This window comes from Kitasatospora sp. NPDC058063, assembly GCF_042885395.1.
Taxonomy (GTDB): domain Bacteria; phylum Actinomycetota; class Actinomycetes; order Streptomycetales; family Streptomycetaceae; genus Kitasatospora; species Kitasatospora lactacystinica.
Genome location: NZ_JBHVSD010000016.1, coordinates 178,490 through 228,983, shown reverse-complemented (window position 1 = coordinate 228,983; position 50,494 = coordinate 178,490). Strand labels below are relative to the sequence as shown.

Genomic DNA, 50,494 nt, shown 5'->3' with positions numbered 1-50,494 from the left:
TGCGCCTGGCGGGCGACCTCGTCGATCTCGCCGGTGACGGTGGAGGCGATCGTGGTGGTGGTGCCGTGTTCCAGGTGGGTCCGGGCGGCCAGCAGCGCCTCCTCGGCGATGCCGGAGGCGTAGGAGGCGCCGCCGCCGCCGTGGACGTGCAGGTCGACGAAGCCGGGGACGACGGTGTACCCGGTCAGGTCGAGGTCGCCGGGCGCGGTGTCGCCGCCGAGGCCGGCGATGCGCTCGCCCTCGACGGCGAGGCGGTCGCCCTCGACGACGCCGCCGGGCAGGACCAGGCGGGCGCCGGCCAGGGTGATGCGGTTCGTGACGATCATGGGTGGGTCCTGGATGCCGTTCGCGGGGAGGGGCGGAGTCCCGTGCAGGGGAACAGGGGCGGAGTCTCGGGCGGGGGAACAGGGGCGGAGTCCCGGGCGGGGGAACGCCGACCGCTCGGCCCACCGGAGCCGGTCCGATGGGCCGGGCGGCGCGGATCACGGCTGGACGGCCAGCGCGAACACGTGGATCGCCGCGGCGCCGGGCAGCGTGACGGAGCGGATCGTCTTGCCGGGCGTCAACGGGACGGTGTTGGTGAAGACGCCGTAGCCGGTGCCGAAGTTGCCCGGGCCGGTGGGCGTGTTGCGGTGGTCCGTGGTGAACGCGGTCTTCGCGCCGTAGGCGTCGGTCGGGGTGCAGCACCAGTTGGGGAAGCCCAGCTGGCCGCTGCTGGTGGTGCCGTCGGTGTAGGCGACGGTGACCGTGCCGGAGGCGAAGCCCGCTTCGGCGCCGAGGAAGCCCAGCGCGCTGCCCCGGCCACTGAAGGTGATCTCCTGACCGGCGGCCGACACGTTGTCGTTGGTGCCGGCGGCTGCGGACGGCCAGGTGAAGCTGAGGCCGTTGGCGCTGATCGTGGCGCCCGCGGTGGCGCCGGCCAGGGCCAGGGCCTGCGCCGAGTAACTGTTCCCGGCACCGTCGAAGTTGCCGGGAGCGGTGTCGCTCTCGGAGGTGGCGCCGACGTTGTTGAACGCGGCCTCCAGCGACGGGTAGGGCACGGTCCGCACGATCGTCTGCTCACCGCTGACGGTGTCGACCCCGGCCGGCCGGGCCCGGTAGCTCGCGGTGGCGGTGATCGCCGTGACCGTGGTCCCGGGAGCGCCCTGGGGGCCGTGCACCGTCACCGTGGCCGACGCGGTCGCGCCCGGCGCGATGCGCGGGAGCGCGACGGTCGCCGGGGTGACGGTCCAGTCGGCGGGGGCGCTGATCCGCAGGTCGGTGTCGTTCAGCGCGACGGCGCCGTTGTCGGCCAGGGTGATCCGGTACGTCCCGGGCTCCTCGGCCGTGCTGACGTCCTGCCAGGTGACGGCGGTGGCGGGGGCCAGGCCGTGGGTCGCGCCGGGGTGAACCCGGTAGAGCACCGTGGCGTGCGGCGGCACGTTCGCGGAGATCACGCCGGTCGTCCCGACGGCCTGCTTGGTCACCAGGTCGTCGAGCCGGTAGCCGGCGGCGGCGGGCAGGCCGGCCCGGGCGGCGGTCGTGGTGATGGTCTGCGCGGTGTCGGAGGAGTTGAAGAGCGCGACCGCGCGGTCCCCGCCGGCCAGCGGCTTGCTCAGCACGTCGTAGCCGGTTCCGTGCTGGACGACGCGCCCCTGGACGCCCAGCCGGTCCTGGTCGACGGCGATGACGTCGCGGTTGCCGAGCACGTCCAGCGCGGCCGGGGAGAGACGGGTGAGGTCGGTGCTGGAGATCAGCGGCGCGGCCATCATGGCCCACAGCGAGATCTGGCTCTGCATCTCGTCCTGGCTGAGCCCGGAGTCGCCGGCGAGCAGGAAGTCGGGGTCGTTCCACCGGCCGGGGCGCTGCAGATCGGCCAGTCCGACGTTGTAGCCGTAGTTGTACGTGATCGACGCCCACTTCTCGGCGCCACTGGCCTGGCCGAGCGCGATGTCCGCGCCCTCCCGCCACAGGTTGCCGAGCGGCGCGGACCAGCGGATCACCGAGTCCCAGTTCGGCGTGCCCTGGAAGTAGGCGGGCGCGGAGATCGAGAAGACCATCCTGCGGTGGGTGTTGAGCAGCGCCCGGCTCATCGCGGTGTAGGTGTCGCGGTAGCTCTGCTCCTCGGTCTCGCCGGGCTTGACCGGGACGTTGCAGCCGTCGAGCTTGACGTAGTCGACGGCCCAGGACGCGAACAGGTCGGCGTCCTGCTGCCAGTGGTCGAGGGAGCCGGGGTAGCCGCCGCAGGTGGTGGTCCCGGCGTCCTCGTAGATGCCGAACTTCAGGCCGAGGTCGTGGACCTGGCGGCCGACGTAGGCCATGCCGTGCGGGAACAGCTTCGGGTCGGCGACCAGGTTGCCCTGGGCGTCGCGCTGCCCGGACATCCAGCAGTCGTCGATGGTGACGGTGTCGTACCCCTTCTTCGCCAGTCCGGTGGAGACGAGGGCCCGGGCGTTGTCGAGGATCGTCTTCTCGTCGATCCCGCACTGGTAGTACGACCAGTCGTTCCAGCCCATGGGCGGCGTGGGGGCGTAGTTCGGGTACTCGGCGACGGTGCCGGGCGGGGCGGGCTCCGCGGCGACCGCGGGCTGCGCCAGGAGCGTGGCGGTGGACACGGCGGCGAGCGCCGTACAGCAGGCGACGGTGGTACGGAGCCACCGGCGGAGGGCAGTTGACACGCTTCGACCTCACGGGATCTCGGGGGTCAGGGCATGGGTGGCTGCTGTGGTCCCAGCCGGATCATTTGTACGGGCCTCTGCTCGTTCTTGACAAGATGACGGTCAAAATAAGCAGCAACACGCACTCACTGTGCAAAGTCCGAGCACGAGTGCCCCTGCGGACCGGCCCGGCCGAGCAGCCGCCGGACGCAGGAGCGCGACCGGCCGGGCGCCCGCGATGTCACGGGCACCCGACCGGTCGCGTGCGGGATCTTCCGGATCCCCGCGGGTCGGTGGGCTACGGCAGGGTCCAGCGCTGGTTGGCGCCCCCGTTGCAGTCCCAGATCTCCAGCGGGGTGCCGTCGGTGGTCGCCGCGGCCGGGTCGTCCAGGCAGCGGCCGGACTGGGTGCTCTTCAGGGTGCCGTCCGGCTGGGGCGTCCACTGCTGGTTGGCGCCACCGGTGCAGTCCCACAGCTCGACCGGGGTGCCGTTGACGGTGCCGGCGCCGGTGACGTCCAGGCACTTGCCGTTGTGGGTGAGGGTGCCGTTGGAGCGGGTCCACACCTGCTGGGCGCTGCCGTCGCAGGCCCAGAGCTGCACGGCGGCGCCGCTGGTGCCGGCGGCGGGGCGGGCGCAGGTACCGGGCAGGGCGGAGGCGATCGGGCCGGTGTGGGTGGTGGGCGTGCCGGGGGTGAGGGCGAAGTTGTCGAACTGGTCGGTCTGGTAGCCGGTCACGCCGAGGCCGGCGCGGCCGTTGGTGAAGCTCGCGTCGGTGGCGCTGCCCACGGCGGTGCCGTCGATACTCGCCGTGAGGGTCTCGTTGTCGAGGGTGAGCGCGACGGTGTGCCAGCGGCCGGTGCCGAGGGCGGCGGCGGTGCCGCTGGCGAGGGTGGTGAAGTTCCACTTGGTGTCGCTCTTGTCGATCGACCAAGCGCCGGTGTCGCTCACCCGCAGGTGGTAGGCGTTCAGGCCGTTGTTGTTGCGGCCCTGCTGGTTGGCCCGGCCGAGGAGCTCGACGGTGCCGGACTGCTCGAACATGGTGTCGGCGGTGACGGTGTAGTTGGACCAGCTGCCGTCGCCCATCATCGTGTACGGGGCGTTGTAGGGCTCGTCGGTCCAGCGGATCGGCGAGGCCGGGGCCATCTGGCGCAGGCAGGTGCCGGTGCGGCCGCCGCCGCAGGCGACGGTCTGGAAGGCGCCGTTCATGTCCGTGAAGTACTTCGGCGAGGTGGTCGTCGCCGGGGTGTCGAAGCCGTCCGCGTAGGGCAGCTTCATCGGCGCGGCGGCCGGCGGGGTGGCGGTGCCCTTGCCCTGGCCGGTGGTGGTGGTCACGGTGTAGACCCGGCCGGGCTGGAGGGTGAGGGTGTAGCGGCCCCCGGACGGGGTGATGTCCTTCTGCTTGACGAACCACTGCGCCGGGTCGTTGGAGTTGAGGTCGGTGGACCAGACGTGGACCTTGCCGGTGGACAGGCCGCCGGAGACGGTGAAGTTCGCGGTCTGGGCCGCGGTGGCGTCCAGGGTCTCGATGACGGTGCTGTAGTCGCGCTTGTTCGTGCTCTTCAGCGTGACGTAGCTGCCGTTGGCGCGCGCGCCGCCGAGGTAGCCGCTCGCGGCGTCGATGTAGCTCCAGCCGGGCTGGGTGAACTGGGTGGTGTGCGCCGTGACCCAGGTCGTCTTTCCGATGCCGTAGTTGCCGGACCACGGCTGGTTGGCGATCGACATGCCGTCGGTGGAGAAGAAGAGGTCGGGGTAGAGCGCGGCGATGACCGGCCAGTTGATGAACGAGGTCATCTTCCCGTCGAGGTAGCCCCGGTTGATCCCGCGCGCCACCGCCGGGGCGCCGCTGTTGAGGTCCTGGGAGCCGTTCTCGCTCGCCCACAGCGGCTTGCCGAGCGCCTGGGCGGTCGGCGTGCTCGGGCACTCGGTGAAGGAACTCATGTACCCGCAGGGGTAGTGCACGCCGACGACGTCGACGGCGTTCTTGAACGCCGGGTCGGCGGCCATGGCGTCGGCCACCTCCCAGGTGTCGTCGGCGGCGACGACCTTGGTGGCGCCGTAACCGCGCGCGACGAGCGTGCTCTTGAGGTTCTCGTACCAGGCCTTGTCGAAGCCGCGCTCGTTCCAGCCGCCGAGGTAGGAGACGTTCAGGTGGTGCTGGGCGGCGCAGCCCATCCACGACATCACGTAGTCGATGGAGTCCTGGGACCAGAAGTTGCCGCCGCTGCCGGTGTTCCCGATCCAGCCGGGGGCGCCCCAGGACAGGCCGATGAACGTGATGTCGGGGTTGCGGGCCTTGGCCTGGTCGGCCAGCCACCACTCGTAGCCCTGGTTGCAGTCGATGGTGCCCCTGGTGTGCTCGATGCTCGGCTCGGCGCCGTCGGTGGAGTTGGTGTCGCCGCCGATCTCCAGCTTCAGCACCTGCAGCGAGGCGCCGTAGCCGGGCTTGAACAGGTAGTCCAGCAGCTGGCTGCGCTGGGGCTCCGGATAGTCCACCAGCAGGCGGGAGTTGCCGCCGCCGCCGGAGATCGCGCCGACGCCGTCGAAGGTCAGGCCCGGCTTGGTGCCGTCGACGGTGACGGCGGTGGAGGTGGCGGCGGTGGAGGTGGCGGCGCTCTCCGGCGCGGCCAGGGCGGCCGGCGGCGCGGCCAGGCCGCCGAGCGCGCCGGCGAGGACGAGCGCCGCGCTCAGCGCGGTGCGCCAGGTCGAGGAGGGATGTTGACGGCCCATGGGCGTCTCCGAGGTGGGGAGGGGTGGGGGCGGTGTTGCTCCGTGCCGGGCACCCGGTCGGGGCGCCCGGCACGACGTCGGGGCAGGGGGTTCTCCGGTCCCGTTACGAGACGGTCCACTCCTGGTTGGCCCTGCCGGCGGCGCAGGTCCACTGGACGACCTGGGCGCCGTCGGCCGTCGAAGCGCCCGTGACATCCAGGCACTTGCCGCTGTTCACCGAGACCAGCTGGACGCGGGCCCCGGTGTCCGGGACGAGGGTCCACTGCTGGTTGGCCTTGCCGGCGGCGCAGGTCCACTGGACGACCTGGGCGCCGTCGGCGCTCGAAGCGCCCGTGACGTCCAGGCACTTGCCGCTGTTGGCCGAGACCAGCTGGACGCTGCCGGTCCCGGCGACCGGGGCGAGGGTCCACTGCTGGTTGGCCTTGCCGGCGGCGCAGGTCCATTGCACGACCTGGGCGCCGTCCTCGCTCGAAGCGCCCGTGACGTCCAGGCACTTGCCGCTGTTGACGCTGGTCACGGTGTGGGTGGCCGGCGCGGCCAGCGGCGTGACGGTGGTGTTGGCGAAGTCGGCGTGCTGGAACCCGCCGACGCCCAGGCCGATCTGACCGATACCGTGCCCGGCGTCGGCGACGGAAGCGACCTGGGTGTGGTCGATCGACGCGGTGATGCTCTGGCCCTGGACGGCCAGTGCGAGGTTGTGCCAGGTTCCGGCCCCCGCGCCGGAGTAGCTGCCGCTCGCCAGCACGGTGTCGGCGCCGGAGCGGTTCTCGCTGAACAGGCTCCAGGCACCGGTGTCGTCGATCTTCAGGTGGTAGCCGGAGCGGTCGTGGTCGACATGGTCGATGCGGCCGAGCAGTTCGGCGGAGGTGCCGGCCTCTTCGAAGGTGACGTCGGTGCTCGCCTGGTAGTGGGCCCAGGACGGGTCGCCCAGGAGCGTCAGCGGGGTGTAGTTCATGTCGCCGTGCCACGGGATCGGCGCCCGGGTGATGACCTGGCGCAGGCACATCGGGGCGGTCGCCCCGGACGGGCAGGGCGCGGTCTCGAAGGCGCCCGCCCAGTCGTGGAAGTAGCGGGCGGTGGCCCCTTCGGAGTAGCCGCCGAGGTCGGCCTGGTACGGCAGCGGCATCGAGGTGGGTGCGGGCGGCGTGGCGGTGCCCTTGCCCTGGCCGGTGGTCGTGGTGACGGTGTAGACGTAGCCGGGTTGCACGGTGAGCGAGTACGAACCGCTCTTGGGCGTCAGGTCCTGGCTGTGGACGAACCACTTCGACTGGTCGGTGGAGTTCATGTCGGTGGCCCAGACGTGCACCTGGCCGGTGGACAGGCCCCCGGCGACCTTGAAGGTCACGGTCTGCGCGGCGGTGGCGTCGGTGGCCTCGATGACCGTGCTGTAGTCCTTGCCGGACTTGAGCGTGACGTAGCTGCCGCTGTGCGGGTCGCCGTTGGCGCCGGTCCCGTCCAGGTAGCCGCTGGACGTGTCCAGGTACTGCCAGCCCGGCTTGGCGAACTGGGTGGTGTGCCCCATCACCCAGATGTCGCGGCCGACCGCGTAGTTGCCGGACCACGGCTGGTCGGCGGCCATCAGCCCGGCGCCCGCGTACGGCAGGTTCGAGGGCCAGGAGCTGACCAGCGCCCACTTGATGTCGGCGGTGATCCGGGCGTCGAGGTACTCGCGGTTGACGTTGCGGGCCAGGGCGGCCGGGTCGGCGCCGTAGCTGTCGTTGTCGTCCTCGGAGGCCCAGAGCCGCTTGCCCAGCCCGGTCGCGGTGTCGCTGCCCGGGCAGGCGGTGTAGACCGGGGTCGAGTGCCAGCAGGTGCCGTGCAGGCCGATGACGCCGACGGCCTTGGCGAACGCGGGGTCCGCGGCCATGTCCGCGGCGATCGACCAGTGCTCGTCGTCGCTGTCGGACGCGACCAGGGTGGTGCCCTGGTGGCCGTGGGCGTCCAGGTCGGTGCGCAGCTTCTCGAACCAGGCCTTGTCGTAGCCGCGCTCGTTCCAGCCGCCGAGGTAGCCGACGTTCAGTCCGTGCTGCCGGGCGCAGCCGAGCCAGGACTCCAGGTACGTGATGTTGTCCTGGGACCAGACGCCGCCGTTCAGCCAGCCCGGCGCGGCCCATTCCAGGCCGTAGAAGGTGATCCCGGGGTTGCGGGCCTTGGCCTGCTCCATGAGCCACCACTCGTACCCGCGGTCGCAGTCGACCTCGGTGGGGGTGCGCATGTGGGACGGTTCGGGGCCGTCCGAGGAGTTGGCGTCCCCGCCGATCTCGACCTTCAGCATCTGCAGCGAGGCGCCGTAGCCGGGCTTGAACAGGTAGTCCAGCACCTGGCTGCGCTGGGGCTCGGGGTAGTCGACCAGCAGACGCGAGGTGGCGCCGCCGCCGCTGATCGCGCCGAGCCCGTCGTACGCGCGCCCCGGCGAGCGGCCGTCCAGGGTCACGGACTTCGTCGTGGGGGCCGGCGCGGCCACCGCGGGCGGCGCGGCCAGCGCGGCGGTGGTGAAGCCGAGTGCGAGCGCCGCCAGGGCCGTGACGCCCCGGCGGATCGGGTGGGGAGGTTTGCTCATCGACTACTCCTGTCCTCGGGCCGGGTCGGCCGGGTGGGGGCCCGCCAGGACCAGGTCGCCGGACGGGGCCGGGACGGGACTGGCGGGTGCATGCCGACATGCCGGGGAGGACAGTAGACCCAACATTCAACAGTAATCAACAACTTCGGATGAAATACAACGCGATCGGCCAGCGGCCGCCAGGAGGCAGCGGCCGAGTCGGCTTGCCACAGGGGCACAGCACCGCCCCGTAGACATGCCCCTGCCAGGCGCTATTGACGCCGCCCCGGCTTTGCCCGAAGCTGTCCACGACAACAACCTACCAATCAGTAAGTTCCGATGAACACGCCACCACCTGCTCCGATCCGAAAGATCGCGGCCCGATCCGCCGGCTCCGGCCCCCCATCCGCGGCGCGACGGGATAACGAGACGGTCTCGATGGCTCCGATCCGGAAAGATGAGCTTGACTCAGCTCAGGGCCAGGCGTTTTCTTTTGACCCACCACGTTTGATCGTGGTGTTTTCTGATTGGTTTTGTTGCTTCTCGCCGATCGGCCCCCACCCTCAGGAGCCCCCTCCATGCACCTCCCCCTCCGTGGCCGCCTGGCCGCGATCGCCGCGCTGAGCCTGATCACCTCCGTCGGCCTGACCGCCTGCTCCACCGGGCAGACCTCCTCGAACAGCGCGGACGCGCCCGTCGCCCCGGTGTCCGGCAAGGTGACGATCACCTACCTGCAGAAGCAGGGCGACCAGCAGTACTTCGTGGACGAGGCCGCGGGCGCCAAGGCCAAGGCCGCCGAGCTCGGCGCCGAGCTGAAGGTGGTGAACCTGGGCAACGACGCCAACAAGACGGTCGGCGAGGTGCAGGCCGCGATCGCTCAGAAGAGCAACGGCCTGATCATCGTGGTGCCCGACCCGGCGGTCGGCCCGCAGGTGGTCCAGACGGCCCGGGACGCGAAGGCCGCACTGCTGACCTCCGACGACCAGGTCTGCGCGAGCGGGCCGGCCCCGGCCCAGTGCGCGGCGACCGACCTGGTGCCCCGGATCGGCTTCTCCGGTGCCCAGATGGGCGGTGAGGTCGGCAAGCGGGCCGCCGAGGAGTTCAAGAAGGCCGGCTGGAACGCGGCCGACACCCGGATCATCTCCGCCTGGAAGCAGGACGTCACCGTCTGCGGCGACCGCGTGAAGGCCGCCAAGGACGCCTTCGACCAGGCCGTGCCGGGCGTGCAGCTGATCGACGTCGCGACCGACAACACCCCGACCGGCGCGCAGGACAAGGTCGCCGCCACCATCACCGCCAACCCCGGGGTCAAGCACTGGGTGACCTGGGGCTGCAACGACGAGAACGTCCAGGGCGCCGTCACCGCCCTGCAGAACGCCGGGATCAACCCCGACGACATCGACGGCGTCGGCCTGGGCGCCTACCTCGCGTGCAAGAACTGGGCCTCCGGCAAGCCCTCCGGCATGAAGGCCGCCCTGTTCATCAACGGCAAGGACGTCGGCGCCCTGTCCGTGCAGACCATGTACGACAAGCTCAAGAACGGCAAGGACTTCCCCAAGGAGGCCTTCGCCCCGACCACGATGGTCGACGCCGCCACCTGGCAGTCCGCGGGCGTGTCCTGCAGCTGACGCCTCGCCGAGCCGCCGGTGGGGCGGGCGGGCACCGGCCTGCCGAATCCGCCCGCCGCACCGGCGCGCTCCCGGAGACCGTACCGCGACCACCGGCACCGCCGACCGTGCGCACGGCTCCCCCAGACCGTACGCACCGCACTGCCAACGAGGCCCCGATGACCACACCCGCACCGTCACCCGTCCCGCCGGCGAGCGGCGCCCCCGGCCTGAGCGCCGAGGGCGTGTCCAAGCGCTTCGGCTCCGTCCGGGCCCTGGAGGACGTCACCCTCACCTTCCCGCCCGGCCGGGTCACCGCCCTGATGGGCGAGAACGGCGCCGGGAAGTCCACCCTGCTGCGCATCCTCACCGGCGACCACCGCCCCACCGAGGGGCGCGTGCTGCTGGACGGCGAGACCGTGGACCTGCAGTCCCCCCAGGACGCCCGCCGCGCCGGGATCCGGATCATCCCGCAGGAACCCGAGATCATCCCGCACGTCCCGGTCGCCGAGAACGTCTACGCCGGCTCGCTGCCCCGACGGGCCGGCCGCCGCCTGGACCGCACCGAGCTGCGCCGCCGCATCACCGCGGACCTGGCCCGCCTCGGCTTCGACAAGGTCCTCGACCCCGATCTGCTCGGCTCCGAACTCACCGCCGCACAGCGCCAGTTGGTCGAGATCATGCGGGCCCTGACCGGCGCCGTCCCGCCGCGGGCGATCGCCTTCGACGAGCCCACCTCCTCGCTCTCCGAGCACGAGGTCGAGGCCCTGTTCGCCCTGATCGGGCGGCTGCGCGACGAGGGCATCGCCGTCGTCTACGTCTCCCACCGGATGAAGGAGATCTTCCGGCTCGCCGACCGCATCGCCGTGCTGCGCGACGGCCGGGTCGCCGGGGTGGTCGAGGCCGCCGCCACCGACGAGAGCGAACTCGTCCGGCTCATGGTGGGCCGCGACCTGTCCTCGCTGTTCGTCCGCCAGCAGGTCGCCACCGACCGCGTCGTGCTGGACGTCCGCGACCTCACCACCGACGACGTGCACGGGGTCAGCCTGACCGTCCGGGCCGGCGAGGTCGTGGCGCTGGCCGGACTGATCGGCGCCGGACGCTCCGAACTCGCCCTCGCCCTGGCCGGCGACGCCCCGATCCACTCCGGCACGGTGGCACTCAACGGCGAGGTCCTGCGGCTGAAGGACCCGCGCGCCGCCATCGCCGCCGGCATCGGCCTGGCCCCCGAGGAGCGCAAGGCCCAGGCCCTGTTCCTGCAGCGCACGATCCGCGACAACACCTCGCTGGTCAGCCTGCGCCGGCTCAGCCGATGGCGCTTCGTCAAGCAGCGCCAGGAGAAGGCCCTCGCCCAGGAGTACGCCGACCGGCTGCGCGTGCGCGCCCCCTCCATCGAGGCCGAGGTCCGCACCCTGTCCGGCGGCAACCAGCAGAAGGTCGTCCTCGCCCGCTGGCTCGCCCGCAAGCCCGACCTGCTGATCCTCGACGAACCCACCCGGGGCGTCGACATCGGCGCCAAGGCCGAGATCTACCAGATCATCGCCGACCTCGCCCGCGAGGGCACCGCCGTCCTGGTCATCTCCTCCGAACTGCCCGAAGTCCTCGGCCTCGCCGACCGGGTCGTGGTGATGCAGAACGGCCGCACGACCGGCGAACTGACCCGTGACCGGGCGACGGAGGAGGCCGTCCTCGCCCTCGCCATGGCCGACGACCTCGCCACCACCACCACCCAGACCGGAGAGACCCAGTGAACGAGCGCAGCGAGCGAACCATCGAAAGGCGCGCGTGGGCAAGTGCCCCTGCCGAGCGCAGCGAGGTGGGCGCATGACCACCGCCACTCCCCCGACCGCCCCGGCGCCGGACGCCGGGGCCCTGCCCGTCCGGTCCGGCGGCCCGCGCAGCCTGCTCGCCGCGATCGGCGGCCAGAACCTCAGCCTGATCGGCGCCCTCGTCGCCGTCGTCGCCCTGTTCGGCTCGCTCAACCCCAACTTCGTCGGCTGGGACAACGTCCAGGTCATCGCCGAGGCCGCCACCATCTCCGGCCTGCTGGCCGTCGTCCAGACCGTCGTGATCATCTGCGGCGGCCTCGACATCTCGGTCGGCTCCCAGGCCGGCCTGGCCTCCGTCACCAGCGCCATGGTCTTCACCTCCACCGGCGCCGACCCGTACCTCGGCATCGGCGCCTCGCTCGCCATCGGCGCCGGCATCGGCCTGTTCAACGGCGTCGTGATCGTCTACGGCCGGGTCAACCCGACCATCGCCACCCTCGCCGGACTGGCCGCCTACAAGGGCGTCGCCCAGCTCGTCTCGGACGGCCGCGCCCAGGGCTACGTGCTCAACGACCCGGTCTTCGTCTTCCTCAGCCGCGGCCGGATCGCCGGCCTGCCCACCATGGTCTGGCTGCTGATCCTCACCGCCGTCGCCGTGCACGCCCTGCTCACCTACACCGACATCGGCCGCAACATCTACGCGATCGGCGGCAACGACACCGCCGCCCGCCTGGCCGGCATCAACCTCAACAAGTACCTGCTCGCCGCCTACGCCCTCTCCGGCACCGTCGCGGCCCTGGCCGGCGTGCTGCTCACCGCCCGCACCGGCAGCGGCCAGCCGGTCTCCGGCAGCGAGGGCCTGGAACTGCAGTCGATCACCGCGGCCGCCCTCGGCGGCTGTGCCCTCAAGGGCGGCAAGGGCAGCATCGGCGGCACCCTGCTCGCCGTCGCGCTGCTCGGCGCACTGCAGAACGGCCTCACCGTCCAGGGCATCAACGCCTTCTGGCAGAACGTCGCCCAGGGCTCCCTGCTGGTCGCCGCCGTCGTCATCCAGCAGCGCCGCAACCGCGAGCGGGCGGTCGGACTGCCCGCCTGAGCCCGGTCTCCCGTGCGCGGGGCGCCCCATCGCCCGGCGCACGGGAATCCGCCCCCGGAACCCGGACCGACGCGTGCGGCGCCGGGCCGGGCTCCCCCTTCGGGGTGCGCCCCGCGGGCTCCCGGACCGGGCGTCCCGGCGCCCACCCCACCCCCCATGACGTCCGCCCCGGCCGTCCCCTGACCGGACCCGCCGCACAGTGGCAGCGGGTCCGGACTCGGCCGGAGGCGGAACGAGCGGTCGGCCGCCGAGGGTCGGCCGGACCGCGACCGGAACCGCCGGTGCCGCCCCTGCAGGCGGCACCGGCGGTTGCGCGTCCTCCCGGGGCGGTGCGGCCGGGCCCCCGCCGTACCGGCCGACCGGTCGGGACGGGGCCCGCCGGGGTCCTGGAATACTGGATCATGTCGCGACCGACGGCTCCCCGGTCACCGACGCGAACGCTCCGGCGCCCCGCCCGGCCCTCGGCGGCGGCTCCGGTACGTCCGGACCGCGGCAGGGTCGGCCTGCCGGAGGAAGCGGGAGCGGCCAGGCACCCGTCCGATCGAAAGGGCCTTCGTGGCTGATCAGAGTTTGCTCGCCCCGCAGCGCCAGGCGCTGATCCTGGAGGCCATCCGCAAGGCCGGCGCGGTGCGCGTCGCCGAGCTGGTCGAGCAGTTCGGCGTGTCGGACATGACGATCCGCCGCGACCTGGACGCACTGGTACGCCAGGGAGACGTGCAGAAGGTCCACGGCGGGGCCATCGCGGTCGGGACCGCCAGCACGGACGAACCCGGCTTCGACGTGAAGTCCGGGCTGGAGGAGAGCACCAAGGCCGCGCTGGCCGACGCCGCCGCGCAGCGGGTGGAACCGGGCAGCGTGGTGGCGCTGTCCGCCGGCACCACCACCTACGCGGTCGCCTCCCGGCTGCTGGACGTCCCGGGGCTGACGGTCGTCACCAACTCCCTGCGGATCGCGGACCTGCTGTGGGCAGCGGAAAGCGACGGAGCGGAGACCGTTCCGTCGCTGCTGTTGACCGGTGGGGCGCCGACGCGCTCCGCGGCCCTGGTGGGCTCCCTCGCGGACCAGACGATCCGCACGCTCCACGTGGACCTGCTCATCCTCGGCGTGCACGGCGTCAGTGAGCAGGCCGGGCTCACCACCCCCAACCTCGCCGAGGCGCAGACCAATCGGGCCCTGATCGCCTCGGCCCGGCGCACCGTCGTGGTCGCCGACCACACCAAGTGGGGCGTCGTCGGCCTGAGCAGCTTCGCGACCCTGACGGAGGTCGACTGCTTCATCACCGACGACGCCCTCCCCGCGGCGGCCCGCAGCGCGCTCGCCGACGCGGTCGGCGAACTCGTCGTGGTACCGGCCGCCGGCTGACCGGGCTTCTCCGGGCCCCCCGCCCGGTCAGGCCAGCCGACGCGCCCCCGCCGAGGGGACGGCGGTGAAGGCGACGGGTGCGGCGAAGCCCGCGGAGCCGAAGGCCGACCGCACCGCGTCCGCGACCGCCGCCACGTCCGCCGCGGCCACCAGGGCGATGACGGAGCCGCCGAAGCCGCCGCCGGTCATCCGGGCGCCCAGCGCCCCGGCGGCCACGGCGGCCTCGACCGCGAGGTCCGTCTCGGGGCAGGAGACCCGGAAGTCGTCGCGCAGCGAGGCGTGTCCGGCCGTCAGGACCGGCCCCAACGCGGCGATCCGCCCGCCGTCCAGGTGCTCGATCGCCTCGGCCACCCGCCGGTTCTCGGTGACCACGTGCCGCACCAGCGGGGCGAGTTCCCCGGGGAGGCGCTCCAGGGCCGCGGTGAGGCCGGCGGCCGGCAGGTCGCGCAGCGCGGCCAGGCCGAGCAGGTCGGCGGCACGCTCGCAGCCGGCCCGCAGGGCGGCGTAGGCGCCGTCGCCGAGGTCGTGCTTGACCCGGGTGTCGATCACCAGCAGCCGGAAGCCGGCCGCCTCCAGGTCGAGCGGGACGTGGCGCCGCTCCAGCGTGCGGGTGTCGAGGAGCAGCGCGGCACCGTCGGTGCAGCAGGCGGAGGCCATCTGGTCCATCACCCCGCAGGGCACGCCGACGAAGGCGTTCTCGGCCCGCTGGGCGATCAGGGCGAGCTCCGGCGCGGACAGGCCGAGCCCGTACAGGTCGTTCAGGGCGGCGGCCGTGGCGCATTCCAAGGCGGCGGAGGAGGAGAGCCCGGCGCCGGCCGGCACGTCGCTGTCGAAGGACAGGTCGGCGCCGCCGATCGCGTGTCCGGCCTCGGCGAGGGCCCAGAACACGCCGGCCGGGTAGGCGGCCCAGCTGGTGACGACCCCGGGGGTCAGGCCGTCGAGCGCGAGGTCGGTGATGGTGCCGTCGCCCTGGGTGCTGTGGAGCCGCACCCGGCCGTCCGCGCGGCGGCGGGCGGTGACCCTGGTGGTGTGCGGGAGGGCGATGGGCAGGACGAAGCCGTCGTTGTAGTCGGTGTGCTCACCGATCAGGTTCACCCGGCCGGGCGCGGCCCACACGCCGCTCGGCCTGGCGCCGTGGACGGTCTCGAAGTCGGTGGCGGCCCGGTCGATCATCTGCTCGGCTCCCGTACGTCGTGCGCGTGCGTCGTGTCGGCTCCCGTCGGTGCCTCCATCGGCGGACGGGAGTTGATTTCGACATAATCAAACATCATCGGCCGCCACAGTCAACACCTGCGGATTTCTCATCGGGAAGCGAGCCGGAAGCGGCGCCTGATGACCTGCCAGCAGGTCTACACCTGTTGACAAACGATCGGATATGTTTGATTCTGTTTGAGATCGGCACAGGCTGGCCGAAACTTCCCCGCAGAAGGAGCACAGCGGTGCACAAGACCGCGACCAAGTTGGCCGACGGCCGCGAACTCGTCTACTACGACCAGGAGTTCGGCACAGTCCGGAACGCCGTGGACGAACGCCCGTTGGAACCCTCCGCGAGCCTCTCCGAGACCCGGCTCGACCCGGTGCTCGGCGAGTGGGTGACCGTCGCCGCCCACCGCCAGCAGCGGACCTACCACCCCCCGGCCGGCGAGTGCCCGCTCTGCCCCTCCCGGAACGGACAGCTGAGCGAGGTCCCCGCGGCCGACTACCAGGTCGTGGTCTTCGAGAACCGCTTCCCCTCGCTGGCCCTGGACTCCGCCGCCCATGTCACCGCCCACGAGGACGACCCCCTGCGCACCCTCCGGCCGGGCACCGGCCGCTGCGAGGTGGTCTGCTTCGCCCCCGACCACGACGCCTCCTTCGCCGACCTGGACGAGGCCAGGGCCCGCCTGGTGCTGGACGCCTGGACCGACCGCACGGCCGAACTGTCGGCCAAGCCCGAGGTCCGGCAGGTGTACTGCTTCGAGAACCGCGGCGAGGAGATCGGCGTCACCCTGGCCCACCCGCACGGGCAGATCTACGCCTTCCCCTTCGTCCCCTCCCGCACCGCCCGGATGATCGGCCGTGCCGAGGCGTACCGGGCGAGCACCGGGCGGAACCTCTTCGAGGACCTCGTCGCCGCCGAACGGGCCACCCCCGAGCGGCTGGTGCTCCGGGGCGAGCACTGGACGGCCTTCGTGCCCTTCGCCGCCCGCTGGCCGTACGAGGTCCACCTCTACCCCAACCGCCGGGTGCGCGACCTCACCGCGCTGAACGAGGCCGAGCGCGCCGAGTTCCCCGGCCTCTACCTCGACCTGCTGCGCCGCTTCGACCGGCTGTTCCCCGCTCCCGCCGGCGCCGCGCCGAACCGGACCCCGTACATCTCCGCCTGGCACCAGGCGCCGAAGGGCGGCGGCGACGAACTCGCCCTGCACCTGGAGCTGTTCACCGTCCGGCGCGCTCCCGGCAAGCTCAAGTACCTGGCGGGCGTGGAATCCGGACTCGACGCCTTCGTCACCGACGTGAGCCCGGAGGCCGCCGCCGAGCGGCTGCGCGAGGCCGCGGCCCACTGACCGGCCCATAGGAGGACCCCGGCACGGCCGTCGATCGAGCCGTACCGGGGTCGGGATCGGGGCATCGCACGGAAATGCCGGGCTCCCGGGGAAAGCCCCGGGAGCCCGGCATCAGGACCGCCCCCAGGGGACGGTCCTGCGGGCCTGGGTCAGGAGATCGACCACCGCTGCAGCGGCGATCCGGTGTCCGGCTCCTGCGTCACCGCGGCGCCATCGGCGCCGGAGGCAGTGGTGAGCAGCAGGCCGCTGCGGGCCGAGGTGACGGTGTACGAGCCGTCGGCCGTCGGCCGGACGTTCCAGTGCTGGTTGGCGCCGCCGCTGCACGGCCACTGGATCACCTGGGCGCCGGCGGCGGTGGAGCCGCCGCTGACGTCGGCGCACATCGACGAGAGGCCGTTGACCAGCTCGTACGAGCCGTCGGGCTGGGGGCGGAACTGCCAGACCTGGTTGCTCCCGCCGGAGGCGGTCCAGGTGATGAGCGGGTTGCCGGCGGCGGTGCTGTGGTCGGCGTCGTCGAGGGCCTTGCCGCCCGTGGTCAGGGTGTGGTTGCCGCCGAGGTCCGGCTCGACGGTCCAGGTGAAAACGGCCGATGCGCTCGCGGTGCCGGAGGAGGCGGTGACGGTGACCTTCGAGACTCCGGGCCCGGTCGGGGTGCCGGTGATCAGACCCGAGGGGCTGACGGAGAGCCCGGCGGGCAGCCCGGTCGCCGTGAAGGTGAGCGACTTGCCGGCGCTGTCCGTGGCGCCGAGCTGGAGGGAAGCGGCCTTGCCCACGGTGCCGGACTGGTCACCGGGGGCGGTGAGGACGACCGCCTCGGGGGCCGTGCCGGTCGGGGCGAGGGCGAGGGTCTGCTCGGCCGCCGTGCGGCCGCCGCCGACCGTGCCGCCGGTGGTGTCGCTCCAGGAGCGGGCGGGCACGGTCTCGGCGAGCCGGCCGGAGGTGCCGGACATGCCGATCACCAGGCCGCTGTAACGGTTCACCAGCTGGAACCGGCCCTTCCCGGCCTTGCTGGGGAGGATGAACCACTGCTGCCCGACGGTGGCGTTCCCGCCGACGGCGCCGGTGGCGGTCAGCGCGGCGCCCCAGGCCCGGCCCGCCGTCGAGGTGGCGTCGACGCCCAGCAGCTGACCGGTGGCAGCGTTGACGATCCGGTAGGAGCCGTCGCCCTCGGCCAGGAACCGCCAGGACTCGCCGGCGGAGCCGGCCACCTTGGCCGTGGAGGTGACGGCGGAGCCGCCGGCGGTCTGGGCGAGCACCCGGCCGTTGCCGCTCTGGATCCGGTAGGTCCTGGTCAGGTCGACCGGCGCGGCGGCCGGCGCGGAGGAGCCGACGGTCAGCTCGACGTACTGGCCCTCCGAGCCGGCGCAGCCGAAGGAGCAGTACTGCCGGAAGGTCTTCCCGACGATCGTGCTGCCGGTCAGGTTGGCGCTGTCCAGGAGCCAGCGGTACCAGGAGGCGGTGTGGTAACCGCCGGTGTCGCCGAGCAGGGTCCACTTCTGAGTGGCCAGGTCCTTGGTGGCGTAGATCTGCTGCGGGGCGTTGCCGCTCTGGTCGACCGCCTGCGGAGTGCCGATGTAGAGGCCCAGATAGGCGTCGTAGCTGATGTTCATGACGAACAGCGGCGTGCTCGGGGCGAGCGTGCCGGCCGCGACCTGCTGCTTGACGGTCCCGGGGTTGGCGGGGTTGTACTCCTTGGCCGGCGGCAGGTACCCGGTGGGGTTGGCGCCGTCGGCGGGCACCATGTCGCTCTCCAGGCCGCCGGCCCCGGCCTGCGACCACGCGCCGTCGTACCACTTCTGCCAGCTTCCCGGCGCCATCTTGGCGGACATCGGGGCCCGCGCGACGTGCTGCTGGAACGCGCCCCAGCTGCCGCCCTTGTCGACGATCCGGGAGCCGTAGAAGACGTAGAAGTATCCGGAGGCGGTGTCCGCGAACAGTCGCTGGTCGCCGTCGCCGTAGGCGAAGGTCTGCTGCGGGAAGGCCGCGGTGTCGCCTCGCGTGGTGCTGTAGGGCGAGGTGATCACGTGGTCCCTGATGGTCCAGGTCCGGCCCTGATCGGTGGAGACGGCGTAGTCGATCGCGTCGTAGTGCAGGCCGTCGCCGAAGGGCTGGGGGGTGAACTCGTTGTGCACCAGCCCGTACCAGTCCCCGCTGTCCGGGTCGACCCAGACCCCGGCCAGGTCGCAGTAGTTCCGCTGGGCGTAGTGCGAACCCTGCGGCGCGTAGCTGGACTGCCGTCCGGTGGGGCTGTTGTTGCAGCGTGCGGTGGTGTCGTCGTTGCGATCGGACGGGTCGGCGGGGTTGACGGCGTCGCTGATCGCGGCGGACCTGGTGGCGCTGTCGAAGTCCCGGCCGGTGAAGAAGCTCCACTGCCGGGAGTCGTTCGCGCCGTACAGCGAGTGCGACTGCTGGAAGTAGAAGGTGCCGTCCTTGTCGATGTAGGGACTGGCCTGGGTGTCGTCGGGGTAGGCGTACGAGCCGGTCCTGCCGACCGAGACCGTGTACGTGGCGGGGGCCGGCTTGCCGGCGGCCGGTGCGTCGGCGGGCGCCGGGGCGGCGGCCAGGGTGCCGGCGCCGAGCGCCGCCAGGGTGGCGGCGGTGAGGGCTCGGGCCCATCGGGTGGGTAGGGGTGACACTGGTACTCCTCTTCCGTGGCGGGGCGCAGCGTTGCGCCCCTGTGGTGGGGGGTGCGGAACGGGAGAGTGGTCTGGGGAGGCGGGCGGTCAGCCGTCCGCCATGCGGAAGTCGTACTGCGGGGGCACCGCTGTGCCGGGGTGGACGGCGAGCCAGAGGGTGTCCAGGGAGAGCTCGCCCTCGCGCATGGTGTCGACCTGGATGCCCTCGGCCAGCAGCCGCCGGACCCGGTCGTCGTCGCCGCGGGCGTGCGCCGCCTCCGCCTCGGCCAGCCGGATCCGCCCGTGCGCCCGGTCGGCCGGGGAGAGCGCCTCGATCAGCGCGAGCGCCTCGGCGGGGCGCTCGGCGCGCCGCAGCGACTCCAGCACCTCGATCGTCAACTCCCGCAGTTCCGGGCGGAGTCGGTGCGCCGAGAGCATGAGGTCGGCGGCTTCCCGCGCTTGTGCGGCGAGGAGGGCGAGCGCGCGCAGCGCCCAGGGCGAGGGCCGGACGGCGACGGAGCGTTCGAAGGCCTCGCGGGCGAACTCCCGCTCCCCGTCGGCCAGGCGCAGCAGACCGAGCTGGTACAGCGCGTGCCAGTCCGTGGCGTTCGCCTCCAACAGCAGCCGCCAGTGCGCCCCGGTGACCGGCTCGGCCGGCGGGTCGCAGACCGGGAGCGTGCCGGTCTTGAGGAGCTGCCGCCAGGGTTCCTGGGCGGCCGCCGGCTCGCCGAAGGGCAGGGCGGGCGAGGCGGGCAGGGCGCCGGCCTCGATCTCCAGCGCGGCCCAGCCGCCGCCCTCGGACAGCACCTCGCCGGGTGCGCCGAACTCCTCGGCCTGCGCGTCGGCCCGCTCCAGCTCCAGCGGCGGGAGCAGCCGGTCCAGCGCCTCGCCGGCGGCGGCCCGGGCGTCCTCCCAACTGCCGTGCACGGCCTCGGGATCGGCCTGCAGCAGCCCGTACGCCTCGGTCCAGGACCAGGTGGCGCCGACGGGCATCGGCAGGTGCTCCAGCTGGGTGCGGGCCAGGCCCGCCTGGATCTCCAGGTAGGCGGAGTCCGGGCCGGAGAGCCACTCCTGCCAGTGCCTGCCGCCGGTGCCGGTGCCCCAGCAGAACATCTTGCGGCCGCGCAGCCGGGCGGTGGAGGTCTGGACGAGCCCGGCGCCGGTGCCGTCCAGGGCGGCGATCCAGGGGCGTTCGCCGCCGGGGAGGTCGAGGAAGTAGTCGGCGGCGCGCGTCGCCCGACCGGGGTAGCTGCGGTCGGCGCCGTCGACCTCCGGGAAGGGCACCCGACGCAGGTCGCTGACGTAGTCGCAGTGGAAGGCGTGGTCGGCCGGGCCGAGGACGCGCACGTCCCGGTCCTCGGGCACGGCGATGTTGGACCACCAGTAGACCGGCGTCTCGGTCGGCGCGGGGTTGTGCACGGCGATGCGGACGTACAGCACCGGGGAGCCGGCGGGCAGCCAGGTGTCCATCCGCAGCACCAGGCGCCGCAGCCGTTCGAAGGCGTACATCCGGAGCACCGGGGTGCCGTCGGGCGCGCTCGTCCGGACGGCGTGCAGCGGCTCGCAGGTCAGCGGCCAGTGCCCGGTGGCCCCGAGGTTCCACTCCACCCCGCCGGCCAGCCAGGCGTCGCGCAGGGCGAGGTTGGCGGGCTGCAGGATCCGGTTGCGGTGCAGCAGCTCCCGCCCGGTGGGGCGGTGGACCAGGGACCACAGCCGCCCGCCGAGGGAGGGCAGGAAGGTCGCGGTGAGGGTCTCGTTCTCCAGGACCACGCACGGGAGTTCGCGCTCGGTACGGACGCGGTCGTACCCGCCCTGCCGGGTGTACGGCAGCAGGGTGTCGGGCACCCCGTAGGCCAGGTTGCGGCGCATCTCGTCGTCGACCCCGGCGCCGGCGCCGGTCTGCCGGGGCAGGCCGTGCAGGATCGGCAGGGTGCCGCCGACCGGATCGGGGGCCCCGTGGATGCGGAGCAGGTCGGTGTGCAGGGTCGAGGTCACTTGCCGATCCCAACTGTCATGCCCTGGATGATCCGCGAACCCATCCAGGAGAAGAGCGCGATCATCGGGGCGAGGATGATGCAGACTCCGGCGAACATCGTGCCGAAGTCCAGGCCGTTGAACTGCTGCGCCGCGACGAACGAGGAGAGCGCCACCGGGAGGGTGGTCGTCCCCTGGCTGTTCGTCAGGACGAGGGCGAACAGGGTCTCGTTCCAGGCGGTGATGAACTGCAGGAGGAAGGCGGTGACCAGCCCGCCCCGGGCGACCGGGAGCACCACCTGGAGGAAGGTGCGCAGCGGGCCGGCGCCGTCCAGGACGGCGGCCTCCTCCAGCACGCCGGGGATGCCGCGGAAGAAGCCGGTCAGCAGGAAGACGGTGAACGGCATCGCCAGGCCGACGTAGACCAGCCCGAGGCCGAGGTCGCTGTCGGTCAGGTCCACCCGGGACAGGCCGACGAACAGCGGCACCACCAGGACCTGGCCGGGCACGCCGAGGCCCATGGCGAAGCTCATCGTCAGCGCCGAGGAGGTCCGCGAGCGGCGCCGGGCGAGGGCGTAGGCGCAGGGAGCGGCGAGGGCGACGGCGACCACGGAGGAGAGGCCGGCGGTGAGCACGCTGTTGAGGGCCGCCCGCGCGAAGCCGCCCTCGTCGAGCGCGGTGGTGTAGTTGCCGGTGTCCGGGCTGGTCGGCAGGCCGAAGCCGTGCCGCAGGATGTCGGGACCGCTGCGCAGCGAGGTCAGCAGGATCCACAGGACCAGCAGCAGGTCGGCGGCGACGACGATCCAGACGGCGGTCGTGCCGATCCTGCTCGCGAGTCCGGTGGGTCGGTTACTGCGTCGCACGGGAGGGACCTTTCCGGTTGGGTGTGGGGGGCCGGGGACGCGACCGGGTCAGTACTCGATCGGCTCGCGGCGCAGCAGGCGGCGCAGCACGACGGTGATCAGGGTGACCATGACCAGGCTGACGATCGCGGCGGCGGTGGCCGTGCCCAGCCGGGGGACGGTGCCCTGGGGGAAGGCCTCGGCGTACACGTACACGGCGGTGTTCCAACTGCTCACCGGTGGATAGGCGTTGGTGCTGCCGCCGTAGAGCAGGATCAGCTCGAAGATCTTCACCGAGCTGACGGTCCACAGCACCGCGCAGACCGCGATGACGTCCCAGGCGCACGGCAGGGTGATGTGCCGGAAGCGCTGGAAGGGGCCGGCGCCGTCGAGTTCGGCCGCCTCGTAGAGGTAGTCGGGGATCTGGTCGACCGCCGCCATGATGATGGAGGTGTAGTAGCCGGTCGCCGTCCAGACCAGGGTGCCCAGGACCATCGGGAGCAGGTTGTCCGTCGACAGCCACTTGGGCGGTGTGGTCACCCCGAAGAGCTTCAGCGCCTGGTTGACCGGGCCGGTGGGCGAGAACAGGAAGCCGGCGGCGATGCCGAAGACCATGCCGTTGACCAGCGAGGGGAAGAACAGCACCGACCGGGCGAAGAGCCTGGCCCGCATCTCGCGCAGCACCAGGGTCAGCGCGAAGCTGAGCACGAAGGTGATCGTGCCTCCGACGACCATCAGTTCGAGGGTGTTGAACAGTGAGGTGCGGAACCGCGGGTCCTGGAACAGCAGGAGGTAGTTCTGCGAGCCTCGCCACTCCATCTCGCCCATGCCGTCCCACGTGTGCAGGCTGGTCCACAGGGCGTAGCCGACCGGGGCGACGAACAGCACCGCGTACACGATCAGCGCGGGCGCGGTGAAGGGCCAGAACACCCGGCGGCGCTGGCGCTCCAGCGGGCCGAGGCCGGGCCGGGCGGCGCGCTCGGACCGGCCCGGGGCGGCGTCCGTCCGGGGCGGGTTGTCGATCGTCGTCGCCACCGTCAGCCCTGGGTCTGCCAGTAGGTGACCTGGTCGGCCTTGCACTTGGCGACGAACCGGTCGGCCGTGATTTTGCCGTGCCAGAAGTCCAGGTAGTTCTCGTTCAGGACCTTGGGCAGCCAGCTGCCGGCCACCCCGTCGAAGCCGAGGCGCACGGTGGGGGCCTCCAGGGCCTTCTGGACGTCGGCCAGTTCGGCGGGGGCCGGGATGTCGCTGCGCGGGGTGAGGTTGAGCGCGGTGGTGGAGATCCCGGACAGGTGCTTCTTCTGCAGGAAGAAGGCGATGAACTTCTGTGCGGCGGCAGCGTTCTTGGCCCGCTTGGGGATCGCGAAGCCGAACAGGCTCGCGTCCGGGGTCTTCGCGGTGGGCGGCAGCATCGACGCCGTCCTCCAGCCGGCCGGGACCTGCTTGGCCACCTCGGCGGTGACGTAGTTGCCGTCCATGTAGAAGGCGGCCTTGCCGCCCGCCCAGTTGGTCTCCTGCGCGGGGTACTTGGTGGCGTCGTAGCCCTCGATCAGGTGGCCGCCCTTCACCAGCTGCTCCACCTGCTGCGCCGCGGCGAGGACCGCCGGATCGTCCCAGGTCGCGCCGGACTTGTCGGCGGCGAGCTGGGCGACGTTCACCCCCGCCCCGCTGAGCAGGTAGTCGAAGTACAGCGCGTTGCTCCAGGGGTCCTCGCCCTCGGAGGCGATGCACGCCTTCCCGGCCGCCTTCAGCGCGTCGCAGACCTTGAGCAGTCCGGCCCAGTCGGTGGGCGGACTCGGCATCGCGGCGGTGATCGCCGGGTCGGCCGCGTTGTAGAACATGGCGTTGGTGACGACCTCGTACGGGATCACGTAGTGGTTGGAGCCGGACGGGTCCTTCGGCAGCATGTCGAAGTACTTGGCCGGGATCACCTGGGAGACCGGGACGTTCTCCTCGGGCACCTGCAGCTGCAGCACCGGCGAGAGGTCCAGTGCCTGGCCGGCCGCGGCGGTGGTGCCGTAGACCTTGTCGTCGGACTCGTCCCACAGGTCCGGGGCCCGGTTGGCGGCGATCGCCGGGCCGATCTTCTTGGCGATGTCCCGGCCCGCCCAGGTGACGTCCACCTTGGCGCCGGTGGCGGCGGTGAAGTCGTCGATCGCGGCCTTCAGCACCTTGGCCTGCGGCTCGTCGGCACGCCACATCGACCAGTAGGTGAAGCTGCCGGCGGCCTTCGCGCCGCCCTCCGAGCCGCTGCCGCAGGCGCTCGCTCCGAGCGCGAGGGCGACGGCGGTGGCCGCCCCGATGATGCGGGCAGCGGGCATGGTCGTTCTCCCCATGGGTGGTTCCTCTCGGAGGCGCGAGATGCCGCGCAGACGTGTCGTCAGCCGGGGCCCGAAGACGGGGAGCGGCTGGATGGCTGGGACGATACGGTCGGGTTGACCGGTAAATCAAGAGTCCTTGCAAAAACCTGCTCCGGACCGCGGCGCTTCGACACCGATTCCGCATGAAACTCGCAAGTTACGAACCGGAGCTGGGGTTTGATCAACCTTGACGCCCCTTCACCGGTGCCCTACGTTTCACCGAAAGCAAGTTGACCGGTAAATTCGAAGGATCCAGTCATGGTGACGATGCAGGACGTGGCCGAGCGGGCCGGGGTCACGAAGCAGACCGTCTCCAACGTCATCCGGGGGCGAGGGGCCGTGAGCCCGGCGACGGCGGCCCGGGTGCGCGCCGCGATCGGGGAACTGGGGTACACCCCCAACCTGGTCGCGCGCTCCCTGGCCACCGGCGCCACCAGAACGGTGGGCCTGCTGGTCCCCACGGTGACGGGCTCCTTCTACTCCGACATCGTCGAGGAGGTCGAGGACGTCCTCGACGCCAACGGCTACCACCTGCTGCTCTGCACCACCCGGCTCGACGGCGAGCGCGCCAAGCGGCACCTGGCGAGCCTGACCAGCCGCTCGGTGGACGCGCTGCTGATCGCCGGCGACCGGGACCTGATCGACCACCTGCCGTTGCTGGCCGAGGCCTCCTTCCCGGTCGCCCTGTGCGCCTGGGAGACCGACGCCCCCGACCGCTTCCCGGTGGTCACCATCGACTACGAGCGGGCCGGCCACCTGGCCGGGCGCCACCTGCGCGAACTCGGGCACGAACGCGTCGCGGTGCTCGCCAGCCCCGACCACGCCCCGCGGGTCGCGGGCTTCCGGCGCGCCTTCGCCGCCGACGGCCTGACCGTCCCCGACGACGCCGTCCACACCGCGCCCGAACCCACCCCCGCGGGCGGCCTCGCCGCGGCGACGGCGGCGCTCACCGCCGACCCGACGATCACCGCGCTCTTCGCCACCCACGACGTCCTCGCCCTGGGGGCGCTGGAGGCCGCCCGGGAAGCGGGCCGCTCCGTGCCCCACGACCTGTCGATCGTCGGGCACGACGACAACCCGGAGGTCGGCGTGGCCCGACCGGCGCTCACCAGCGTGGCCATCCCCAAGCGGGAGATGGCCCGGGAGGCGGTCGAACTGCTGCTGCGCGCCCTCACCCGCTCCGGCAGCCCGGCCAACTCGATCCAGCTGCTGCGCCCCGAACTCGTCGTCCGGGACAGCACCGGCCCGGCCGGCGGCCGCTGAACCGGCCCGACCGGAACCACCACTCACGAACTGGGGCACCGACCTTGTCGCCCGAACCGACGTCCGGCCACGACCGCCTCTGGTACCGCCGACCCGCCGCCTCCTTCCTGGAGGCCCTGCCACTGGGCAACGGGCGGCTCGGCGCACTGTTCCTCGGCGGATCGGACCGGTCGGGTACGGGCGAGACCGTCCACCTCAACGCCGACACGCTGTGGTCCGGCGGACCCGGGCCGCACGACCGGGCCGACGCCGTCGAGCACCTCGCGGAGCTGCGCGCCGCCGTCCTGGCCGACCGCGACCATGCCCGTGCCGAGGCCGTCGCGACCCGGATGCAGGGCCCGTTCACCGAGGCCTACCAGCCGCTCGCCACGCTCCGGCTGGAACTCGGCGACGGACCGTCGGACGGCTACCTGCGCTCACTGGACCTGGACGAGGCCGTCCACCGGGTCTCCTACCGCAGCGGTGGCGCGCAGATCCTGCGCGAGTCCTGGGTCTCGGCCCCCGCCGACGTCCTGGTCACCAGGATCACCTCGTCCGTCCCCGGGCGGATCGACCTCGACGCCCGGTTCGACACCCCGCATCCGGACGCGCGCACCGGCGGCCCCGGCCCCGACCGCCTCGTCCTCTCCGGCCGGGCCCCCGCGCACGTGGCCTTCGGCGAGCCGGACCCGGTACGCCACCGCCCCGGCGAGGGCATGGGCTTCGCGGCCGGGCTCCGGGTCCTGGCCGACGGCGGCCGGGTCGAGCGAACACCGGGTGCGGTGACGGTGCGCGGCGCCGACGAGGTGCTCCTGCTGGTTGCCGCCGAGACCGGCTACCGCGGCTGGACCGAGGCCCCGGCCGGCCCCGACGACGGACCGGTCGAGCAGGTCGGACGGCGTCTGGACGCGGCCGCCGCCCGGCCGTACGGGCAGCTGCTCGCCGAGCACCTCGCCGACCACCGGCGGCTGTTCCGCGCCACGACGCTGCGCCTCGGCGACGACCGCGCCACCGACCGCGCCGACGGCGGCACCACCGACCGGCCCACCGACGAACGGCTCGCCGCCGTCCGGTCCGGCGGCGGGGACCCGGCCCTGACCGCCCTCCAATTCGCCTACGGTCGCTACCTGTTGATCGCCTCCTCGCGTCCGGGGGCCCAGCCGGCCACCCTCCAGGGGATCTGGAACACCGAGACCGCCCCGCCGTGGAACTCCAACTGGACCACCAACATCAACCTCCAGATGAACTACTGGCACGCCGAGACCACCGGCCTCGCGACCTGCCACGAACCGCTCTTCGACCTGGTCGCCGACCTGGCCCGGACCGGCGCCCGGACCGCGGCCGCCTACTACGGCACCCGCGGCTGGACCGTCCACCACAACGTGGACCTGTGGCGCTCCGCCTGCCCCGTCTCCGGCTCGCCCTCCTGGGCGAACTGGCCGATGGCCGGCGCCTGGCTCTGCGCGCACCTGTGGGAACACCACCTCTTCACCGGAGACCGCGGCTTCCTGGCCGAACGCGCCTACCCGCTGATGCGCGGCGCCGCCCGCTTCCTGCTGGACTTCCTCACCGAGGACCGCGACGGCCACCTGGTCACCTGCCCGTCCACCTCCCCCGAGCACCACTTCCGGCTGCCCGACGGCACCCTCGCCTCCGTCTCCGCCGCGGCCACCATGGACCACTGGCTGACCGCCGAACTGTTCGCCAACACCACCCGCGCCGCCCGGATCCTCGGCGTGGACGCCGACCTGGCCGAGGAGTTGGACGCGGCCCGAGGCCGGCTCCGGCCCCCGCGGACCGGAGCGGACGGCCGCCTGCTCGAATGGTGGGAGGACCTCCCCGAGGAGGACCCCGGCCACCGCCACCTGTCCCACCTCTACGGCCTCTACCCCGGCAGCGCCGTCGACCCGCTCACCGACCCGGAGGCCGCCGAGTCGGCGCGGCTCGCCCTGATCCGCCGCCTCGACCACGGTGGCGGATCGACCGGCTGGAGCCTGGCCTGGGTGGCCGCCCTCGCCGCCCGGCTCGGCGACGCCGACCTCGCCCACCGCAGCGTGGTCGGCCTGCTGACCGACCACTCCGCCCCCAACCTGTTCGGCCTGCACCCCCCGGACATCTTCCAGATCGACGGCAACTTCGGCGCCACCGCCGCCGTCGCCGAGATGCTGCTGCAGAGCCACAACGGCGTCCTCCGGCTGCTCCCCGCCCTGCCCGAGGCATGGCCCACCGGCCATGTCCGGGGGCTGCGCGCCCGCGGCGGTCTCACCGTCGACCTCCGATGGGACGCCGGCCGCCTCACCGAGGCGACCGTGCACGGCGACCGTCCGCAGACCCTCGACCTCCTGCTCCCGGTCGGCACGGCGGAGCCCGCCGTCACCGACCCGACCGGCCGGCGCTCCGCCGCGACGTTCGACCCCACCCCGGCCGGACCACGTCTGACCCTGCGGCTCGACCGGCAGGGGAGCCACCGGATCCACCCGCGCGACGGTGCGGGACCCGGCACACCCCAGGACGCCGCCCCGGCCATCGGCGGCGACCGCACCGCTCCCGTTGCCGAGCAGTTCCACGCAGTTCCGCGCAAAGATCTTCCCTCGCACGGACGGCACTAGACTTCCGCCATGCTCAAAGCCGACCGCACCTCCCGGATCCTCACGCACCTCACCGAGACGGGCAGCGCCGACGTGCACGAGCTGGCCGCGCTCCTGCGGGTGTCGGCGGCCACCGTCCGCCGGGACCTGCAGGAACTCCACGACCAGGGCCTGCTGCACCGCACCCGCGGCGGGGCGGTCACCGGCGCCGTCAACCTCGAACTGCCGCTGCGCCACAAGCACGGCACGCGGCAGGCGGAGAAGCGCCGGATCGCCCTGGCGGCCGACCGGTTGGTGCCCGACGGCGCGGTGGTCGGCCTGACCGGCGGCACCACGACCAGCGAGCTGGCCCGCGTCCTGGCCGAACGCGGCGGGATCACCATCGTGACCAACGCCGTCAACATCGCGGCCGACCTGATCGTCCGGCCGGACATCCGCCTGGTCGTGGTCGGCGGCATCGCCCGGACCACCAGCTACGAGCTGGTGGGGCCGGCCGCCGACCGGATGCTCGCCCAGTACCACCTCGACATCGCGTTCATCGGCGTGGACGGCCTGACCCCCCAGCAGGGCTGCACCACGCACGACGAGATGGAGGCCCAGACCGACCGCGCGTTCCTGCGCAGCAGCGCGCGATCGGTCGTGCTGGCCGACAGCAGCAAGATCGGCCGGGTCACCTTCGCCCGGATCTGCCCGCTCTCCGAGGTCCACGACCTGGTCACCGACGCCGAGGCCACGGCGGAGCAGGAAGAGGCGATCGCCGCCGACGGGGTACGGGTCCTGCGCGCCTGACGCCGGGCCGCCGGCCTCACGGGCCCTGGTCCCGCACCCACCCATGCAACGCCCGGCCGGATCTCCCGGCCGGGCGTTTCTGTCACCACAACGGTTGACATGAACGCAAGGACACAGGAAGCTCTTTCGCATCTGCGCAGAATCAGGGTCTATCAAGCATCTCCGATCATCCATCAAGCGCATACGAAGGCGGTACCTGCGGTGGAAAAACGAGTGCCGGCCATCCTCACGGTGTGCGCCCTCGGCGCCCTCGCCCTCACCTCCTGCGGCAGCGGCAGCGGCAGCGGCGGTGGTGGCGGCACCGACGCCGACGGCAAGGTGACGCTCAAACTGGTCGCCGCCGACTACGGCGACAAGGAGTCCAACAGCTCGAAGGCCTACTGGAACGGCGTCGCCTCCGCCTTCACCGCCGCCAACCCCGACATCAGGGTCGATGTCCAGGTGGTGAACTGGAACGACATCGACCAGCAGGTCAAGACGATGATCCAGAGCGGCAACGTACCGGACGTCCTGCAGACCGGCGGCTACGCCGACAAGGTCGCCGACGACCTCCTCTACAAGGCGCAGGACGTCCTGTCGCCCGCCACCCGGAGCAACCTGATCGACAGCTTCGCCAAGGCCGGCGAGGTCAAGGGCGTGCAGTACGGCATACCGTTCGTCTCCTCCACCCGGCTCCTGTTCTACAACAAGGCGATCCTCCAGCAGGCCGGCATCACCCAACCCCCCACCACCTGGGAGGAGTTGCGCAAGGACGCCGAGCAGATCAAGGCCGCGGCGCCCGGCGTCACCCCGTACGCACTGCCGCTCGGCCCGGAGGAGGCCCAGGGCGAGAGCATGCTCTGGGAACTCGGCAACGGCGGCGGCCCCACCGACAAGGACGGCAGGTACACCCTCGACAGCCAGGCCGACATCGACACCTTCTCCTGGCTCAGGTCCAACCTCGTGGGCCCCGGCCTCACCTACCCCAACCCGGCCACCACCGACCGCAAGACCGCCTTCGCCGACTTCGCCGCGGGCAAGGCCGCCATGCTCAACGGCCACCCGTCACTGATCCGGATGGCCCAGGCGGGCAAGGTCGACTACGGCGTGGCCCCCGTCCCCGGCAAGGCGGGCCCGCTCACCACCACCCTCGGCGTCGCGGACTGGATGATGGCCTTCAAGAAGAACGGCCACCGCGAGCAGATCAGGAAGTTCCTCGACTTCGCGTACGCCGCGGACAACATGCTCCGGTTCGACGAGACCTACAACCTGATGCCGGTCACCCAGGACACGCTGCGCGCGATGACCACCGGCGGCAAGCACCCGGACCTCGAACCGTTCTTCGCCCCGCTGCCGCACGCCGCCTTCTACCCGCTGGGCGACACCAGTTGGGACATCGTCTCGGCCGAGCTCAAGAAGAGCGTCGGCAGCGCCGTCTCCGGCGACCCGGCCAAGGTGCTCGGCGACCTGCAGAAGAAGGCCCAGGACGCCGTCGCCGACAAGTGACCCCGCGGAAGGCACCCCAGTGACCTCCAGTTCCCCCACCGCCGGGTCCCCCACGCCCCCCGGCTCCCCCACCACCGGCTCCCCCAGCGGCCCCGGCGCCGCCGCCGGCGCCCCCGCACCGTCCGCGAGGCCGCCGTCCGCGGGCCCACCGCGCCGCCCCGCGCCGTCGGCCTCCCGCCCGGGCCGGCTCGGGCCACTGCCCTGGATCGCCCCGGCCGTCCTGCTGATCCTCGCCGTCGTCCTGTGGCCCGTCTACGAGATGGTCCGCACCTCCTTCCTGCGCATCAGCACCAGCGGCTTCGTCCGGGGCCCGGCCGGCCTGGACAAGTACCGCAAGCTCTTCGGCGAGGCCGACCTCGGCCACGTGCTGCTCGCCACCGTGGTCTGGACGGTCGTCGTGGTCGGCCTGACGATGCTGCTCTCGCTCGGCCTGGCCCAGCTCTTCAACCAGCGCTTCCCCGGCCGCCGGTACGCCCGCTGGGCCCTGATCGTCCCCTGGGCCGCGTCGGTGCTGATGACCGCCATCGGCTTCCGGTGGATGCTCGACCGCACCGCCGGCGTGCTCAACACCGCCATGACCGACCTCGGCCTGATCGACGGCCCCCGGGACTGGCTCGGCACCCCCGCGACGGCCTGGCCCTGGATGGTGTTCGTCGCGGTCTTCGTCTCGCTGCCGTTCACCACCTACACCCTGCTCGCCGGCCTGCAGACCGTCCCCGCCGACGTGTACGAGGCGGCCCGGACGGACGGCGCCTCGCCCTGGCAGACGTACCGGCGGATCACCCTGCCGCTGCTGCGCCCGGCCTTCCTGGTCGGCGTCGTCATCAACCTGATCAACGTCTTCAACTCCTTCCCCGTCATCTGGGCCATGACCCGGGGCGGCCCGAGCAGCAACACGGCCACCACCACGGTGTTCATGTACCAGGTGAAGAGCACCGACATCGGCGAGTCCGCGGCCGTCTCGGTGGTCAACTTCGCGCTGGTGGTGCTGATGGTCCTGGCCTTCCTCAAGGTCAGCCGCTGGAACGGGGAGGAGAGTTGAGGGCCCGGCGGGGCCGCCGCCCGATCCGGCCGCGCACCGTGGTGCTCGCCGGCGTCGCCTGGCTGCTGGCGGCGGTCTTCCTGCTCCCGTACCTGGAGATGGTCGTCACCGCGCTGCGCCCGGCCGACGAGCTGCGCGACGCGGGCTACCTGCCGCACCACTTCGCCTGGTCCAACTTCGTCGGCGTCTGGCGCGACTCCACCCTCGGCGGCAACCTGAGGGTCACCCTGCTGGTCGCCGGCGGGTCCACCGTGCTGGCGCTGCTGGTCGCCCTGCCCGCCGCGTACTGCACCGCCCGGGTCCGGTACCGGGGCCGTCGGCTCTTCCTGCTGCTCGTCCTGGTCACCCAGATGTTCCAGCCGACCTCGCTGCTGGTGGGCCTCTACCGCGAGTTCTACCGGCTCGGCATGCTCAACTCCGTCTGGACGCTGATCCTCTGCAACGCCGCCTTCAACCTGGCCTTCGCGATCTGGATCCTCACCGCCTACATCTCGGCCATCCCGGTGGAACTGGAGGAGGCCGCGCTGCTCGACGGCCTCGGCCGGCTCGGTGCCCTGCGCCGGGTGGTCCTGCCGCTGGCCATGCCGGGCGTGGTCACCGCGGTGATCTTCACCTTCATCTCGGCCTGGAACGAGTTCGTGATGGGCCTGACCCTGTCCACCGAGCCGGGGAGCCAGCCGCTCACCGTCGGGATCAACAGCTTCATCGGCAACTACACCGTCGAGTGGAACTACCTGTTCGCCGGGTCGGTCGTCGCGATCGTGCCGGTCGTGGTGCTGTTCGCCCTGATCGAGCGGCACGTGGTCTCGGGACTGACCGCCGGATCGGTCAAGTAGCCGACCGCACCAACGGGTTGAACCTCCGCCGCCTCTTCGAAGGAGCCCGCCGCATGGCCCCCGCCACGCCCGACCCCGTCGGTACCCCCGCCTCCGGCGGCACCGCCGGCACGCCCTCCCGCACCGCCGCCGAGATCGCCTCGCAGCCCGACTGCTGGCGCCGCGCCGCCGACTCCCTGCCGCGGCACTCCCCCGCCCTGCCCCGCCGCGGCGAGCGGATCGCCGTCGTCGGCTGCGGCACCTCCTGGTTCATGGCCCAGGCCTACGCGGCCCTGCGCGAGGGCGGCGGCCACGGCGCCACGGACGCCTTCGCCGCCTCGGAGTTCCCGCCCGGGCGCGACTACGACCGGATCCTGGCCATCTGCCGCTCCGGCACCACCACCGAGGTGCTCGACCTGCTCGGCCGGGCCCGTACGGCCGGGGTGCCCACCAGCACCGTCACCGCCGATCCCGCCACCCCGGTCGCGGCGCTCGCCGACGCCGTCGCCGTCCTGGACTTCGCCGACGAGCGCTCCGTGGTGCAGACCCGCTTCGCCACCAGCGTGCTCGCCCTGCTGCGCGCCCACCTGGAAGCCGAGGGCGCGCTTCCGGCGGGAGTCCACCCGCTGTCCCGCGCGGTCCGGGACGCCGAACGGGCCGTCGCGGTGCCGCTGCCCGCCGAACTGCGCGAGGCCGGGCAGTTCACCTTCCTCGGGCGCGGCTGGACGTACGGGCTGGCACTGGAGGCCGGGCTGAAACTGCGCGAGGCGGCGGGCGCCTGGACCGAGGCGTACCCGGCGATGGAGTACCGGCACGGGCCGATCAGCATCGCCGAACCGGGCCGGGTGGCCTGGGTGTTCGGCGCGCCGCCCGCCGGGCTCGCCGAGGACATCAGCCGGGCCGGTGCCCTCCTGGTCGCCGGATCCGGTGGCACGGACGGCGACCTGGACCCGCTGGCCGACCTCGTCCGGGCCCAGCGGCTGGCCGTCGCCGTGGCCGAGTCGCGGGGCTGCGACCCGGACCGGCCGCGCCACCTCACCCGCTCCGTCGTCCTCGGGGACCAGCACCGTCCCTGACCGGCACCGCGTCCGACCGGCGCCGTGCCCCGTCACCACCGCACCCGATCGCCCGCCCGGGCGCGCCCGGAAGGTCCCGACCGCCCACCTCTCCAACATCGAACGGAGACACCACCGTGCGCCTACTCCGGCCCCACCTCCGCCGGGCCGCCCTCACCGCGGCCCTGGCCGTCCTCCCCGCCCTGGCCGGGCCCGTCCTCCCCGCCCGGGCCGCGACCCCCGGCTCCGCCGTCCTCGACCAGGGCCACCAGAGCGTCACCTGGCAGAGCCCGCAGTACGCCAAGGGCACCCTCGGCGACCCCGGCAGCTGCCCCCCGGCCGCGCAGGACCCGGGCGGCACGGTCTGCGACCACTTCGACCTCACCGTGAACGTGCCGGCCGGCTACTGGGACGACAATCCGGAGGGCGGCGTCCCGGTGTCCGTCCGCTGGCAGAACCCCGCCGACGACTTCGACCTCTACATCTACGACGCCACCGGCAAGCAGGTGGCCAGCAGCGCGGGCACCGCCGACCCGGAGGCCACGGTGATCCCGAAGGCCTCGGGCACCTACCGCGTCCTGGTGGTCCCCTACGACGTCCACGGCGGCTCCTACACCGGCACCGCCTACCTGCCGCAGACCGCCGACGCCGGCGACCTGACCGCCTTCGGCGGCTCCCAGGGCAGCTACGACATCTCCGCGGGCACCCTGAAGGCCCGGGTCGACTTCCTCGCCGACGACCAGCTGCGCCTGCGCGCCGCCCCGGACGGCGTCCTCACCGATCCGGCGGGCAGCACGATCGTCCGCACGCAGCCCGAGCCGCAGCGCGACACCAGCACCTTCGACGCCGGCGCGTACTACGGCATCCGCTCCAAGGGCCTGGTCCTGCGGGTCTACAAGCACCCGCTGCGGTTCGGCCTGTACAAGGCGGACGACCGCACCGCCCTCTGGCAGGAGAGCGCCCCGCTGCGCTGGAGCACCGGCGGACTGCGGCAGAGCCTGGTGCGCGGCGCGGACGAGCAGTTCTTCGGCGGCGGCGAGCAGAACGGCTCCTTCTCGCACCGCGACCGGACCGTCCACGTCGCCAACAGCACCGACTGGAACGAGGGCGGCTGGAACAACTCCCAGCCGTTCTACGTCTCCTCCGCCGGCTACGGCGTCTTCCGCAACACCTTCACGCCCGGGATCTACGACTTCGGCTCGCCCGTCCGCACCGGGCAGCAGGAGCGCCGCCTGGACGCCTACTACTTCACCGGTGACGTCAAGGCGGTGATCGGCCGGTACACCGACCTGGTCGGCAAGCCCTTCATGCCGCCCGTCTACGGGCTGGAGCCCGGCGACTCCGACTGCTACCTGCACAACGCCAACCGCGGCGAGCGCCACACCCTGGACGCGCTGAAGGTCGCCGACGGCTACGTGGACAACCAGATGCCGCTGGGCTGGATGCTGGTCAACGACGGCTACGGCTGCGGCTACGAGAACCTGCCGCAGACCGGCACGGGCCTGCGCAAGGACCACGCCCAGCTCGGCCTGTGGACCCAGAACGGCCTGCCCAACCAGGCCGAGGAGGTCAAGGCCGGCGTGCGGGTGCGCAAGCTCGACGTGGCCTGGGTCGGCAACGGCTACGACTTCGCGCTGAACGCCTGCGACCAGGCCAAGGCCGGCATCGAGGACAACAGCGACGCCCGCGGCTTCGTCTGGCTGCCGGTCTCCTGGGCCGGAGCGCAGCGCTGCGGCGTGCTGTGGAGCGGTGACCAGAGCCTGTCCTGGGACTACATCCGCTGGCAGATCCCGACCTATGCCGGCGCCACCATGTCAGGCATCGCCTACAACACCGGCGACGTCGGCTCGATCTACCGCCGGGACCCCAAGATGTACGCCCGCGACCTGCAGTGGAAGGCCTTCCTCCCGACGATCATGACCATGGACGGCTGGGCCCGGGACATGACGGGCAAGCAGCAGCGGGACCAGCAGCCCTGGCTGGACGGCGAGCCGTACACCTCGATCAACCGCAAGTACCTGCAGCTCAAGGAACGGCTGCTGCCGTACATGTACACCCTCTCCGCGGAGGCCACCCGCACCGGCGTCGGCGCGGTCCGCCCGCTGGCCCTGGAGTACCCGCACGACCCGAACGCCCTCGGCCCGAACGCGAAGTACGAGTTCCTGGCCGGGCCCGACTTCCTGGTCGCTCCGGTCTACTCGGACACCACCGTGCGCGACGGCATCTACCTGCCCGAGGGCACCTGGACCGACTACTGGACCGGTCGCACCTACCAGGGCCCGACCACGATCAACGGCTACTCCGCCCCGCTCGACACCCTGCCGCTGTTCGTCCGCGGCGGCGCGATCGTCCCGATGTGGCCCAAGGGCACGCTCTCCTGGGAGAACCGGGACCGCTCCGAGCTCGACTACGACCTCTACCCGCAGGCCACGGGCGACTCCTCCTACACCCTGTACGAGGACGACGGCGTCACCCGGCAGTTCAATGCCGGCTCCTCGGCCACCCAGCGGGTGGACGTGCACACCAACCGCGCCGTGACCAACGTCCGCATCGGCGCCAGCGAGGGCGACTACGCCGGCAAGCCGGCCCAGCGGTCGTACCGCCTCACCGTGCACGGCCGCCCCGCCCCGCGCCTGGTGGCCACCGACGCGGGCCTGCTCCCCCGGCTGGACTCGTCGGCCGCGCTCGACGCGGCCGGCTCGGGCTGGTACTACGACGCCGCGACCGGGGTGACGACGGTCCGGACGCCGTCCCTCCCCACCGGCAACGGCTTCTCGCTCAACCTGGTCCACGGCGGCAACTGACCGCCCGGCGGCGAGGGGCTTCCACCCCGGTACGGCAAGGGGCCCGCACCGTGCGTGACGCACGGTACGGGCCCCTTTTCCTGCCGGGCGAAAGCCAGGGCAGAGGACTACAGCGGGCGAATGTTCTCGGCCTGCGGGCCCTTCTGGCCCTGCGTGACGTCGAACTCGACCTTCTGGCCCTCAACGAGCTCGCGGAAGCCCTGGGCAACGATGTTCGAGTAGTGGGCGAACACGTCCGCGCCGCCACCCTCCTGCGCGATGAAGCCGAAGCCCTTTTCCGCGTTGAACCACTTCACGGTGCCAGTAGCCATGAGAAATCTCCTTCGAGAGACTGTCCGAAGCCTGCACCATGCAGACTTTCGAGTCGCCGCGATGAGAACCCTCCGGGAAAGAGCCGGAAAACAAAAAATGCGCCTGCGAAGAGCAGGCGCACACAAAGTTCATGGGAACCACAACTGCAACTAAAACAACCGTAGCAGACATCGGGCCGCGACGGCGGATAACCACGCGAATATTTTCGCCTCACCCTCCCGGGCGCAACCCGTCACCCCCAGGGGGACGGCAACAACCGGCTGCCGCGGGGAGATTGAGGGCGCCATGCCCCGCCCCGGCCCGGTCGCGACTTTCGCCACGCCCGGGGCGCGGGCCGCCCCGAGGATGACCGGCAACGGATTCACCCCCGCCGGGACGGCCCGTTCCCTCGATTTTCGGAGCATACTGACCAGGATGACGAAATCACCGGCAGTCCGACGCCCTCTGCCCACCAGTCCCTTCAAGCCCCGGCCCGAAGCACCGCCCAAACACTTCGCGGTCGGCGACCGCATCAGCCACGACAAGTACGGTCTCGGCCGCGTCATCGCGGTGGAGGACGGGGCCTACCCCGCGGTCCTCGTCGACTTCGGCACCCGACAGGAGCGGATCACCCCGCCGTACGCCGCCATGTACACCCTCTGACCGACACACCGGTGGCGCTGCCGTCACCGCCCCGGGGTGCGGTCCGGACCCCGACGGCGCAGCCGACGGTGCCCGGTCTCCGGGCCGCCACTGTGCACACCGCAGGGGCCGATCCGCCGTGGCCGTGCCGGGACTCCGGCACGGCCCCGTACGCGCGCGCCCGCCGGCCCGCCCCCGCATCACCGTCGTCACCGACCGAATGCCGGTGACGACGGCCACCGGGTCGCCCCGGGCCGGACCCTCCTCCCTCCGCCGCGCCGGCACCGCTCCCGTTTTCACGCGCCCGGCGCGACACACTCGTCATCCCCCTGCGGCCCCCGGTCGGCCTCGCCCCTCCTGCCGGCCGCTCGCCCATCCCGCACCGCCGCCCCCGGGCCTGCGGGCCCGGGAGCGGCGACGGGCGTGCCATCGGTCGCCGACCCGCTCGCGACAGCCGGGGCTCGGTCCGGCACCGGGCCGGCCGCCGCCGCTCGGGGCCGGTCAGCGGGCGAGTACCTGGCCGTCCTGGGGACGGTGATCCCGGGAGCGGCGCAGGTCGACGGCGACGTAGGTGCGTTGCAGCCAGCGGTCCGCCCCGTCGTAGCGGGGCCGGAAGGCGGTCCGGCCGTGGACGGTGACGCGGTTGTCGACGACGACCAGGTCACCGGGGGCCAGGCGCAGGGTGCGGGCGGTCTCCTCGCAGGCCCGGCCGAACTCGGCCAGCGCGGCGGCGGCCCGAGGGGTGAGCGGGGTGGTGACGAGCTGGGCCATGCGGATGTCGGGGTCCTCCGATGCGCCGAACAGCACCGGTCGGGGTTCGGCTCCGGCTCCGCTCGCGGCGTCCGGGCCGAAGGAGGGCGGTGGTGTGGTGATGAACTCCGGTGCGAACAGGGCCTCCCGGTCGGCCCGGGTGAGCAGCGGCAGCGCCTGGCGGATGCCGGCGACGCGCATCCCGGCGATCCGGTCGTGGTCGGCGCGCAGGCACAGGAAGACCACGTAGTCCGGCGGGTGGGGGTGGAAGCCGTTCTCGGTGTGGAAGGACAGCGGCACCGATCCGGCGTTGCCGTGGAAGGCCTCCTGCCCGGGCACGGGCACCACGTCCTGCACGAGAGCGCCGGACTTCTCGGCCAGGTAGGCGAGCGGCTCGCCGAGCCCGCAGGCCACCATGGTGAGCAGCGCGGCGGGGACGGTGGCCCGGCGCTGGACCGAGCCGGGCACGGCCGGCGTCGGGGGCAGGGCCGCCTCGTCGACGGGCAGGCCGCCGATCACCAGGGTGCCGTGCGGGCCGGAGCTCCTGCGGAACCGGCGCACCGCACGGCGCAGCGGCAGCGGGAGCTCGTCCCAGGCGTCCCGGGCCCGGGACACCCACTCGGGGCTGTCGACCCGGTCCTGTCCGCCGGCGGACAGGGAGCGGGCCAGGCGCCGGCACGCGCCGGCATCGGCCGGATCCAGGTTCCAGTCCGCGGCGAGGGCGGTGTGGTGCGGGGTGCCGGGCATCGGGTCTCCTGCCGGGAGTGCGGACGGTGGACGGCCGGGCTCACGAGTGGCGCAGGCCGGCCACGGCGTCCGCGATGTAGTGGTCCCCGAAGCGGATCAGGGGGGCGTACTGGGCCGCGCGGCGGTGGCGCATGAGCCGTAGTTCGGCGACGGCGTTGTCGGGGCCCTCGGGCCGCTGGGCGATGGAACGGCGCAGGTGCACCAGCGAGTACGCGAGGGTGACGTGCCGTTCGGCGTCCACGAGGTCGGCTTCCAGGAGCGCGCCCCGCGCCTCGGCCAACTCCGGGGCTCGGGCCGCCAGTTGATCGTAGGAGTCGGGGAGCGCCGACAACAGGTCCTTCATCGCCGTCCGGAACAGCCTGTACCCGCGGTGCTGGCGCCCGCTGAGCGGGATGTCCGTCGACGGCGGCTCCATGGTCCGGCGGATCGCCGCCATGTAGTAGTCGGCCGGGATCGTGCCGGCGTGGTTCATGGCCGCGGGGAAGCCGCGCACGTACTCCGTCGCGTCCGCCATCCGCCCCAGGGCGGCATCGCCGTCACCGTGCCGCAGGTGGCGGGTGGCGTCGGCCACGGCGACCGCGGCGCAGACGTTGAACAGGACATGGACCTGGTGCCCGACGAGCCACCGCGCGCTCCACGCGCTCTCCGGCGACGGCCGCGCACCGGGCTCGGGAACGACCACCGGCGGGACGGGCTCATGGTCGGCGCCGGGCGCCACGCCGGTGAGGTCGAGCACCGACCGCCGCATCCCGGCCACCTCCAGCGCCAGGTCGGCACCCGACAGCGGAGCCTCGCAGAGGTCCTCCAGCCCGCGGTGGACGACCAGCAGCCCGTGCAGGGCGGCCTGCTGGTCCGACAGCTCCACCTCACGGACCCGGAAGTACGACTGACTGGTCGACTCCGCCGGCACGTCCTCACCCGCCACGGCCGGAGCCAGAGCCGCCAGCGCGGCCACCGACTCGCCGGCTGCCGCGGCGGCCTGCCGCAGCGTGGCGGTCCGTTCGACGGGCCCGGCATGGGTCGCCACCCCGGCCAGCACCCGCGCGGCCCGCCGCGCCCCGGCGGCGACCCGCGCACCCAGCGCCGGGACGGGCCGCCCGCCTCGGGGCTCACGGAAGACAGCGACAGGAGGATGACCGGCGACCGGCGATAAGCCCATGGTGGAAATATTTCGCCAGGAACACGCCATACGAAACCCTGGTCGGCGACCCGGTTCCGGCCCCGGGGCGGCCGCAACCTGGTGGCGGCGTACCGCGCCAACACGCCCCTGATCGTCACATCCGGCCAGCAGCACCGGGAGCGATCCGGGGCAGCGCCCCGTCCCTGGCCGCATGGAGGCCCACCGCGACCGGCGGGACCGGCAGCCGCGAGTACGCCGGGGCGCTCGTGGGCCGGGAGGGCGGGCCGGCCGGCCGTGCGCCGGGAGGCAACCATGGATGCGCGCACAGTCCACCACCCCACCCCGATCCGGACTAGTTTCGGCCTCCCGCGCAGGCCGGGCGACCCCACGCGATCGTCGCGGGGCATCGAACTCCGGCCGCGACCCCAACCAGACGAGGGCCGGCACAGCGATGACCGATCTCCGCGACGGGCGACCGCACAGCACCCCGGACGACTTGTGGTGCCCCTTCCCCTCCCTGACGAACCCCCACGCCGAACAGGCCGACCGGCAGAGCCTGGCCTGGCTGGCGCGCCACCGGCTGCTGGACGGGCGCCTGCGGCAGTCCGACCGGATCGGGCGCCAGCGCAGCGGTCACCTGGCCGCACGGACCAACCCCGAGGTCTCCGCCGCGATGCTGCGTCTGCTGTCCGACTGGTACGTCTGGCTCTTCGCCTTCGACGACGGGTACTGCGAGGACCGCGAACACGGCCACCGCCCCGGGCCGTTGGCCCGCACGACCGCTCTCCTCGCCCGGGTGGTCGACCCCGAGCCGCCCGGCGAGGAGGTCTTCGGCGGCCGGCTGTCCGGACCGGCCGGCGCCTACGCGACGGCCCTGCGGGAGATCCGGGACCGGGTCGCCGCACAGGCCTCACCGTCACAGCTGTTCCGGTGGGAGTGCACGGTCCGCGAGTACCTCTCCGCGCAGGTGTGGGAGGCCGCCAACCGCGAGGCGGGCACGGTGCCGGGCCTGTCCGAGTACGTGGCCATGCGCAGGCACGCCGGAGCCACGTACACCTGCCTCGCCCTGGTCGACGTCGCGGCCGGCCTCGAAGTCCCGGCCGAGGAGGCGGACGGCCCTTCGCTGCGCAGGCTCAGGGACCTCACGGCGAACCTGGTGAGCTGGGACAACGACCTGTACTCCCACGCCAAGGAGACCGCGGGCGGCCAGGGCCGCCACAACCTGGTCGAGGTCCTGGCCCGCCACCACCGCTGTTCTCCGGCCGAGGCCCGACGGTCGGCCGTCGCCATGCGTGACGCCGAGATGCGCGCGTTCATCGGGCTGAGCCGAACCGTCCACGCGAACGGCGGCGACGCGGCCTCCGCGTACGCCCGGAGCCTGGGGCTGTGGCTGCGCGGACACATCGACTGGTCCCGCGGCAGCTCCCGGTTCGATGTGCCCGCCCCCACGGCGAGGCCCTGATGCGCGAGGACGACGCCCCGCCCGGCGCGGTGCCGTGCGCGCCGGGCCGCCTGCCCCTGCTCGGACACCTGCTCCCACTGCTGACCGACCCCCTGCCCTTCCTCCAGTCGCTGGCCGACCACGGCCCGGTGGTGCGGATCCACCTGTGGCGCAGGCCGGTTCACGTCCTCACCGAACCGGAGCTGGTGCACCGGCTGCTCGTCGAGGACGCCGCGAGGACCGAGAAGGGCTTCGTCTTCGACAAGGCCCGCGGCGTGCTGGGCAACGGTTTGTTCATCTCCGAGGGCGCGTTCCACCTCCGCCAGCGGCGCCTGGTCCAGCCCGCCTTCCACCGCGACGGCATCCGCCGGTACGCCACCCTGACCGCGCGACAGGCCGCGGCCGCGGTGTCCCGCTGGGAGCCCGGGCGGGCGGCGCCGATCGAGCACCGGATGCACGAACTCGCCCGGGACATCGTGGTCGAGGCGCTGTTCGCCGCCCGCCTGAGCGACGCCCAGAAGGCCCGGATCGACCGGGCCGTGCCCGTGGTCCTCACCGGATTCGTCCAGCGGGCGCTCTACCCGTCGCCGCTGCTGGAGAAGCTGCCCGTACCGGCCAACCGGCGCTTCGACACCGCGGTCCGGGACCTGCGCACCGTCGTGGACGAGATCGTCGCCCGGGCCGCCCTCCGGCATCAGGGCCGGGACGACACGCTGCTGTCGCTGCTGCTGACCACCCGCGACGAGGAGACCGGACTCGCCATGGCACCGGTCCAGGTCCGGGACGAGGCGGTCTCGCTGCTCCTGGCCGGCACCGAGACGACCGCCACCACGCTCGCCTGGCTCTTCCACGAACTCGCCCGGCGCCAGGACCTGCAGGACGAGCTCAGCGAGGAGGTGCGCGCCGTCGCCGGGGACGGCGCCGTATCCCTGGAGGACCTGCCGCGCCTGGAACGCACCGGGCACGCGATCAGCGAGACCCTCCGGCTCCACACCCCCAACTGGATCCTGATGCGCCGGGCGGCGGCGCCGCTCCACTGCGGCGGCGCCCTCCTGGCCCCGGGGGCAGAGATCCTCTTCAGCCCGGCCGCACTGCACCGCTCCCCGCAACTCCACCCCGACCCGTTGCGATTCGATCCCGAGCGCTGGCGCCGCCCCGCGAACCGTGCCCGCCCCGAGCTGTTCATCCCCTTCGGCGCCGGCCGCCACAAGTGCGTCGGCGAGTCCTTCGCCCGGGCCGAGATGCTCGTCATCGCCGCTACCGTCCTCGCCCGCCTGCGGCTCCGGCCGGCGACGGCCGGCTCCCTCCGGGAGAGCGCCACGGCCGCGACCGTCCGCCCGCGCGGCCCGTTGCTCGTCGCCGAACCGCGGTGAGCGGCCGGGCGCGGCGAAGTCGTCACCCCGCCGCGTGTCGACCGCGACACATGTTTATTGTTCAACTATAGTCAGGGATGCCGACCCGGCAATCCGACCGCACGAGGAGGAACCATGGAGCAGTCCGTCACCGACAACACCGAGAAGTCCCGGTTCGAGATCCAGGACGACGGCGAACTTGCCGGCTTCGCCGAGTACCACCGCTCCGGCAACGAGATCGCCTTCATCCACACCGAGATCGACCCCCGCCTCGAAGGCCGCGGCCTCGGCAGCCGGCTGGCCCGCGCCGCCCTGGACGCCGCACGCGACCAGCAGCTCGCCGTCCTGCCCTACTGCCCCTTCATCCGCGGCTGGATCACCAAGCACCCCGAGTACGCCGACCTCGTCCCCACCACCCACCGCGCCCGCTTCGGCCTCTGACCCCCGAAGGCGCAGGCGCCGGGCGGTCGGCGGAGCGGCGCCACCGCCCGCCCGGGGCAACGGCCCGTCCCCGGCGGACAGTCCGCCGCCCGGGCCGCCCCCGGGCCGGGCGGTCGGATCCGTCGCGCGCCACCGCCCGGGAGCGGGGAACCCCGGGCCGCCGCGGCGCCGCGCCGAACCGCCCCGCCGCCCGGCTGCGGACCTATGCTGATCCGGTGTCCTCGTCCGCGCGGGATCCCGCCCCCACGACGTACTCCCACGCGACTCTGCCCGGGGCACTGCCGGTGCTCGGGCACCTGCCCGCGCTGGTGCGGGATCCGACGGGGTTCCTGGGGCGGCTGTCCCGGTACGGCGACCTGGTGGAGGTCCGGCTGGGACCGAACCGGATGGTGGTGCCCTGCCACCCGGAACTGCTGCGGCAGGTCTACGCGGACGACCGGACCTTCGACAAGGACGGAGCGATCCACCGGCGCTTCCGCCGGGTCCTCGGCAACGGGCTGGCCACCTGTGCGCACGCCGACCACCGACGCCAACGGCGGCTGCTGCAACCGGAGTTCCGGCCCGAGCGGCTGGCCGGGTACGCCGCCGTGATGACCCGCGAGGCCGCGCAGCTGGCCGCCTCCTGGCGGGACGGCGAGGTGGTCGAGGTCTTCCCGGCGTGCTACCGGTTCACCCTGCGGGTGGTGGCGCGCAGCCTGTTGGGCACCGAGGCGCCGGACGCGCTGGCCGATCGTCTGCAGCACGCCTTCGAGACCGCGTTGGCCGGCGCGTTGCGGCGGGTGCTGATGCTGCCCGCGGGCCCCGGCTACCACGCGGCGGTGCGCACCCTGCGGCGGACGGTCGCCGAGCTCGTACGCGACCGCCGGGCCGACGGTCGCGGGCACACCGATCTGCTGGCCGGCCTGCTGGCGGCCCGGGACGAGGACGGCTCCACGCTCTCCGACGCCGAGCTGCACGACCAGGTGGTCACGCTGCTCCTGGCCGGATCGGAGACCACCGCCTCCCAACTCTCTTGGACGCTACGGCTGCTGACGATGCATCCGCAGGTGCTGTCCGCCCTGCAGGCGGAACTCGACGCGGTGCTGCCGGGCGGCCGCCCGGCCGAGTGGGCCGACCTGCCGTTCCTGCCCCGTACGGCCCGGGTGTTGACCGAGGCGCTGCGTCTCCATCCCCCCGGCTGGGTGCTGTTGCGCACCTGCACCCGCGAGACCGATCTGGGAGGGCGCATCCTGCCGCGCGGCAGCCAGGTGCTGCTCAGCTCCTACGTGGCCCACCACAACCCGTCGATCTTCGCGGAACCCGCCCGTTTCGATCCGGACCGCTGGCTGCCCGAGCGGGCCGCCGCCCTGCCGCGCTGGGGCTTCGCCGGTTTCGCCAACGGGCCGCGACAGTGCGTCGGCGCCGACTACGCACGCGCCGAGGCGGCGATCGCGCTGGCCACCGTGCTGGGCCGCTGGCAGCCGGTCGTGGCGCCCGGGCCGGCCGACGCCCGCCCCGTGCGGCTGGCCACGGTGCTGCGGCCGCACCGGCTGCGGCTGCGCATGCTCAGCCGATAGTCGGTAGCCAGTAGCCGGTAGCGGGCAGCCGGTAGCGGGCAGCCGACGGCGGCAGTCAGGGGCGGACCTTCTCCCTCGGCAGCGTTCCGTACGGGTTCTCGACCCGTGAACAGCGGGCCGTCAACCCGCGCCCACCGCCCACTCGATCAGGTTGCGTTCACCGGCGGCGCGGGACAGCGGCCGGTGGAGTACGGAAGTCTCAGGGCTCCCCTGCCCGGGGCACGCCGCGCGGCGACGGCCGGCCGTGGCGGCCCGAGACCGGATTGGTGGCATGACCGTTCAGGACACTCCGAGTACCGGGACCGCCCGGCGCGGCGAATTCGCCGAGCTGTACCGGCGCGTGGCCGAGGCCGGTCTGCTGCGTCGGCGCCCGCTCTACTACGCGTGCCGGAGCGCGGGGCTGTTCGCCGCGCTGGCGGGGCTGCTCGCCTGGTTCGTCGCGCTCGGCGCGAGCTGGTGGCAGCTCGGCCTCGCACCGCTGTTCGCCCTCGTGCTGGGCCAGTTGGCGCTGCTCGGCCATGACGTCGCGCACCGCGCGGTGTTCGCCGACCGCCGGACGACCGACCTGGTGGGCATCGTGCTGGGGAACCTGGTGGTCGGCATGAGCTACGGCTGGTGGGTCGACGACCACAACCGGCACCACGCCCACCCGAACCACGAGGGCCGCGACCCGGCCGCCGACGCCATCCTCTTCGCCAGAACCGCCGAACAGGCCGACCGGGCAAGGGGGTTGCGACGCCTGATGGCCCGGTACCAGGCGGAGCTGTTCTTCCCGCTGCTCTCCCTCCAGGCGCTCGGCCTGCTCGTCGCCACCGGCCTGACCCTCACCCGCGGCACCGTCCGACACCCCGTCCTGGAACGCACCCTCGCCGCACTGCACTACGTCCTCGCGGCGGCCCTGACCGTCCTCGTGCTCACTCCGCTCCAGGCGCTCACCTTCACCGCGCTGTTCGGGGCACTGCTCGGCGTCTACCTGGGCTGCATCTTCGCCCCCAACCACAAGGGCATGCCGTTGACCGGCCCCGGCGCGCAGCGCACCGACTTCCTCCGGCGGCAGGTGCTGCCCTCCCGCAACCTGCGGGCCGGCCGGTTCGTCCACTTCCTCTTCGGCGGCCTCGGCCACCAGATCGAGCACCACCTCTTCCCGGCCATGCCGGTGCCCGCGCTGCTCCCGGCCTCGCACATCGTGCGCGCGTACTGCGCGGAGATCGGCGTGCCGTACGCCGAGGCGGGCCTGACCGCCTGCTTCCGGGAGATCCTGCGGGACCTGCGCGCGGTCGGCCGGTCCGTCCCGGCCCGCCCCGAGGCCGCACCGGCGACGGAGGCCGCCCGGTGAGCGGGGTCCTGCCCGGGCGGGCGGCGCCCGCCACGGACGGCCCGGCCCCCGACGACGGGCCGCTGCGGGTGGTGATCGTCGCCGAGTCCTTCGCCCCGCAGCTCAACGGCGTGGCCCACAGCGTGCTCCGCACCGCCGAGCACCTCCTCGCCCGGGGGCACGTCCCGCTGGTGGTGGCACCGGCGGCGCAGCGGCGCGAGCACGAGGACCGCGGGGCGACGTACGGCTACCGGGTGGTCCGCGTCCCGTCGGTCCCGCTGCCCGGCTACCCCGAGGTGCGGATCGCCCTCCCCGGGCGCCGGGTGGCCGACGCCGTCGAACGGCACCGCCCGCACGTGGTCCACCTGGCGAGCCCGTTCGCGCTCGGGGCCGCCGGCGCGGCGGCGGCCGGGCGCACGGGTGTCCCCGCCGTCGCCGTCTACCAGACCGACCTCGCCGCCTACGCCCGGACCTACCTGCCCTTCGCGGGCGCGGCCGGAGCCCGGCTGGCCTGGCGCCGGCTGCGGCACATCCACACGGCGGCCGCGCGGACCCTGGCGCCGTCCCGGGCCTCGTTCGACCTCCTGGCGGCCCACGGGATCCCCCGGGTCCACCTGTGGCCGCGCGGCGTCGACTGCGTGCGCTTCCACCCCGGGCACCGGGACGAGGCCCTGCGCCGCCACCTCGGCCGGCCCGGTGAGGTGCTGGTCGGCTACGTCGGGCGGCTGGCACCGGAGAAGCAGGTCGAGCGGCTGGCCGAGGCGTCCCGGCTCCCGGGCGTACGGCTGGTGGTGGTCGGGGACGGCCCGTGCCGCGCCCGGCTGGGCGCGGCACTGCCCGACGCGCTCTTCCTGGGCCGCCGCACCGGGCACGAACTCGCCCGGCTCTACGCCTCGTTCGACGTGTTCGCCCACCCCGGGCCGTTCGAGACCTTCGGCCAGACCCTCCAGGAGGCGATGGCCAGCGGTCTGCCCATCGTCGCCCCGGCGGCCGGCGGACCGCTCGACATCGTCCTCCCCGGACGCACCGGCTTCCTCGTGCCGCCCGGCGCGGGCGGGGGCTTCCGGGAGGCGGTGGAGCGGCTCGCCCGCGACGCGGAACTGCGCCGAACGCTCGGCCGGGCCGGCCGGGCCTCGGTGGCGGAACGCAGCTGGGAGGCGGTCGGCGACCGGCTCCTCGACCACTACCGGCTCGCGGTGGCGGAGTCCTCCGCGGCACGGCGCGCGTGAGAACGGGGGAACGAACCGTCATGAGCCGACCGCTCGCCGCCGAGTACGTACCCGGCGCCCGCCCGGACGCCGGGACCGCCGTGTTTCTGCACGGGCTGGGCGGCTGGACCCACAACTGGGCCGCCCTGATCGAGCACCTCCGGCCGTCGGTGCACTGCCTGGCCCTCGACCTCCCGGGCTTCGGCCGCTCCGCTCCCCCACCCGACGGCCTCGTCACCGTCCGGCGCCAGGCCGCGGCCGTCGCCCGCCACCTCGACCGCACCGGGCACCGCCGTGTCCATCTGGTCGGCAACTCCCTCGGCGGCCTGACCGCCCTCCACCTCGCCGCCCACCGCCCGGAGCTGGTCTCCACCCTGACCCTGGTCTCGCCGGTCCTGCCCGCCCTCCCGCCGCCCCAGGCCCTGCGGATCTCCCTGCTGGGCCTGCCGGGCGCTCACCGCCTGTACTCCCGGCTGCTGGCGGCCCGGAGCCCCGACCGGCAGCTCGACGACCTCTACGGCCTGATCTACGCCGACCCGTCCCGCGTCGACGCCGAACAGCGGGCGACGGAGGCGCGCGAACGCCTGCGCCGCGCCGAACTCCCCTACGCCCAGCAGATGTTGGCTCAGGGCGTGCGCGCCGTCGTCCGATCCCACCTGCGCCCCGCCGGCGAGGCCTCGGCCTGGCACCAGGCCCACCGGGTCACCGCCCCCACCCTTCTCGTCTACGGCCGCGAGGACCGCCTCGTCCCCTTCCGGTCGGCGGCCCGGGCCTACGCCGCCTTCCGCGACGCCCGACTCCTCACCCTGCCCGGCGTCGGCCACGTCGCCATGCAGGAACACCCCGGCGCGGTGGCCACGGCCTTCCGCGCCCTGCTCGCGGAGTCCCGTCGCACGCCCGGCGGGTGAACCGCGCGCCGCCCGGCGGCGGCCGCCCTCGGCCCCGAAGCCGTTACCGCACCCGTCACCGTGGCCGTCACCGCCCGTCCCGGTCCCGGAGCCTGAAGCCGCACCCCGTACGGGTACGTCCCGTAGCCTTTGCCTTCCACTGCGGGGACCCGCGGTGTCCGAAGCGGAGGGTCACATGAACTCGCTTTTGTCGAAGGCCCGTTGGTTAGGCTTCCTGGCGGCGGGCGCGGCACTGCTGCTCGCCGGGTCCGGCTCCGCCGGCGCCGTCACCGGCACGTCCGGCGGGCCGGTCCCGGGTGTCCCGCGGACCGTCGAGCTGGACTCGTCACCCGCCTCGGTGGCGGTCGGCCCGGACGGGCGCAAGGCGTACGTCGCGGTGAAGGACAGCATCAACGGCGCCAAGGTGAAGGTGGTCGACACCCAGAGCGGGGCGATCACCGCGGTGGTCACGCTGTCCACCGGGCTCGGGGCCGGTCCGGGACCGCTGGCCGTCAGCCCCGACGGCTCGCGCGTCTACGTGCTGTTCTCGACCGCCCGCAAGGCACCGCTGTCCAGCCTGGCCTCCATCGACACGGCCACCGACACGGTCGTCTCCAGCACGGAGGCACCGGACCAGCCGCGGCCCGACGGGACCCTCCCCGGGGCGCTCACCTCGCTGGCGGTCAGCGCGGACGGCGCCAGGGTCTACGTCGGCCAGGACGGACCGGCCCGCTACCACCGCCCGGCCGAGCCGAGCGCCCGGGTCCTGTCCTTCTTCCCGCAGCAGCAGGGATTCACCGCCGCCGTGCCGGTCCCCGGCCGCTACCTGGGCTCGATCGTCACGCCTCCGGCCGGTGACGCGGTGTACGCCGCCACCGACGAGAACCTGATCCGCCTGGACACCGGCACCGGGACCCCGACCGTCGCCGGCGCCATCGCCGCCCCGATCGGCTCCGTCCCCAGCCTGGCCCTCTCCCCGGACGGCACCCGGCTCTACGGTGTGGGGAACAGCGGCACCGGCTACGCCGTCGACCTCGCCACGGACGCCCTGTCCACCCTGGACATCGCCCCGGGCCAGTGGCTGCAGAACCCGTCGGTGGGCGCGGACGGCACCCGGCTGTACCTGATCCAGCAGGACCTCACCAGCAGCGACGGCAAGGCCTCGGTCCTCGTCCTGGACACCGCGACCAACACCCTCGTCCCGGCCGAGGGCATCACCGGCCTCAACTGGGTGACCGGCCTGGCCCTCGGGCCCGACGCCCACACCTTCTACCTCACCGTCAACTCCAGTCTGCAGATCGTCGGTTACTGACCGAACCCGCCCACCGCGCCCAGCACCACCCCGCAGCGACGGCGGGGCGGAGGTCCGGATACCCGGCCCCGCCCCGCCGTCGCCTTTGCGCGGAGCGGTCCGAGGGCGACATGAGCCGCCGGGCATCACTCGGCGCCTCCGGCCGCCGGCATCCCGCGCTCAACATATGACGCAACACATGTGTCGTGTAACATGTTTTCCATGAACACTGCAGCGAAGAATCCGACCCTCGTCTTCATCCCCTGCTTCTCCGGCGCCCCGTGGAGTGCCGAACAGCTCGCCCCCTACGGCGAGACCCCCAAGCGCACGCTGCGCCTGCCCGAAGGCGTCGACAGCATCGAGCGCTACGCCGACCACGTCGAGAACGCGATCGCCGACCTCGACAACTACGTGCTGGTCGGCGACTCGTTCGGCGCGAACATCGCGCTCGCCCTCGCCACCCGCCGCCCGCGGGGCCTGCGGGCCCTGGTCGTGTCCGGCGGATTCGCGGCCAACCCGATCGACTCGAAGCCCATGAAGGCACTGGGCCAGGTGATGGGCAAGGCTCCCGGCCCGTTCTACCGGCAGCTGACGCTGCGGTTCCACGCCCACCGCCTCGCCTCCCCGTTCGACGGCGAGGGCCAGGTGCCCTGGAGCGAGGCGCGCAGCCGCGAACTGTTCCTCGCCAACACCCCGGCCGCTTCCTTCGGTGCGCGCGTGTCGGCGGTCTTCACGGCCGACTACGTCGACGTGCTCGACCGGGTCCAGGTCCCGACCCTGATCCTGACCCCCTCGCACGACGTGCTGATCGGCGAGAACGCCTCGAAGGTCATGCTCGCGGGCATCCCCGACGCCCGGGAGGTCGTGCTGCCGCGCACCGGCCACATGTTCCGCTTCTCGCACCCGGTAACCTACGCCGCCGCGGTCGAGAACTTCCTCGCCGCCCCGTAGACCACCCGGAAGGACATCGATGCGCAAGGCCGAGCACCTGCGGTTCGCGATCCTGGCAGCCCAGCGCGAAGGCAACCGGCTGCTGATCCAGGCCCTCAAACCCCACGGCATCACCCCCTCGCAGGCCGAGGTGCTGCGCCTGCTCCAGCAGCACGGCACCCTGAGCCTCAACGGGCTCGGACAGCTCCTGGTCTGCGAGAGCGGCACCAACCCCAGCCGGCTGGTCGAACGCGTCGTCGCGGCCGGACTGGTCGAGCGCCGCACCGACGCCGAGGACCGCCGCTACCTCCAGCTCAGCCTCACCCCCGAGGGCGAGCGCCTGGCCACCGCGGTCGCCGGGATCGAGGAGTTCCTCTACGCCTCGATGGACGCCGCCTGCGAGGGCCTGGACACCGACGCGATGCTCGCCTTCCTGCACAACTTCATCGACCCCCTCCCCTCGGGCGAGGCCCTCAACAAACGCCTCGGCCTCGACCCGGGAGCACGGGGAACCGTGGGCGACAGGCCCTCCGGGTGAGGCCCTGCCGCCGGCGACGGCCAGCGACGGCCCGGGACGCCGCCGGATCGGGTACGGGGCCGCCGCCCCACCAATGAATCGACGCCGACCC

General features: G+C 73.1%; 37 protein-coding genes. 24 read left to right on the top strand and 13 right to left on the bottom strand.

The features are described 5' to 3' along the window. From ACFVUY_RS26890 to ACFVUY_RS26875, 4 genes are all read right to left on the bottom strand, one after another. The coding region (locus tag ACFVUY_RS26890; protein WP_387734022.1) for an amidohydrolase family protein at positions 1–326 on the bottom strand (326 nt) is incomplete at its 3' end. Between the two features lie 156 nt (positions 327–482). After that, entirely contained in the window at positions 483–2,657 is a 2,175-nt protein-coding gene (locus tag ACFVUY_RS26885) for an NEW3 domain-containing protein (RefSeq protein ID WP_387734019.1), read from the bottom strand. A gap of 277 nt (positions 2,658–2,934) precedes the next feature. Continuing rightward, positions 2,935–5,364, bottom strand: a complete 2,430-nt coding sequence (locus ACFVUY_RS26880; protein ID WP_387734017.1) for a ricin-type beta-trefoil lectin domain protein — start codon at positions 5,362–5,364, stop codon at positions 2,935–2,937. 103 nt (positions 5,365–5,467) lie between these two features. After that, a complete protein-coding gene (locus ACFVUY_RS26875) occupies positions 5,468–7,924 on the bottom strand; it encodes an RICIN domain-containing protein (RefSeq protein ID WP_387734014.1) in 2,457 nt (818 codons plus the stop codon). A gap of 557 nt (positions 7,925–8,481) precedes the next feature. Here ACFVUY_RS26875 and ACFVUY_RS26870 point away from each other — a divergent pair. The 4 genes from ACFVUY_RS26870 (at position 8,482) to ACFVUY_RS26855 (ending at position 13,737) form a co-directional block, all read left to right on the top strand. Then, positions 8,482–9,531 carry a substrate-binding domain-containing protein gene (locus ACFVUY_RS26870; RefSeq protein ID WP_387734011.1) on the top strand — a complete coding sequence of 350 codons (1,050 nt, stop codon included), beginning with the start codon at positions 8,482–8,484 and terminating at the stop codon, positions 9,529–9,531. Positions 9,532–9,689: 158 nt separating this feature from the next. Next, positions 9,690–11,261, top strand: a complete 1,572-nt coding sequence (locus ACFVUY_RS26865) for a sugar ABC transporter ATP-binding protein (protein ID WP_387694599.1) — start codon at positions 9,690–9,692, stop codon at positions 11,259–11,261. Between the two features lie 73 nt (positions 11,262–11,334). Next, complete coding sequence (locus ACFVUY_RS26860) at positions 11,335–12,375, top strand: ABC transporter permease (RefSeq protein WP_387734008.1); 1,041 nt, start codon at positions 11,335–11,337, stop codon at positions 12,373–12,375. A 555-nt stretch (positions 12,376–12,930) separates the two neighbouring features. Next, a complete protein-coding gene (locus ACFVUY_RS26855; RefSeq protein WP_387734006.1) occupies positions 12,931–13,737 on the top strand; it encodes a DeoR/GlpR family DNA-binding transcription regulator in 807 nt (268 codons plus the stop codon). Positions 13,738–13,764: 27 nt separating this feature from the next. Here ACFVUY_RS26855 and galK read toward each other — a convergent pair whose 3' ends face one another. Then, a complete protein-coding gene (gene galK, locus ACFVUY_RS26850; RefSeq protein WP_387734004.1) occupies positions 13,765–14,910 on the bottom strand; it encodes a galactokinase in 1,146 nt (381 codons plus the stop codon). 266 nt (positions 14,911–15,176) lie between these two features. On the opposite strand from galK, the gene galT reads away from it, so the two are divergent. Beyond that, a complete protein-coding gene (gene galT, locus ACFVUY_RS26845; RefSeq protein ID WP_387734001.1) occupies positions 15,177–16,283 on the top strand; it encodes a galactose-1-phosphate uridylyltransferase in 1,107 nt (368 codons plus the stop codon). 149 nt (positions 16,284–16,432) lie between these two features. On the opposite strand, the gene ACFVUY_RS26840 is transcribed toward galT, so the two are convergent. The 5 genes from ACFVUY_RS26840 to ACFVUY_RS26820 all read right to left on the bottom strand — a co-directional run bounded on the left by ACFVUY_RS26840 (position 16,433) and on the right by ACFVUY_RS26820 (position 24,035). Next, a complete protein-coding gene (locus ACFVUY_RS26840; protein WP_387733998.1) occupies positions 16,433–18,919 on the bottom strand; it encodes an RICIN domain-containing protein in 2,487 nt (828 codons plus the stop codon). Positions 18,920–19,006: 87 nt separating this feature from the next. Further along, a complete protein-coding gene (locus tag ACFVUY_RS26835) occupies positions 19,007–20,893 on the bottom strand; it encodes a DUF5107 domain-containing protein (RefSeq protein WP_387733995.1) in 1,887 nt (628 codons plus the stop codon). Further along, positions 20,890–21,735, bottom strand: coding sequence for a carbohydrate ABC transporter permease (locus tag ACFVUY_RS26830; protein WP_387694606.1), 846 nt, complete (start codon positions 21,733–21,735; stop codon positions 20,890–20,892). Before ACFVUY_RS26830 ends, ACFVUY_RS26835 begins: the two co-directional genes overlap by 4 nt. A 48-nt stretch (positions 21,736–21,783) precedes the next feature. Beyond that, on the bottom strand, positions 21,784–22,749 hold the full coding sequence (locus tag ACFVUY_RS26825; RefSeq protein WP_387733993.1) for a carbohydrate ABC transporter permease: 966 nt from the start codon (positions 22,747–22,749) through the stop codon (positions 21,784–21,786). A 2-nt stretch (positions 22,750–22,751) separates the two neighbouring features. After that, positions 22,752–24,035: an ABC transporter substrate-binding protein gene (locus ACFVUY_RS26820; protein ID WP_387733991.1), complete on the bottom strand. Its 1,284-nt coding sequence runs from the start codon at positions 24,033–24,035 to the stop codon at positions 22,752–22,754. Between the two features lie 297 nt (positions 24,036–24,332). Between ACFVUY_RS26820 and ACFVUY_RS26815 the strand changes: the two genes are divergently transcribed. The 8 genes from ACFVUY_RS26815 (at position 24,333) to ACFVUY_RS26780 (ending at position 35,894) form a co-directional block, all read left to right on the top strand. Continuing rightward, complete coding sequence (locus ACFVUY_RS26815) at positions 24,333–25,337, top strand: LacI family DNA-binding transcriptional regulator (RefSeq protein ID WP_387694609.1); 1,005 nt, start codon at positions 24,333–24,335, stop codon at positions 25,335–25,337. A 44-nt stretch (positions 25,338–25,381) separates the two neighbouring features. Beyond that, positions 25,382–27,925 (top strand): glycoside hydrolase N-terminal domain-containing protein, encoded by a 2,544-nt coding sequence (locus ACFVUY_RS26810; protein WP_387733988.1) that lies wholly within the window; start codon positions 25,382–25,384, stop codon positions 27,923–27,925. 9 nt (positions 27,926–27,934) lie between these two features. After that, entirely contained in the window at positions 27,935–28,693 is a 759-nt protein-coding gene (locus ACFVUY_RS26805) for a DeoR/GlpR family DNA-binding transcription regulator (RefSeq protein ID WP_387694611.1), read from the top strand. Positions 28,694–28,906: 213 nt separating this feature from the next. Next, entirely contained in the window at positions 28,907–30,178 is a 1,272-nt protein-coding gene (locus ACFVUY_RS26800; RefSeq protein WP_387733985.1) for an extracellular solute-binding protein, read from the top strand. 19 nt (positions 30,179–30,197) lie between these two features. Further along, on the top strand, positions 30,198–31,220 hold the full coding sequence (locus ACFVUY_RS26795) for a carbohydrate ABC transporter permease (RefSeq protein WP_387733982.1): 1,023 nt from the start codon (positions 30,198–30,200) through the stop codon (positions 31,218–31,220). Beyond that, positions 31,217–32,056 carry a carbohydrate ABC transporter permease gene (locus ACFVUY_RS26790; protein WP_380352781.1) on the top strand — a complete coding sequence of 280 codons (840 nt, stop codon included), beginning with the start codon at positions 31,217–31,219 and terminating at the stop codon, positions 32,054–32,056. The genes ACFVUY_RS26795 and ACFVUY_RS26790 overlap by 4 nt, the downstream gene beginning before the upstream one ends. Positions 32,057–32,109: 53 nt before the next feature. After that, a complete protein-coding gene (locus tag ACFVUY_RS26785; protein ID WP_387733979.1) occupies positions 32,110–33,111 on the top strand; it encodes an SIS domain-containing protein in 1,002 nt (333 codons plus the stop codon). Between the two features lie 116 nt (positions 33,112–33,227). Further along, positions 33,228–35,894 (top strand): TIM-barrel domain-containing protein, encoded by a 2,667-nt coding sequence (locus tag ACFVUY_RS26780; protein WP_387733977.1) that lies wholly within the window; start codon positions 33,228–33,230, stop codon positions 35,892–35,894. A 107-nt stretch (positions 35,895–36,001) separates the two neighbouring features. Here ACFVUY_RS26780 and ACFVUY_RS26775 read toward each other — a convergent pair whose 3' ends face one another. Next, a complete protein-coding gene (locus ACFVUY_RS26775; protein WP_359907422.1) occupies positions 36,002–36,205 on the bottom strand; it encodes a cold-shock protein in 204 nt (67 codons plus the stop codon). A gap of 415 nt (positions 36,206–36,620) precedes the next feature. Between ACFVUY_RS26775 and ACFVUY_RS26770 the strand changes: the two genes are divergently transcribed. Then, on the top strand, positions 36,621–36,848 hold the full coding sequence (locus ACFVUY_RS26770) for a hypothetical protein (RefSeq protein WP_359907425.1): 228 nt from the start codon (positions 36,621–36,623) through the stop codon (positions 36,846–36,848). Between the two features lie 480 nt (positions 36,849–37,328). On the opposite strand, the gene ACFVUY_RS26765 is transcribed toward ACFVUY_RS26770, so the two are convergent. Both ACFVUY_RS26765 and ACFVUY_RS26760 read right to left on the bottom strand, forming a co-directional pair. Further along, positions 37,329–38,324 (bottom strand): TauD/TfdA family dioxygenase, encoded by a 996-nt coding sequence (locus tag ACFVUY_RS26765; protein WP_387733975.1) that lies wholly within the window; start codon positions 38,322–38,324, stop codon positions 37,329–37,331. A 40-nt stretch (positions 38,325–38,364) separates the two neighbouring features. After that, positions 38,365–39,483, bottom strand: a complete 1,119-nt coding sequence (locus ACFVUY_RS26760) for a hypothetical protein (RefSeq protein WP_387733972.1) — start codon at positions 39,481–39,483, stop codon at positions 38,365–38,367. A 412-nt stretch (positions 39,484–39,895) separates the two neighbouring features. Here ACFVUY_RS26760 and ACFVUY_RS26755 point away from each other — a divergent pair, with 412 nt between their 5' ends. The 10 genes from ACFVUY_RS26755 to ACFVUY_RS26710 all read left to right on the top strand — a co-directional run bounded on the left by ACFVUY_RS26755 (position 39,896) and on the right by ACFVUY_RS26710 (position 50,403). After that, the gene (locus tag ACFVUY_RS26755) at positions 39,896–40,906 is read left to right on the top strand and encodes a hypothetical protein (RefSeq protein ID WP_387733970.1); all 1,011 of its coding nucleotides are present in this window, start codon (positions 39,896–39,898) and stop codon (positions 40,904–40,906) included. Further along, on the top strand, positions 40,906–42,258 hold the full coding sequence (locus ACFVUY_RS26750; protein WP_387733967.1) for a cytochrome P450: 1,353 nt from the start codon (positions 40,906–40,908) through the stop codon (positions 42,256–42,258). Before ACFVUY_RS26755 ends, ACFVUY_RS26750 begins: the two co-directional genes overlap by 1 nt. A 114-nt stretch (positions 42,259–42,372) precedes the next feature. After that, the gene (locus ACFVUY_RS26745) at positions 42,373–42,678 is read left to right on the top strand and encodes a GNAT family N-acetyltransferase (RefSeq protein WP_387733964.1); all 306 of its coding nucleotides are present in this window, start codon (positions 42,373–42,375) and stop codon (positions 42,676–42,678) included. Between the two features lie 215 nt (positions 42,679–42,893). After that, the gene (locus ACFVUY_RS26740) at positions 42,894–44,234 is read left to right on the top strand and encodes a cytochrome P450 (protein WP_387733961.1); all 1,341 of its coding nucleotides are present in this window, start codon (positions 42,894–42,896) and stop codon (positions 44,232–44,234) included. Between the two features lie 271 nt (positions 44,235–44,505). Beyond that, on the top strand, positions 44,506–45,570 hold the full coding sequence (locus tag ACFVUY_RS26735; protein WP_387733959.1) for a fatty acid desaturase family protein: 1,065 nt from the start codon (positions 44,506–44,508) through the stop codon (positions 45,568–45,570). Between the two features lie 62 nt (positions 45,571–45,632). Continuing rightward, the gene (locus ACFVUY_RS26730) at positions 45,633–46,778 is read left to right on the top strand and encodes a glycosyltransferase family 4 protein (protein ID WP_387734031.1); all 1,146 of its coding nucleotides are present in this window, start codon (positions 45,633–45,635) and stop codon (positions 46,776–46,778) included. A 20-nt stretch (positions 46,779–46,798) separates the two neighbouring features. After that, positions 46,799–47,665: an alpha/beta fold hydrolase gene (locus ACFVUY_RS26725; protein ID WP_387733956.1), complete on the top strand. Its 867-nt coding sequence runs from the start codon at positions 46,799–46,801 to the stop codon at positions 47,663–47,665. Positions 47,666–47,840: 175 nt separating this feature from the next. After that, positions 47,841–48,956 (top strand): hypothetical protein, encoded by a 1,116-nt coding sequence (locus tag ACFVUY_RS26720; RefSeq protein ID WP_387733954.1) that lies wholly within the window; start codon positions 47,841–47,843, stop codon positions 48,954–48,956. 201 nt (positions 48,957–49,157) lie between these two features. Next, entirely contained in the window at positions 49,158–49,886 is a 729-nt protein-coding gene (locus ACFVUY_RS26715; protein WP_387733952.1) for an alpha/beta fold hydrolase, read from the top strand. 19 nt (positions 49,887–49,905) lie between these two features. After that, positions 49,906–50,403, top strand: a complete 498-nt coding sequence (locus tag ACFVUY_RS26710) for a MarR family winged helix-turn-helix transcriptional regulator (protein WP_387733950.1) — start codon at positions 49,906–49,908, stop codon at positions 50,401–50,403. Positions 50,404–50,494 lie beyond the last annotated feature (91 nt).

What these genes read in the sequence shown, in the direction of transcription:
- ACFVUY_RS26820 (WP_387733991.1), bottom strand. Translation starts at nt 24,035, where the DNA reads ATGCCCGCTGCCCGCATCATCGGGGCGGCCACCGCCGTCGCCCTCGCG.
- ACFVUY_RS26710 (WP_387733950.1), top strand. Translation starts at nt 49,906, where the DNA reads ATGCGCAAGGCCGAGCACCTGCGGTTCGCGATCCTGGCAGCCCAGCGC.
- ACFVUY_RS26720 (WP_387733954.1), top strand. Translation starts at nt 47,841, where the DNA reads ATGAACTCGCTTTTGTCGAAGGCCCGTTGGTTAGGCTTCCTGGCGGCG.
- ACFVUY_RS26755 (WP_387733970.1), top strand. Translation starts at nt 39,896, where the DNA reads ATGACCGATCTCCGCGACGGGCGACCGCACAGCACCCCGGACGACTTG.
- ACFVUY_RS26815 (WP_387694609.1), top strand. Translation starts at nt 24,333, where the DNA reads ATGGTGACGATGCAGGACGTGGCCGAGCGGGCCGGGGTCACGAAGCAG.
- ACFVUY_RS26745 (WP_387733964.1), top strand. Translation starts at nt 42,373, where the DNA reads ATGGAGCAGTCCGTCACCGACAACACCGAGAAGTCCCGGTTCGAGATC.
- ACFVUY_RS26875 (WP_387734014.1), bottom strand. Translation starts at nt 7,924, where the DNA reads ATGAGCAAACCTCCCCACCCGATCCGCCGGGGCGTCACGGCCCTGGCG.
- ACFVUY_RS26865 (WP_387694599.1), top strand. Translation starts at nt 9,690, where the DNA reads ATGACCACACCCGCACCGTCACCCGTCCCGCCGGCGAGCGGCGCCCCC.
- ACFVUY_RS26770 (WP_359907425.1), top strand. Translation starts at nt 36,621, where the DNA reads ATGACGAAATCACCGGCAGTCCGACGCCCTCTGCCCACCAGTCCCTTC.
- ACFVUY_RS26775 (WP_359907422.1), bottom strand. Translation starts at nt 36,205, where the DNA reads ATGGCTACTGGCACCGTGAAGTGGTTCAACGCGGAAAAGGGCTTCGGC.
- ACFVUY_RS26725 (WP_387733956.1), top strand. Translation starts at nt 46,799, where the DNA reads ATGAGCCGACCGCTCGCCGCCGAGTACGTACCCGGCGCCCGCCCGGAC.
- ACFVUY_RS26880 (WP_387734017.1), bottom strand. Translation starts at nt 5,364, where the DNA reads ATGGGCCGTCAACATCCCTCCTCGACCTGGCGCACCGCGCTGAGCGCG.
- ACFVUY_RS26805 (WP_387694611.1), top strand. Translation starts at nt 27,935, where the DNA reads ATGCTCAAAGCCGACCGCACCTCCCGGATCCTCACGCACCTCACCGAG.
- ACFVUY_RS26715 (WP_387733952.1), top strand. Translation starts at nt 49,158, where the DNA reads ATGAACACTGCAGCGAAGAATCCGACCCTCGTCTTCATCCCCTGCTTC.
- ACFVUY_RS26765 (WP_387733975.1), bottom strand. Translation starts at nt 38,324, where the DNA reads ATGCCCGGCACCCCGCACCACACCGCCCTCGCCGCGGACTGGAACCTG.
- galK (WP_387734004.1), bottom strand. Translation starts at nt 14,910, where the DNA reads ATGATCGACCGGGCCGCCACCGACTTCGAGACCGTCCACGGCGCCAGG.
- ACFVUY_RS26750 (WP_387733967.1), top strand. Translation starts at nt 40,906, where the DNA reads ATGCGCGAGGACGACGCCCCGCCCGGCGCGGTGCCGTGCGCGCCGGGC.
- ACFVUY_RS26735 (WP_387733959.1), top strand. Translation starts at nt 44,506, where the DNA reads ATGACCGTTCAGGACACTCCGAGTACCGGGACCGCCCGGCGCGGCGAA.
- ACFVUY_RS26860 (WP_387734008.1), top strand. Translation starts at nt 11,335, where the DNA reads ATGACCACCGCCACTCCCCCGACCGCCCCGGCGCCGGACGCCGGGGCC.
- ACFVUY_RS26870 (WP_387734011.1), top strand. Translation starts at nt 8,482, where the DNA reads ATGCACCTCCCCCTCCGTGGCCGCCTGGCCGCGATCGCCGCGCTGAGC.
- ACFVUY_RS26785 (WP_387733979.1), top strand. Translation starts at nt 32,110, where the DNA reads ATGGCCCCCGCCACGCCCGACCCCGTCGGTACCCCCGCCTCCGGCGGC.
- ACFVUY_RS26760 (WP_387733972.1), bottom strand. Translation starts at nt 39,483, where the DNA reads ATGGGCTTATCGCCGGTCGCCGGTCATCCTCCTGTCGCTGTCTTCCGT.